The organism is Streptomyces sp. PTL18, assembly GCF_059510295.1.
The window spans coordinates 172,497-220,481 of sequence record NZ_JCAJZO010000011.1; the positions used below are offsets into that span (position 1 = coordinate 172,497).

General features: G+C 68.8%; 41 protein-coding genes (1 of these 41 cut by a window edge). 24 read left to right on the forward strand and 17 right to left on the reverse strand.

Annotated features, from left to right (window positions below; all coding sequences use genetic code 11):
• A protein-coding gene (gene eccE / locus AC5WS8_RS22275) for a type VII secretion protein EccE (protein ID WP_496105200.1) crosses the window boundary here: on the reverse strand, window positions 1–107 show its 5' portion. Its footprint begins 1,210 nt before the window's first position; 107 of the gene's 1,317 nt are visible here — the first part of the coding sequence; the start codon lies at window positions 105–107; its stop codon lies beyond the left edge, outside the window.
• A gap of 506 nt (window positions 108–613) precedes the next feature.
• Between eccE and eccB the strand changes: the two genes are divergently transcribed.
• The 10 genes from eccB (at window position 614) to AC5WS8_RS22325 (ending at window position 10,903) form a co-directional block, all read left to right on the forward strand.
• Window positions 614–2,194 (forward strand): type VII secretion protein EccB, encoded by a 1,581-nt coding sequence (gene eccB / locus AC5WS8_RS22280; protein ID WP_496105201.1) that lies wholly within the window; start codon window positions 614–616, stop codon window positions 2,192–2,194.
• 208 nt (window positions 2,195–2,402) lie between these two features.
• Window positions 2,403–2,714 (forward strand): WXG100 family type VII secretion target, encoded by a 312-nt coding sequence (locus AC5WS8_RS22285; protein ID WP_103843682.1) that lies wholly within the window; start codon window positions 2,403–2,405, stop codon window positions 2,712–2,714.
• 129 nt (window positions 2,715–2,843) lie between these two features.
• Complete coding sequence (locus tag AC5WS8_RS22290) at window positions 2,844–3,131, forward strand: WXG100 family type VII secretion target (protein WP_496105202.1); 288 nt, start codon at window positions 2,844–2,846, stop codon at window positions 3,129–3,131.
• 287 nt (window positions 3,132–3,418) lie between these two features.
• Window positions 3,419–4,708, forward strand: coding sequence for a type VII secretion-associated serine protease mycosin (gene mycP / locus AC5WS8_RS22295; protein ID WP_496105203.1), 1,290 nt, complete (start codon window positions 3,419–3,421; stop codon window positions 4,706–4,708).
• Between the two features lie 63 nt (window positions 4,709–4,771).
• A complete protein-coding gene (locus AC5WS8_RS22300; protein ID WP_496105204.1) occupies window positions 4,772–5,122 on the forward strand; it encodes a hypothetical protein in 351 nt (116 codons plus the stop codon).
• A gap of 41 nt (window positions 5,123–5,163) precedes the next feature.
• Entirely contained in the window at window positions 5,164–6,714 is a 1,551-nt protein-coding gene (locus AC5WS8_RS22305; RefSeq protein ID WP_496105205.1) for a hypothetical protein, read from the forward strand.
• 108 nt (window positions 6,715–6,822) lie between these two features.
• Window positions 6,823–8,151: a type VII secretion-associated serine protease mycosin gene (gene mycP, locus AC5WS8_RS22310; RefSeq protein ID WP_496105206.1), complete on the forward strand. Its 1,329-nt coding sequence runs from the start codon at window positions 6,823–6,825 to the stop codon at window positions 8,149–8,151.
• Window positions 8,152–8,889: 738 nt separating this feature from the next.
• Complete coding sequence (locus AC5WS8_RS22315; RefSeq protein WP_496105207.1) at window positions 8,890–9,204, forward strand: hypothetical protein; 315 nt, start codon at window positions 8,890–8,892, stop codon at window positions 9,202–9,204.
• On the forward strand, window positions 9,201–10,214 hold the full coding sequence (locus AC5WS8_RS22320) for a WXG100 family type VII secretion target (RefSeq protein ID WP_496105208.1): 1,014 nt from the start codon (window positions 9,201–9,203) through the stop codon (window positions 10,212–10,214). Before AC5WS8_RS22315 ends, AC5WS8_RS22320 begins: the two co-directional genes overlap by 4 nt.
• On the forward strand, window positions 10,211–10,903 hold the full coding sequence (locus tag AC5WS8_RS22325) for a hypothetical protein (protein WP_496105209.1): 693 nt from the start codon (window positions 10,211–10,213) through the stop codon (window positions 10,901–10,903). The genes AC5WS8_RS22320 and AC5WS8_RS22325 overlap by 4 nt, the downstream gene beginning before the upstream one ends.
• Window positions 10,904–11,096: 193 nt before the next feature.
• Here AC5WS8_RS22325 and AC5WS8_RS22330 read toward each other — a convergent pair whose 3' ends face one another.
• The 6 genes from AC5WS8_RS22330 to AC5WS8_RS22355 all read right to left on the reverse strand — a co-directional run bounded on the left by AC5WS8_RS22330 (window position 11,097) and on the right by AC5WS8_RS22355 (window position 15,229).
• Window positions 11,097–11,354, reverse strand: a complete 258-nt coding sequence (locus tag AC5WS8_RS22330; RefSeq protein WP_496105210.1) for a hypothetical protein — start codon at window positions 11,352–11,354, stop codon at window positions 11,097–11,099.
• Window positions 11,351–11,746 (reverse strand): hypothetical protein, encoded by a 396-nt coding sequence (locus tag AC5WS8_RS22335; protein WP_496105211.1) that lies wholly within the window; start codon window positions 11,744–11,746, stop codon window positions 11,351–11,353. The genes AC5WS8_RS22330 and AC5WS8_RS22335 overlap by 4 nt, the downstream gene beginning before the upstream one ends.
• Before the next feature lie 37 nt (window positions 11,747–11,783).
• The gene (locus tag AC5WS8_RS22340) at window positions 11,784–12,065 is read right to left on the reverse strand and encodes a hypothetical protein (RefSeq protein ID WP_496105212.1); all 282 of its coding nucleotides are present in this window, start codon (window positions 12,063–12,065) and stop codon (window positions 11,784–11,786) included.
• 592 nt (window positions 12,066–12,657) lie between these two features.
• Complete coding sequence (locus AC5WS8_RS22345; RefSeq protein WP_496105213.1) at window positions 12,658–13,929, reverse strand: hypothetical protein; 1,272 nt, start codon at window positions 13,927–13,929, stop codon at window positions 12,658–12,660.
• Window positions 13,930–14,013: 84 nt separating this feature from the next.
• Window positions 14,014–14,598, reverse strand: a complete 585-nt coding sequence (locus AC5WS8_RS22350; RefSeq protein WP_496105214.1) for a hypothetical protein — start codon at window positions 14,596–14,598, stop codon at window positions 14,014–14,016.
• A gap of 52 nt (window positions 14,599–14,650) precedes the next feature.
• On the reverse strand, window positions 14,651–15,229 hold the full coding sequence (locus AC5WS8_RS22355) for a hypothetical protein (protein WP_496105215.1): 579 nt from the start codon (window positions 15,227–15,229) through the stop codon (window positions 14,651–14,653).
• Window positions 15,230–15,358: 129 nt separating this feature from the next.
• On the opposite strand from AC5WS8_RS22355, the gene AC5WS8_RS22360 reads away from it, so the two are divergent.
• Window positions 15,359–15,685, forward strand: a complete 327-nt coding sequence (locus AC5WS8_RS22360; RefSeq protein WP_496105216.1) for a WXG100 family type VII secretion target — start codon at window positions 15,359–15,361, stop codon at window positions 15,683–15,685.
• Between the two features lie 22 nt (window positions 15,686–15,707).
• Window positions 15,708–16,787, forward strand: coding sequence for a WXG100-like domain-containing protein (locus AC5WS8_RS22365; protein ID WP_496105217.1), 1,080 nt, complete (start codon window positions 15,708–15,710; stop codon window positions 16,785–16,787).
• 521 nt (window positions 16,788–17,308) lie between these two features.
• On the opposite strand, the gene AC5WS8_RS22370 is transcribed toward AC5WS8_RS22365, so the two are convergent.
• Complete coding sequence (locus AC5WS8_RS22370; RefSeq protein ID WP_496105218.1) at window positions 17,309–17,968, reverse strand: hypothetical protein; 660 nt, start codon at window positions 17,966–17,968, stop codon at window positions 17,309–17,311.
• Window positions 17,969–18,077: 109 nt separating this feature from the next.
• Between AC5WS8_RS22370 and AC5WS8_RS22375 the strand changes: the two genes are divergently transcribed.
• The gene (locus AC5WS8_RS22375; RefSeq protein ID WP_496105219.1) at window positions 18,078–18,506 is read left to right on the forward strand and encodes a hypothetical protein; all 429 of its coding nucleotides are present in this window, start codon (window positions 18,078–18,080) and stop codon (window positions 18,504–18,506) included.
• Window positions 18,507–18,517: 11 nt separating this feature from the next.
• Here AC5WS8_RS22375 and AC5WS8_RS22380 read toward each other — a convergent pair whose 3' ends face one another.
• The 7 genes from AC5WS8_RS22380 to eccCa all read right to left on the reverse strand — a co-directional run bounded on the left by AC5WS8_RS22380 (window position 18,518) and on the right by eccCa (window position 34,835).
• Complete coding sequence (locus tag AC5WS8_RS22380) at window positions 18,518–18,820, reverse strand: SUKH-4 family immunity protein (RefSeq protein WP_496105220.1); 303 nt, start codon at window positions 18,818–18,820, stop codon at window positions 18,518–18,520.
• 72 nt (window positions 18,821–18,892) lie between these two features.
• On the reverse strand, window positions 18,893–19,957 hold the full coding sequence (locus AC5WS8_RS22385; protein WP_496105221.1) for an SUKH-4 family immunity protein: 1,065 nt from the start codon (window positions 19,955–19,957) through the stop codon (window positions 18,893–18,895).
• 49 nt (window positions 19,958–20,006) lie between these two features.
• Window positions 20,007–21,932 (reverse strand): ATP-binding protein, encoded by a 1,926-nt coding sequence (locus AC5WS8_RS22390; RefSeq protein ID WP_496105222.1) that lies wholly within the window; start codon window positions 21,930–21,932, stop codon window positions 20,007–20,009.
• A 634-nt stretch (window positions 21,933–22,566) separates the two neighbouring features.
• Window positions 22,567–24,711, reverse strand: coding sequence for an SUKH-4 family immunity protein (locus AC5WS8_RS22395; protein ID WP_496105223.1), 2,145 nt, complete (start codon window positions 24,709–24,711; stop codon window positions 22,567–22,569).
• Window positions 24,712–24,725: 14 nt separating this feature from the next.
• Window positions 24,726–30,155, reverse strand: coding sequence for a toxin glutamine deamidase domain-containing protein (locus tag AC5WS8_RS22400; RefSeq protein WP_496105244.1), 5,430 nt, complete (start codon window positions 30,153–30,155; stop codon window positions 24,726–24,728).
• 177 nt (window positions 30,156–30,332) lie between these two features.
• Complete coding sequence (locus tag AC5WS8_RS22405; RefSeq protein WP_496105224.1) at window positions 30,333–30,743, reverse strand: hypothetical protein; 411 nt, start codon at window positions 30,741–30,743, stop codon at window positions 30,333–30,335.
• A gap of 147 nt (window positions 30,744–30,890) precedes the next feature.
• Window positions 30,891–34,835: a type VII secretion protein EccCa gene (eccCa, locus tag AC5WS8_RS22410; RefSeq protein ID WP_496105225.1), complete on the reverse strand. Its 3,945-nt coding sequence runs from the start codon at window positions 34,833–34,835 to the stop codon at window positions 30,891–30,893.
• Window positions 34,836–35,106: 271 nt separating this feature from the next.
• On the opposite strand from eccCa, the gene eccD reads away from it, so the two are divergent.
• The 8 genes from eccD to AC5WS8_RS22450 all read left to right on the forward strand — a co-directional run bounded on the left by eccD (window position 35,107) and on the right by AC5WS8_RS22450 (window position 42,937).
• The gene (gene eccD / locus AC5WS8_RS22415) at window positions 35,107–36,564 is read left to right on the forward strand and encodes a type VII secretion integral membrane protein EccD (protein ID WP_496105226.1); all 1,458 of its coding nucleotides are present in this window, start codon (window positions 35,107–35,109) and stop codon (window positions 36,562–36,564) included.
• Window positions 36,561–36,869 (forward strand): hypothetical protein, encoded by a 309-nt coding sequence (locus AC5WS8_RS22420; RefSeq protein WP_496105227.1) that lies wholly within the window; start codon window positions 36,561–36,563, stop codon window positions 36,867–36,869. Before eccD ends, AC5WS8_RS22420 begins: the two co-directional genes overlap by 4 nt.
• Window positions 36,870–36,897: 28 nt before the next feature.
• The gene (locus tag AC5WS8_RS22425) at window positions 36,898–37,128 is read left to right on the forward strand and encodes a hypothetical protein (protein WP_496105228.1); all 231 of its coding nucleotides are present in this window, start codon (window positions 36,898–36,900) and stop codon (window positions 37,126–37,128) included.
• A gap of 323 nt (window positions 37,129–37,451) precedes the next feature.
• Window positions 37,452–37,739, forward strand: a complete 288-nt coding sequence (rpsO, locus tag AC5WS8_RS22430; RefSeq protein ID WP_496105229.1) for a 30S ribosomal protein S15 — start codon at window positions 37,452–37,454, stop codon at window positions 37,737–37,739.
• A gap of 325 nt (window positions 37,740–38,064) precedes the next feature.
• Complete coding sequence (locus AC5WS8_RS22435) at window positions 38,065–40,287, forward strand: polyribonucleotide nucleotidyltransferase (protein WP_496105230.1); 2,223 nt, start codon at window positions 38,065–38,067, stop codon at window positions 40,285–40,287.
• Window positions 40,284–41,663, forward strand: coding sequence for a M16 family metallopeptidase (locus AC5WS8_RS22440; RefSeq protein ID WP_496105231.1), 1,380 nt, complete (start codon window positions 40,284–40,286; stop codon window positions 41,661–41,663). The genes AC5WS8_RS22435 and AC5WS8_RS22440 overlap by 4 nt, the downstream gene beginning before the upstream one ends.
• Window positions 41,664–41,717: 54 nt before the next feature.
• Window positions 41,718–42,470, forward strand: coding sequence for a 4-hydroxy-tetrahydrodipicolinate reductase (gene dapB / locus AC5WS8_RS22445; RefSeq protein ID WP_496105232.1), 753 nt, complete (start codon window positions 41,718–41,720; stop codon window positions 42,468–42,470).
• 14 nt (window positions 42,471–42,484) lie between these two features.
• Window positions 42,485–42,937: a hypothetical protein gene (locus AC5WS8_RS22450; RefSeq protein WP_496105233.1), complete on the forward strand. Its 453-nt coding sequence runs from the start codon at window positions 42,485–42,487 to the stop codon at window positions 42,935–42,937.
• A gap of 31 nt (window positions 42,938–42,968) precedes the next feature.
• On the opposite strand, the gene AC5WS8_RS22455 is transcribed toward AC5WS8_RS22450, so the two are convergent.
• Both AC5WS8_RS22455 and AC5WS8_RS22460 read right to left on the reverse strand, forming a co-directional pair.
• A complete protein-coding gene (locus AC5WS8_RS22455) occupies window positions 42,969–43,523 on the reverse strand; it encodes an SCO5741 family PH domain-containing membrane protein (RefSeq protein WP_496105234.1) in 555 nt (184 codons plus the stop codon).
• Window positions 43,524–43,641: 118 nt separating this feature from the next.
• Complete coding sequence (locus AC5WS8_RS22460; protein ID WP_496105235.1) at window positions 43,642–43,878, reverse strand: hypothetical protein; 237 nt, start codon at window positions 43,876–43,878, stop codon at window positions 43,642–43,644.
• Window positions 43,879–44,130: 252 nt separating this feature from the next.
• On the opposite strand from AC5WS8_RS22460, the gene thyX reads away from it, so the two are divergent.
• The 3 genes from thyX (at window position 44,131) to AC5WS8_RS22475 (ending at window position 47,808) form a co-directional block, all read left to right on the forward strand.
• Window positions 44,131–44,871, forward strand: a complete 741-nt coding sequence (gene thyX, locus AC5WS8_RS22465; protein ID WP_496105236.1) for an FAD-dependent thymidylate synthase — start codon at window positions 44,131–44,133, stop codon at window positions 44,869–44,871.
• Between the two features lie 224 nt (window positions 44,872–45,095).
• On the forward strand, window positions 45,096–45,995 hold the full coding sequence (gene dapA, locus AC5WS8_RS22470; protein WP_496105237.1) for a 4-hydroxy-tetrahydrodipicolinate synthase: 900 nt from the start codon (window positions 45,096–45,098) through the stop codon (window positions 45,993–45,995).
• A 127-nt stretch (window positions 45,996–46,122) separates the two neighbouring features.
• The gene (locus AC5WS8_RS22475) at window positions 46,123–47,808 is read left to right on the forward strand and encodes a ribonuclease J (RefSeq protein WP_496105238.1); all 1,686 of its coding nucleotides are present in this window, start codon (window positions 46,123–46,125) and stop codon (window positions 47,806–47,808) included.
• Window positions 47,809–47,985 lie beyond the last annotated feature (177 nt).

Here is a 47,985-nt window from a genome sequence, read left to right on the forward strand (position 1 = left end):
CGCGGCGACGCGGCGGCGACGGCCGGAGCCGGTCCGCGTCTGCGGCCCGGACCGTCCTGTTGCTGCTGTGCGCGGTCTTCGCGCCGAGTGCTCGTAGCGCTGGTCATCCCCCGGGACATCCCTTTCGCGAAGTAGTGGCCGTTCGTCGGGCGGAGATCCTCTGTCGGAGAACCCGGCGACGGGCCAGGGGCACCGATGGCCCACATCATCTGCGAGTGGCTCACGGTACCCGCTGCCGCACACGAGGAGACACAGGGGACACCGAAACCCCAGGTGGCCAGCCTTTCACGGACCGGTCTCCGATGGGGGAGCGCGGTGGTGAGGCTCTGTGAAGATGCAGGGGCAGCCGCCCACCTGATGCACCGTCGCCTCGCGGCACAGGGCATAGTAAGGGCCTGCTCGGCCGAAGCGGCTCTCGAGCGCATCGAGAGACCCGGGCACATGGAGCACGACGAGCACGACTGGCACAGGGGCGCGTCGAGCGCCATCGGCACGTCGGGCACGAATGGCACGCGAGCACGTCGACCACCACCGGCACGTCGAGCACGTCGAGCACGTCAAGTACACAGCACATCGAGACATCGAGCGTCACACAACGGGAGACCTGGGGACCATGGCAAAGCGTCGGGATGAGCTCGCCGCCTATACGTTCGCCCGCAAGCGCACCGTCGCGGCGTTCCTGGCGCCGTCGCCGGGCGGTTCCGACGAAGGGGCACCACGCCCCATGCAGACGGTGATGCCCAGCCTCGCGCTGGGCGTCGTACTGGTGGTCGGCTTCATCGCCTGGGGTGTGATCAAGCCGTCGGCGCCGGCGGGCTGGGACACGCCCGGTGAGTACATCATCGTCGACAGCGACTCCACGACGCGCTACGTCGTCCTCAAGGACAAGGCGACGAACGGCAAGGAGACTCCGACGCTCCACCCCGTCCTCAACTACGCCTCCGCCAAGCTCCTCCTGGACAAGGGCAAGGGAAGCGTCATCGAGGTTCCCGGCAAGGAGATCGACAAGAGCGGCATCCCGCACGGAGCGACCCTCGGGATCCCGTACGCCCCCGACCGGCTGCCCGCCGAGGCGGATGCGGAGAAGGCGAAGACCTGGGCGGTGTGCGAGCGGCCCGCCCCCGGATCGGGCGACGCCATCGACCGTGCCGTCTTCGTCCTCGACGCCGACGACGCCAAGGCGCTGCAGGGCGAGGGCAAGGTCGACGCCCGCGAGGCGCTGTACGTCGTCGACCCCAAGACCTCGCGGGAGTACCTGGTCGACGGCAGGGGCGACGCCTTCCTGCTCGGCGGCCCCGCGGGCCTGGACCGCACCACCATGGAGCAGCTGCGCGCCGCCGTCATCGGGACCACGGCCAAGCCGCAGCCGGTGAGCCAGCAGTGGCTGCACACCCTCAACGAAGGCGGCGTCATCACCTTCCCGACGATTCCGTCCGCCGGGCAGCCGACCTCGGTCTCCGGGCTCCCGCAGGCGGCGCGGACGGTGGGCCGGGTGCTCAAGGCACAGGACGCGCAGGGCACCCAGTACTACGTCGTCCTGCGGGACCGGGTCGCCGCCATCACGCCCTTCGTGGCCAACCTGCTCAAGAGCTCGCCCTCCGCCAAGCTCGCGTACGGGACCGAGGCGATCACCGACATCCGGGTCGACACCCCGGACGTCATCGCCGCCAACGGTGGCCAGGCGGACAGCTTCTACGCGGACAAGGGCTGGCCCCAGACGGTGCCCCGGCAGGCCAACCCCGCGGCGACGGCGACCGAGGAGGCCCGCACCACCTCGTGCAGCGTCTACGACGGCACCATCGGCGAGGACCGGAAGCCCCAACTGGCCGCCTGGGCGGGGACGTCCTACCCCAAGAAGGTCATCTCGGATTCGCTGAACGCCTACGTCTCGTCCGGTTCCGGACTCCTTTTCCAGGAGGTCACGGGAACCGCGCAGGGCGGCGGTGCGACGTATCTGCTGACGGACACGGGCCTGCGCTACTCGTTGCCGTCGAACAACGACACCGCGGCGCAGGGCAACGACACCGGCTCGTCCTCGTCTTCGGGAGGAGCGAGCGAGACGGACAAGGCGCGCACCCGGCTGGGCTACGAGAAGGTGTCCAACCCCGCGGTCGTGCCGCAGTCCTGGGCGACGTTCATCCCGAAGGGACCCACCCTGGACACCGGCAGCGCGGCGCAGCCGCAGAGCCAGTAACATGTCAACTGGCCGAAAACAGACGCTACTTGGCCGTAGTGGATCACAGGATCATCGCTCAACTGTGTGAACCCTGTAACGCATAGGCCTTGCTTGTGGATGTGTGACGGCCGGACGATAGAGTGCTTTCAGCGCTCACGTATGGGCCGCTTCTCCGGGTACTGGTGCAGGTTTCCCGGATCAACGACGACATGGGGGAAGGTTCAACATGGCCGGCCAGTTCCGGGTAACAGAAGACGAACTGACCAAGCTCTCCGGCGACATCAACACCGTGAACGGTCAGCTTCAGGGTGAGATCCGCCGCCTCAACGGAGTGATCGACCAGATCGCGGGCGGCTGGCAGGGCCAGGCGGCCCAGTCCTACCACCAGCTGCAGGAACGCTGGAACGCGGACGCGAAGAGGATGAGCGACATCCTCAACGACATCAAGGAAGCCGTGGACTCCACGCGGAGCAACTACTCCGCGTCCGAAGAGCAGCAGAACTCCGAGATCAGCAAGATCATGTCCGACTTCGGCTGAGCCGAACGCTCACGACTCGGCTCTTCTGTTCTCCAGCACTCTTCACCACCATCCACGGTCGTCACCGGTTGCCGCCGATTGCGACCGGTTGCCGCCGATTCCTTCGACTCTCCCTGAAAGGGAACGACGATGTCGGGCATCCTCGTAAATTACGCCACGATCACCAACGCGTCCTCGGACGTGCGCTCCACCGCCGGCCGCATCAAGCAGCAGCTCGATGATCTCGAGGCCGCGGTCAAGCGCGTCGCCAACACCTGGGAAGGCGAGGCCCAGGAGGGCTACCAGCGCAAGCAGCGCGAGTGGGACCAGACCGCCGCGGACCTGCACACGACGCTGCTGAAGATCGCCACGGCCCTGCAGAGTGCCGCCGAGAACTACCAGGCCACCGAGAAGAGCAACGCCTCGACCTGGGGCTGAGCCGTCGGCGGCCCGAGGGGCATGAGATGAGGGGAATCGGCCCAGCCGACGCCAAGGCGTCCGCTGGGCCGAGCCCGTGTCCGCCACCGCACACGGCAAATCACCGGAATCCGCACAGGCATTGACGCACCTTCATCTACGTACACATGTGACCCGGCTTCGAAGGAAGCAAGGAACCGAGAAAGCCCTCAGGGCCTGAACACATGGGGGACCTGACCATGCGGGGCACGACCGCCCGTTCGCGAAACCGCATCGCTGAATCCCACGCAGTGCGGCGGACCTTCGGCGTGCTCGCAGCCACGGGAATCTGCCTCGCACCGGGTACAGCGGCATCGGCCGTCCCGGAACCGGCAGCATCGGCGCCCGTCGGCGCGGCGGTCCCCGTCCACCTGACCGACTCGGACCCCGGCTCCGGCGACACGGGCACCACCGAATGCACATTCGGCGGCCCCGTCATCAAGTCGACGCCGTGGTCACTCCAGCGGATCCTCCTGGACCAGCTGCGCGCACAGGCGACGGGCAAGGGCGTCACGGTCGCGGTGATCGACACCGGCGTCGACGACTCCAACCCCCAACTGCGCGGCGCGATGGCCCCGGGCGGTCGCGACTTCGTCGGTTCCACGGACGGCACCCAGGACCTCGAGGGCCACGGCACCCGGGTCGCGGGCATCATCGCCGCCCGCCCGATGAAGGGCACCGGCTTCGTGGGTCTCGCTCCCGACGCCAAGATTCTCTCCTTCCGCTACACGGGCGCCCAGGACAAGCAGGGCAACTCGCGCACCATGTCCGCGGCGATCACTGCCGCGGTCGCCAAGGGCGCGAAGATCATCAACATCTCCTCGGACACGGCGGACAAGCAGGACAACACAGAACTACGCAACGCCGTGGCCGCCGCGGTGAGGTCGGGAGCCCTGGTCGTGGCAGCCGCCGGCAACGACGGAGCCGACGGCAAGCCCGCGGACACCTACCCGGCCTCCTATCCGGGCGTCCTGGCGGTGGCTGCCTCCGACCGCAATGACGAACGCGCCTTCTTCTCACAGACGGGCGACTTCGTCGACGTCGCGGCACCGGGCGTCGGCATGGTCTCCACGGTCCCGAAGGGCGGCCAGTGCACCGCCGACGGCACGAGCTTCGCGGCCCCGTACGTCGCGGGTGTCGCGGCCTTGCTGAAGGAGAAGCACCCGAACTGGACGGCGGCCCAGATCGCCACCCGCATCGAACAAACAGCCCAACGCCCGGGCCGCGGCCCCAACCGCTTCATCGGCTGGGGCGTCGTCGACCCGGTCGCCGCACTGTCGGACGACTCGACTCCGGGCTCAACCCCGACACCGGACCCACCGGTGAAGGCCGGGTCTGGCGGAGTCGTCCCCATGGCGGTGACGATGGGCGAGAGCGAGGCAGAACGGCAACGCCGGATCGCCGTGTACGTACTGGGTGTCGGATTGCTCTTGGTGGGCGTGGCGGCGGGGAGCGGGGTGGCTGTGCGGGACTGGCGGAACAAGCGGGGCGCCCGCGACGGCACGAGCGGCAGGGCCGGCCGGGCCGACCGCGTCGGCCGAGCTGGGCTGACGGGCTAGGCGATGACTTGGGCGCCGAACAGGTGCCCACAGAATTGGAAACAGGGGAGAGGACAACGGGGTATGAGCAACGGAATGCGGGTCGATCTGAGCGCGCTGGATGAGGTCATCCGCAGACTCTGGGCCTTGCTGGACGACATGGACAAGGCCGGGACGACGTCGAAGTACGACACGGAAATACCGATGGACGCCTTCGGCCAGTCTTGCTACTTCACAGAGGCCAGGGACCTGCACGGGGCTCAGGGCGACATGAAGACCAAGATCGAAGGAATCATCAAACAACTTCACGAGTTGATAGACGACTTCAGCACAAAGACCTCGAAGATCCGAGACAAGTACAACGACAAGGAACACGAGATCAAGCGGAGTGTCGGGGACAACTCGGGTGGCACCAGGAAGAACCAGCTGGCTTAGTAGTCGGTTTCCGGAAGCAGCACTGACGAGGGGAGTTGGCAATGGCCGACGCTAGAGGGGACTACGAAGCCAGCAAGCAGTACGCGGAGCACCAGGAAAAGGAGAGGAAAGCACAGGAGCAGAAGGACCACGACCGCCTCGTCGAGCAGGACAAGGTCGCACACCACGGGCACGGCGGACGCCCCACGGGCCTGAAGACCGACTTCATGTCCTACTCGATCAACGGCCTGCGCAAGATGATCCTGGACTCCCAGCCCGGCAAGATTGCCGAGGTCGGCGGTCACTGGAAGAAGGTCCACGAGATCCTCTCCGGTGGTGACGGGGACGGCAAGTCCGGTGGTGTGGACACCCAGTCGGCGAAGGGCAGCATCGCCGGCCTGCTTCAGTCAGCCGTTGACAACGTCCTCGAGCACTGGGAAGGCCAGGCGGCGGAAGCTTTCCGGCGCAGGGCCGACCACATCGGTGGCCAGATCCGGAACGGAGCAGCGCACGCCAACTTCATGGCGGAGCAGCTCTTTGCGATCAGCAAGGACCTTGATACCTCCAAGTCAAAGATGGAGGAGATCAAGGAACCGTCCTTGCTCGAGCGTGCAGGCGACAAGCTCAACGACGACGGCCGTGATGACTCCCAGATGAAGAAGGACCTCGCCGCGGGCGTAAGCGCTGACACGGTCGCCAAGGCGGACGAGAAGAACCTGTCGCTCACTAAGGAGCGACAGCTGCAGGCCGTTGCGGTGATGGAGGAGCTGGCGGCTAACTATCAGGTCTATTCGAAGAACCTTGCGCAGAGTGGGCAAAGAGGAGGAAAGGAAGGAGTCACGCCCCCGAACAACTCCAACGTGACTATGCCTCCCCCGGTTTCACCTCCCGCCGTTTCACCTACCGGACCAAGCCCAGCGCGTGCTGCAAATAGGTCATGGAGTGCCGGACCTACAACTAGCATCAAGCCGGCTCCCACGGTGCCCGTGCCGCAGAACAAGGGCATCACAGGCGGAACGCAACTCCCGACCGCCGATACGCAATTGCCGACGGCTCGAACGAACGTTGACAGTATTACCCCCGGACTGACGGGCCCGGCTGCTGGCACTGGAACTGTTGGAGTTGGTGGCGGTGGTGTCGGCGTTGGCGGGACTCAGGGGCCGGGCATCATGGCCTCGGCTGGAGAACTCGGTGCCGGTGGCAGTGCTGCCCTGCGTGGCGGCATTGGAGGTGTGGGTGCTCGCGGTGGTGTTTCGGGTGGCGGTGCGGCAGCTGGTCGTGCCGTCGGGGGACGAGCTGGCGTGGGCGGTCTAGGCGGCGGAGCCGGAGTGGCTGGCCGAGGCGGCGCTGGCAGCGGCGGCCGTGGAGCGCTCGCGAGGGCTCGTGGCGGTGTGGTCGGCACAGCTAAGGGAGTCGGTAAGGGCGCTGGCGGCGGAGCAGGACTGCACGGCAGCCGCGGCGGAACCATGGCTGGTGGTGCAGGCGGCCGCCAAGGCCGACAGTCCGAGAAGGAAAACAGCAGGGGAGAACGTCCTGACTACCTGGTCGAGGACGAAGAGACCTGGATCTCGGAAGAGGACCGCAACCGCAACGTACCCCGAACCATCGAGTAGAGGGACAAGCGCGCCAGGCAGAGTCGTTGCCAGGCTGATATGAAGGCTGGCGCAACCGGCCTTAATCGAGTGAGGAGCAAGGAATTGGGTTTCAGACGAGTCTTGTCCATGACAGGCGTCATGGCGTTGACGGGAGCCTTGCTCCTCACTTCACCCCCCACCGCTGCGGCGGATTACATCCGCGATAAGCAGTGGGTCATCGACGTCATGAACTTCAAGAAAGTATGGGAAGAATCAGAAGGGCAAGGTGTCACGGTCGCCGTAGTCGATACTGGGGTGGCTGGCAGTCACCCTGATCTCAAGGGGCAGGTCCTGAAAGGAAGGGACTTTACTGGCAAAAATGGAGGCGCCCAGAGTGATTTCACTGGTCACGGAACGAGTATGGCCAGCCTCATCGCGGCGCATGGGCATGGACCGGATGGCTCGTCAGGTGTCATCGGTCTGGCCCCGAAGGTCAAAATCCTTCCGATAAGGGCTGGAACAGAGAATCAATTCGACGACGAGCAGTGGGCGGCGGGCGTCAGATACGCTGTGGATCACGGCGCTTCTGTGATTAACTTGTCCTTCGGGGATTCGCTTGCTCGGCCTGGCTCGGCGGGTGCAGAGGCGATTAAGTATGCGCAGGAACGCGACGCTGTTGTCGTTGCAGCGGCCGGAAATGACGGCGTTGGCCAGTTGGAGTATCCTGCTAAGCTCCCTGGTGTGGTTTCTGTTGGTGCTGTCGATAACAATCTAACCTTGTGGCAGGATTCCAACTATGGTGCAGGCCTGACACTGACTGCACCTGGTGTCAAGCTTGTTCAAGCTGATCCTACCGAGTCCAGTGGCTATGCAGAGGGAACAGGTACCTCAGACGCCACCGCATACGTCTCCGCCACCGTAGCCCTCATCCGCGCCAAGTACCCCAACCTCACCGCAGGCCAGGTCATCAACCGACTGATCAAGTCAGCAACCTTCCTCAATCACACCGTCAAAAAGGTGCCTGACGAGCAGTACGGTTACGGCATCATCCGCCCCTACAAGGCGTTGACGATGAACATTCCTGCCGGCCCGAAGCAAGGCCCTCTCGCCCAGGCCTCGCCGTCCACGTCCACGCAGTCCGGCAGTGCCTCGAAGGGCAACGCCGGCGGGAATTCGGTCAAGGACAAGAACCAGTCCTCCTCCGGCAGCATTCTCCTCATCGGCGGCATCGCAGCCGTCGTGGTCGTCATCGCGATCGCCTTCGCGGTAATCCGTAGCCGCCGCAACCGAGGTGGCGGCGGCCCCGGCTCCGGTGGCGGACTCCCCCCTCAGGGCACGGGCTACCCGCCCCAGTACCCGACGGGTCACCCGCAGTACCCCAATGCGGGTTCCGGCCAGGGGTATGCCACGCCTCCGGGCCAGGCTCCGCAGCAACCGAACCCGTACGCCCAGCGGCCCCCACAGCAGGGCCAGTAGGGGAAACAGCCACAAGAGCCACATCTTTTCAGCGGCGTGCGTACTTTGTGCATGCCGCTGACCCATACCCTTCCGCAAGTTCTTCCGTAGGCCCAAGTTGGCCGCGCCTTGCGTAGAAGCCATGTCAGTCGGGAGTCCGCTGCTTTCCCTGAGCGGTATGGATCGCCGCCCGGCGGTATCCGGTTCCCGAGCAGTGTTTACCCGGTAAAGGGCGCCCCCTCATCCAGAATTTTCGGTCGGCCCGCCTCACGGTCGCGAGTCCTGCACCGCAGAAGGGGCTCGACCTCACCAGAGCTCATCTGCCGAAGCGGACTCGGCTCAGCACAACCCAGCACCAGAGGAGGGACATACCCCACTGCAGCTCCCGATCAGGGGTACGGGTACCCAGCTCCTCCTGCTCAGCCCTCGCAGCACCCTAATCCCTATGCCTCGCCGCCTCCTTACGAGGGCCAGTAGGTTCTTACCGTGCTCGGGTCGAGGCGCACACCGGCGCACGTTTTGACACAACCGTCCCGGAGCGCTTCTTCTCCTCGGAGGCCGAGCTCATCGACCGAACCGCCGTCCCCACCCGACACCACGCCGAGCGGCGAGCCCATCGGTGCCTGTCATGCCGGGGCAACTCCGCCCACCGGCCTGACCATGGACCACGACGCGATCAATACGCCGGACGTGCCGAGTTCAACCTGAGTAACGTCCCACAAGTATGATCAGGTGCGTTTCCGCGATCAGGGAGAAACTATGGGGGATCAGGGATTTCGCGTTCAGCCGGGGGCGCTGAAGTCGTACGACAAGGTCATCCAGGCCCAGGCCGACCAGATCGCGCGGATCTGGCCGAGGCTGGAGTCGGTGCCGCTCTCGTCGAACGACTTCGGCAAGCTGCCGAACGCGCACAACCTTTACGAGGCGTACCACGAGCACGTGCAGGCCGAGCGGGACAACTTCGCCGACCTGCTCGAGATACTTCGCGACACCTCTGAGGGGCTCCAGGACACCGCGACGAACTACGAGAGCCAGGACGTGCACATCCAGGCCTCCTTCGGGGGCGGACGGTGAGCGGCGGCACTTTCCAACAGGTCGGCGACGCGTACAAGTGGACGCGGGACTTCGTCAACGAGCCGTTGATCCCGCTGCCGCAGATCGAGAATCCCGTCGCGGACGGCCTGGACGCAGGTCTGGACAGCATCGTCAAGGCGGCGCTCGACTCCACCGGGCTGATGGACATGCTGGAGGAGGTCACCGGCAACCTCGCCGGACTCACCGCGGCCGCCCACGAGTGGCAGAACCAGGCGAAGGCCATGCGGGAGGTCAGCAACGCCCTGCGCGAGGGCGGCGGCAGACTCGCCGGGGAGTGGGAAGGCACCGCGTCGGACGCGTTCGGCAGGCACATGGGCCAGGTGGTGGAGGCCATCGACGGCACCGCCAAGGACATGGACGAGATCGCGCAGATCATCAGTCAGGCGGCTGCCGCCTGCCAGCTCGCCGAAAACATGGTCATCGAGATCATCCGGGAGGCGATCGAGGCACTGATCGTCTCGCTGGCGGCGATGGTCGCGGTCGACATCCTGACCCTCGGCCTTGCGACCGCTGCCGACGCCCTCGTGGCGGATGCCGAGATCACCGTCTTCATCGAACGGGTGGAAACGGTCTCCGCTCGCCTGGCGAAGACGCTGGAAGAGCTGATGGAGGAGGTCCGGAAGATCAAGGAGGCCGGCAAGTCCTTCCGTACGATCAAGGACGGGCTGAAGGCGGCCAAGGCCGTGCGGAAGATCGGCGGCATGGGCAACAGGGCCAAGAGCATCAGGGACCTGGTCCGCTCCCCGTCGATGGAGAACCTCGGAGAGTTCGCGGCCGCCAGGGGCACCAAGGCCGTGTACGGCGCCGCGAAAGGCACCCTCGCAGGTGGCATCGGAGCAGTGCTGGGCGCCGACGGCCCGATGAGCGCCGTCACGGACGGGCTGAACGAGGACCCCGCCATCGACGCCGTGACCGGCCAGCTCGACGGCCGCAAGAACGATGCCCCGTACCGTGTGCCGAAGACACGGATCGAGGAGGACTTCGGATGAGCGCCGGCCAGTACGGTCCGCCACAGCCCATCTTCGAGCCACGCCTGTTCGGCGGCGGCTCCCATGTGCCGTTGATGGCGCCGTGGCTGCACCCGCATGAGCATCTGCTCGGGATCGTCGATGTGAAGCTGAGCGATCTGATCCGCCGCCCCCTGCCCCGCGAGTTGCGGAGCGGTAAGCAGGTGCGGGGGGCGCTCGGAGCGGTGGAAGGCGCCGTCGATGCTGCCGCCTCGGCCGCCGACGCCGTCGAGTTCTTCGACTTCGGGATTATCCGCAGGCTCCGACGCATCGTGCGCGGGGCCGGGCTCACGGGCGGGTGGCAGAGCATGGCCGGCCAGTTCGCGATCGCCGTGCGCACCGGGCCCGACACCTCGCGCACCGACTACGACAATGAACGGGCGCTGATGGTCTTCACCGACCGCAGGATCCTGCTGATGTGCACGGTCTCCACCAAGAAGGTGTCCCTGTTCGGCAAGGTCCCGCCCGGAACGCCGCTCAGGGAGGCCCGGCGCCTCGGCGAGATCCTGCCGGGACAGCTCCGGAGCGTCGCCGTCCGGCACACATCGCTCTCGGAACGCGTGGACCTGCACTTCGCCGACGGCTCCATGGCTGCGGTCGAGGCGACCAAGGAACAGGCCCGGGCCCTGGAGGCGCTGAGTCAGGGCATCGTCCCACCCCCGCGACGCTGACCCGGCGCATCCCGCGGCCCAGTCGAAACGGGGCGTGTCCGGTGCAGGCCCTGCCGGTGGCCAGTGCCTGGCGGGGGCGAGAGCGGCACGCACCGACGGCCGACGCCATACGGCTTCCAGCGGATGAGGTGCGGTCAGGCCTGTCGGCGACGAACCGATGTCATCAGGCGGCAGGCCTGGCCCCCCGGCTGGTTCACCGATCGCAGGTGCCCGACTGGCCGGCGCACTGCCAGCCGGAGAAGCCGTCCTGGGGGTGGTCGATGTCATGGTCGAGCTTGATGAACCCGTAGACCACGACGACGGTGAACGCGAGGGCGGCCAGCGCCGCCAGCCACAGTACGACCCGTAGTACCGACCTCGCTGCTCCGCGGCGGCCGGGGTCAGGTTCGGCTGCCCGGTCGGGGTCCCGGTCCCGGCGAACGTCGTTGCCGGGGGTGTGCCGGCCGGTCATGCGCAGGACGTCATCTCGTCGGAAGTGCCGACGACATCGAAGTCCCGGCCCAGGCCGACGGTGTTGAGGTGGGCGATGTCGGCCTGCTCCAGGTTCATGCTGGCCGGCCCCCAGCCCCCGGTCGCGTTGGCGCGGTGCTCGCTGGGGATGCCCCAGTCGTAACGCTTCTTGACCTCGAGCCGGTACGTGACCTCCCCGTCGTGGACGTAGCCGGTCAGCCGGTACTGGAAGTGGTTGAGCGCGTAGTACCACTCCGTGCTGCTGTCCCCGTCCGCGGGGTTGGGAGCGGTGGACTTCCACTCGGTCGTGAACGGGCCGTCCGGGCGGCCGTGGACGTCCTTCCGCAGCGTGTCGTCGACGTCCGACTGGAAGGCCGGGATCTGATCCATCATGGTCTGCGGTTCCACCTCTACCGTCTTGCCACTGCGGTCAAGGTAGTGCTGGATCAGTCCGGCCGCCGTGGGCCAGCCCTTGACCGTGGCGAAGTACGCGCCGACGTTGTTCAGCTGGTTGCGGACCTTGCCGGTCGTAGGCGTCCGCGCTGTCGCGGAAGTTCCGGGCGGCCTCGTCCAAGCGGTCCGTGACGACTTTGAGCAGGCCCTCCCACCGGCGCTGCATGTCGTCGACGCTGCCGACGAACGACCATCCGGGCGCCGCCTTCACCAGATCGCCGTCGGCGTCCTCGGCAGCGCCACGCGTCTTGCGGAGCATCTCGGAGGCGCTGTCGCACACATCGGCCCTGGCCCGGAGGAAGGACGAGGTGACGCCGACGTCCGGATCGCCGCCCCAGACCGGTGGCGGGGCGGGCGGAGGCGTGGGCGGAGGGCCTGGCGAGGGTGACGGCTCAGGCTGCGGCGCAGCGGTCGTGGCTGGTGCCGATACCTGGGCGTAGGCCAGCCTCGGATCGACCGGTTGGTTCATCGTCGCCTTTCCCGGAGCCGGTTGACCGGCTCCCACCCCGTGCGGAAGGAACGTTCTTGCTCAGCCTAGGCCAGCAGTCACTTGGCATGCCAGTGACATCTCCTTGACCCGCAACCGGCCGGGTCACGTACCCGTTCCGGAGCCGTCGGTGCGGAGGAGCCCCGTCGACTCCTGCCGCCTCCCGCCTGCCGCCTGCCGCCTGCCGCCTGCCGCCTGCCGCCTGCCGCCCGTCGCCTTCCGCCTGCACGCCTGCCGCCCGCAACGCGGTGCAGGCGGCAGAGGCCGATCGAGCGTCTGATCGCAGGCTCAGCTCAGCAGGGCCCGCCTGCTTCCGGCCGGAGGCGGACAGCGATGCTTCAGGCCCGTCCCGCCCCCAACGCGGCTACGAGCCGTCTGCGTGGACCGCGTAGACGTACCGCTTGCCGACGTACTCGCTGAGGTTCCAGATGACGGACTCGCTGTAGGCCCAGCCGGACGCGCCACTGCTGTGGTAGCTGAGGTCCTCGCAGCCGATGGCCAGGTCACAGACGGTGGTCGCGGTGGAGTCGCCGGAGTTGAAGGTGCGCAGCGAACCCTTCGTGGACGGACCGGCGCTCGTCGACAGGTAGTGCTTGCTGTTGCGCGACACCACTCCCTGGATCTTCTGCTGGGCGACGGTGACGGCCTCGGACGCGGTGAGAGAGCCGATCTGCCGGTTGGTGTAGTCGAGGTTCCAGCGGACCACCTTGGGTGTGGTGGTACCGGGGCCCGTGCCGTTGAAGGTGCCGTCCGTGTAGTCGACGGTCCCGGACTGGGAGTACTCGCTCACCACCAGGCTGTCCGGGGTGCTGGCCCTGTCGAGCCCGATCGTGGTGTAGCGCAGGTACGTCCCCGCGTTGTCGTAGGCGTGGCTCTGCGGCAGGACGTACTTGTACCCGTAGCCGTAGTAGGACCCGTCGGTGTGCAGGCCGCACACGTCCGTTTCAGCGGTGGCGACCGTGAAGAGGGTGTTGAGGTCGAACACCCTCAACCCCTTGTAGGTGTCGGCGACATACAGCAGGTTGCCGTACCACATGATGCCGCCGGCGTGTTTGCGAATGGGGTTGAAGGAGTACTCCCCGGTGCCGGTCATGACCGGTTCGACCAGAAGGACGTGCCGGTACGTCGGTGTGGTGGCGGTGGTGTAGTCGACGAACGTCAGTCTCAGGCCCTTGTCGAGCGCGTACTCGTTGGTGCCGTCGTTGTCGGGGTCTGTCTCGAAGTACCAGGAGACGAGGACGACCCGGTTGTTGCCGCCTGCCGGGTAGACCCCCTTGCCGTAGGCGTCGGCGCTGGTCGTGACGCCCTGCGGGATCCAGTAGTCCACCGCCTGGTCCGCGCTGTCCCAGGCGAATCCGGTCGCGAACGCCTCGACGGTGCCGGGGGCGCTGGTGAGGTGGGTGGCGTTGCGGTTGGTGTCGGCGATGACGGCGGTCGCGTCCACCCCGGCCAGTCTGGTCGCCAGACCGGCGGTCAGATCGCTGAACTCGCCGTAAGCGTTGGAGGATCTGCTGCTGAGGCTGAACTGTCCCGCGTCGACGGTGGCCGCTTCGGCGACGGTGGGGGCCGACAGGCTGCCGGCGGCTGTGACGAACGGGGCGGCGGTCAGCCCCTTGAGGATCGTTCTTCGGGTCATGGACATGGGGTGGAAAGCTAGGCACTCTTGATCAAGAAGCACAACCCCGCCCGTCGCCTCGCAGACGCGCGCCGGGGGCCTCCGTCAGGTGAAGAACACCACCAGCAGGCTGATGGCGAATCCGGCAACGCCCACCGCGACCAGTACGACGGTGGTGCGCAGCAGGGCCTGGCTCGCCGCCTGCCCGGAGGAGAAGCCGGTGACGGCGCCGAGGAGGCCGACGGCGAGGGGGACGAGGGCGCCGAACCACCATGCGCAGCCGGTGGCGATGGCGCCGGTCCAGCCGTGGTCCAGTTGGTAGGAGGTGTCGCCCGTCCTGCGGGCCTCCAGGACGTGGCCGCGCCGGTACAGGGCGTCGCTCTTGAGTTCGGCGTTGAGGTCCTTGGCGCTGCCGTCGTCGGCGGTGAAGGTGCCGTAGCACCACCTCGTCCTGGTCTTCCTCCGTGAACTGCTAGTTGTGCCCCGGTACTTGTAGTCGACGGTGCACGTCTCGACGGTGAGCCTGCCCGGTGTGGACGTGGCGTAGCGGTAGGGGCCGAGGAAGGCGCCGAGGGACAGGAGGACGAGGCCTACGAGGATCAGGCCCGCGCCGATGAGGCGGCCGAGGTGCGGGCGTTCTCCGGGAACGCCGGCGTTCGTCGCGGCGTCGTTCCCGTGTACGTGGGTCATGAGGGTTCCTCAGAAGAAGATGCAGGAGGAGATGCAGGAGAAGACGCAGGCGTTACACGACGAGTGAGCACACGAGCGCTGCCAGGGCGCCCAGGGCGAAGATGCCGCCCAGGAGCGGGCCGGTGACGGTCGGGGCCGGCAGGCGATGCCAGGAGGCCGCGAAGCCGGGGCCGTTGCGGGTGCCGAATCCGGTGAGGAGGCAGTAGACGCCGAACGTCAGCAAGGAGAGGCAGAACGCGAGAATCGCGGCGTCCTTTCCGGGGGCCCGGTCCTGCGGCTGCTCGAAGGTTTCACCTACGTGCACCACGGGGATTTCGGCCCCGGCTTCGAAACGCGCCGAAGTCTGCACCGCCACGTTCCGGTAGGTGGCTCCGCCGTGCTGCGCGGCCCAGGTTCCGGTACAGCTGAACTTGAGTTCAGTGGTACGCCTGTGCGTGCCGTAGTGGGTTTTCGTGTGCGTTTCGCATGAAGAAACCGTGAGGGTTCCGTCCGTCCCCTCGCCCGCGAGTTCGCTGCGCAGTTCCGGAACGGTCACCGCGGCGACGACCGCGGCCACCACGAGGAGCCCCAAGCCGAGCAGCCTTCCCGCCCACAGGCTCGCTGTACTGCCGTAACTCGGCTGTGCCGACACCACAGTTGGTCCCCCCGAACGACTTGACGATCTCTTGACCGGCGGGCTGGCCGGGCCGTGCGTGAGGAGTCTAAGGTATCGGCCTGTCGTGCAATATGAACTGCCGCAAGGGGAGTCCGGGGGAGAGCGATGGAGTTCGACACCTTTGACGTCGACACGGCCGTGCTCCGAAAGCAGGGGCAGAACTTCGTCGACCTCGGGGGTGATTTCTCCAAAGCCTCCAAGGGATTGCAGGACACCCTCGAGGGGTTGGGGGAGCCCTGGGAGGACGCGGACTTCGGCGAACTCTTCGGGCAGGTCTACACGCCGATTCGCGACGGCATCCTCGCATCGATGGACAGTCTTGCGGAACGGCTTCAGCAAATCGGGCACAACCTGCAGGACATGGCCCACGGATACGACGGATCGGAAACGTCGAACAGCGGTCTGCTGAGCGGAATTCCCGTTCAGCTCTAGTCGAAGACGGGGCAATTTCGGCATGTCGCTCACACTGCCCGGCGAGCTCGTCTGGGTGCTCGACCTCCTCGGCTACTCCTGGCCCGAGGCCGACGAAGAGGCACTGCACGAGGTCGCCGAGGCCTGGCGGGGTTTCGGCAGGCAACTGGAGGAGATCGAGGCACAGGGCGAGCGCTTCGCCCGGGCCGTCGTCGCGAGCAACGTCGGCACGGCCGTCGGCGGCTTCAGCAAGGCCTGGGGCGCCTACACCGGCGCGAACGGCGAGGACCGTTACCTCCCGGACGCGAAGACCGCGTGCGAAGTGATCGCCCTCGCCTTCGACGCGGCCGCGGTGGCGGTCCTCACGGCGAAGCTGGCCGTGATCGCGCAACTCGTCGCTCTCGCCATGGAGATCATCGCCGCGCAGGCGTCCGCACCCTTCACCTTCGGGCTGTCCGAGATCGGCGCGCTGGGCGCGACACAGGCCACGCGGGTGATCGTCCGGGAGCTGCTGGACAAGCTCAAGAGGGAGGTCATGGAGGCGGTCACCAAGGCCATGGAGCACGCCACCATGGACGCCCTCAAGAAGATCGCCAAGGAGCAGCTCGAGCAGATCACCAAGGAGAAGGTCAAGCAGTTCGCCAAACAGCAGATCAAGGAGCAGGCCAAGCAGTTCGTCCAGGAGAAGGTGGTCGACGCCGCCAAGGAAAAGGCCAAGGAGGCCGCCATCGGAATGGCGCAGGACATCGGCCGGCAGAGCATCGAGACATACTTCGACGCCCGCTCCGGTATCGACCTCGGGGAGACTGCGGGCGTCGCCAGGACGGCGGCCGGCGAATACGTGGACGGCCTCAAGAACGAGGTCACCGGCGGCGAGGGATCGACCCTCGCCGACTGCACGGACCTGAACGCGCATGTGGACCACGCCGTCGACACCGCGACGGAGCAGGTCACCGGGACGGTCGGGGACCGCGTACAGCGGGGTGTCGGCACCCTGGTCGGGCACGGTGCCCATACGTCGCAGGCGTCCGACGGGACTGAGGTCCCCGCCTCCTCGGCGCGCTCCGGCTCCGCGCACGCCACGGGGAACGCGCAGAACTGGGCCCGAAGCGAGTTCGGATGACGGCGACGCCACTCTTCACCGCGAACCGGGAGGTGCGGCACCGGACGGAGTCGGACCGCGTCGGCTACGACCATGCCGCGGTGTGAGCGGCTGTGACCCAGTGCCGGAGGGCGGGCGAACGGGCGGTTGTGCCACGGGTTCCAGCGGCGGGGTCGACGGACTCGGCCTCTTCCTCTCGCACTGCCGCATCATGACCGTCGGTTCGGTACCGGTCTGCTTGAGGGGCGTGGTCCCCTGTGATCCCCCAACAGCCGGTCATCGGTCCTGCACCGGGCCTCCGGGGAGGTGCAGTCGACGATCGCCGGAAGCGGACGACCCCGCGGGTCCCCGATCTTTCGGCTGCGGCCCGCCGTAGGGCTGGTACGGCTGTCGCTGCTGCCCGTGGCGGCCGGCTCCGGCACTGCGGTGGAGGCGTCGACAAGCCTGCGGGACCCCGTGGTTGAGCGAACAGGGAAAGGCCAACGCGAAGTCGACCGGCGAGGATCACCCTCCGCGGTCGGTCGGCCCCCACCGGAAGCCGGTCAGACGAAGTAGCCGACCAGGAAGCACACCCCGGCTCCCACGATCCCCACGCCGAGCATCCCGATCAGGACCGGACGCGTCACTCCCCGCCCCGCCGCCTCCCACGCCTCCTCGTACGAGACGCGGCTCCGGCCGAACGGGGCGTAACCCGTCGCCAGGCAGAAGACGCCGAGGCCGGTGGGGACCCACCCGCCGAAGAAGGCCGCGAAGAAGCGCCAGGCGCGGTCCATTCCGCCCTGGACGTAGTCGCCGTTCGCCGAGGTGGCCGTCGTCGGGGCGTCCGTCTGCTGCACCGACAGCTCGGTGCCCACCGCGTACCGGTGCCTGACCTGCACAGCCGCGGCCGAGTCCCTGCCCTTGCCGTCGTCGGAGACGAACGTGCCCTCGCACCGGACGGGGCGGCGGTGCCTACGGCTGCTCCGTGAGGCGTTGCTCGGATAGCTCACCTCGCACTGCCTCACCGTCAGGGTGCCGTGGGTGCCCGCCCAACCCGCCGCATACGCCCCTTCGTACGCGCCCCATCCGCTCAGGGCCAGACCCGCGAGCAGGAAGACCAGACCGCCCCAGCGCCCCAGGCGGCCGAAGGCCCTGCCGACGAGACCGGCGGCCGGTGAACGGCCGGTTCCTTTGCCCGTTCCCGTGCTCTGTGCCTGAGCCATGACGACGAAGTCCCCCTCCTCTTCGGGTGATCGGGGGCCAGCATGGCATCCGTGGGCCACAGGAGATACTTCGGGTGTCCGAGGCACGAGGGCAGCGAGGAGAAGCAACATGGCCAGGCACCCTGAGAACCCACCGACCCCGTACGACTCTTCAGAGGACCGCGGGGTGCTGGACGAGGCACTCGAACCGGAGCAGATCCGTTCGCTGAACTCCGCCCTGCGCAAGCTGTCCGAGACCGACAACGCCGGCAAGGGCTTGCAGGATGCGGCGAAGCGGCTGCTCTCCGGCCGGCTCGCCCTGCGCGAGGCCCTGGACGACCCCGCCGTGGCACACGCCCTGGGCGGGGGCCTGGCGTCCCTGCGCGGCCAGTGGGAGTCGCTCTCCGAGGAGGAGCGCGAGCAGATCAGGCACGGGGAGCCGCTGACGGGCGGCGATCCGTCCGCGGGGCAGTCCGAGCCCAGGGGCGAGGCGGGCCCGGCCTCACGGTCGGGGAGGAAGAGCCAGGGGCGGCACAGCGGCGGGTTCTCGCTGTACTGATCCCGTACCGGTCACCGGCGCTGTCTGCGGTAGAGATCGATGGCCGCCGGGTTCGGGAAGTTGGGCACGGTGACGGTCTCGCCGGTCTCCTTGGAGACGACGATCTTGCTGCCGCCGGGCGGGGCGGGCTGAGGCCGTCCGGCGGCGTCGGTGACCGGCGGGAACTCCGCGTACACCAGGTATCCGATGTCGAATTCCTCGACGCTCAGCTGGGCGGGCGTGCCGTCCGGCAGCCTGGGCTGTGCGTACCGGCTGCGGACGATGTCGAGGGCCTGCTCAGCGGTGGTCGGCGGTGCCGGGTTGTCGGATGTCACAGGTGCTCTCCTCGTTCTCTCAGTCGTCTCAGGTCTCTCGGCGGGGGGCGGGGGGAATGTCCAGAGGGCCGCTCAGAACAACCCGTGCCACATCTGCTCGACGATCAGAGACCACCAGGTGTCGGGGGTGGCCAGTGCGGACGCGTCGACGGCCACCAACTGCGCCTGCAATCCGGCCACTTCGGAGCCCGCCGCGACGGGGTCGAGGCCACGCATCCGCTGCCGCACGGTGGCCAGCAGCGCCAGGGAACGGGCGAGGGCGGCCACCGAGACGTTGACGTAGCGGGCCTCGGCGGTGACCGGGTCCACGGCCCAGAGCGCGCCGAGGCCGTCCGGTTCCGTCGTCCCGGGCACGCACTGCACCGCGATCATCGCGACCCCGTCGAAGCCGATCCGGGCCAGGTGGGTCAGGGCGCCGATCCTCTCCTCGCCCGCCGGGCTGCGGCGCTCGCGCAAATTCGTGGCGACGTCCGTGAAGAGGCCGCCGGCCGGAGGGGCGTCGGGTCGGTCGGCGGTGAAGAAGAGGGGAAGGTCGGCGGGGAGTCCCGCCCAGGTGAGCGTCGACTTGACGGCGTCCGGCAGGGGGCTGTCGGCGACGTCGTCGGCGTCGTAGCGGCGCACCCCCTCCTGGCCGAAGACCTCCACGAGATGGCGGCCGAGGGCGACGTCACGCATCGGCTCCGCGGGCGCGACCTGCGCGGGGACCGGGAGGCGGTACGGGCGGGGCGGAGGCTGCTGCCCGGCGACCCGGTGCAGCATCTCGACCTGCTCGACCAGCGCCGCGACGCCCTCCGCGCGCTCCTCGGGACGGGCGCCGTAGGTCTGCGAGCAGGAGAGCTGGGCGTTCGGGAACGAATTGAGGAGTTCGGCCGTGTAGCCGCCCGGGAGCAGGCCGGGACGCAGGTCGGTGTGGACGGCGACGACATTGTCGACGGGTACGTTCATCCGCCGCAGCTCGGCCCAGCACTGGTACTCGGCGGGCGGCATCCCCGGGCCCGAGTTGCGGAAGAGGGTGGTCTCCTCGCCGCCCGCCGGGTCGACGTAGGTGAAGACGGCGGTGTTGCCCGGGCCGGTGACCGGACGGGCACCTTCTGGCGCGTCGGCGCCCTGTACCGCCGCCTGCTCCTGGCTGGACAAGGGGAGGCTCCTTCGAGATGGCTGGTCGAACGGGTGGGGACGGGTGTGGCTACGAGGCTAGCGCCGCGTCGGTCGAGCGGATGCGGAGGGCCTTCGCCCCGCGTTCGGTGGCGACGAGGAGGATGCCGTCGGGGGAGAGGTCGGCGGCGGTGAACGGCGCGTCGGAGATCAACGCGGCCACGACCTCGCCCCCCGCCCGGTCCCAGACGCGCAGATAGTCGGCGCCTCGGCTCAGCCCCAGCGGGGCGGCGGCCCGCTCCTCCCCGGACGGGCGCAGGATCTGCCCGGCGTCGGCGTCGGCGAGGTCGTCCGGTTGTACGAGACCGTGGACGAGTACCGCGGATTTAGTGGCTCCCTCGGGGTCACCGACCGGGCGCGAACCGGGCGTGCCCGCCGGCACGACGAGGACGGCGACGGGAGTGGCCGGCCCTTCCGGGCGCGGGAGGCTGCCGACGGTCACGGCGCTCACCCCCGCGACCGGAAGGCTCCACAGGGTCCGCCAGGGCAGCTCGAGGTCGAGCCGGTGCAGGGCATCGCCGTACTCGGGCAGGCCGTCCTCGACGAAGGCGGTCTCCAGCAGGGCGGCGCGCAGCGCGGTGGGCGCCTGGGTGCGGGTCAGCAGAGGCGCGGCACGCAGGTAGGTACGGGCCGGTGCGCCCAGTGCCTCGACCGGAACGGCCTCGATGGCGGCCCGCAGTGGCACCGGATCGGCGTGCACGAACAGGCCCGGGTCGGTGAGGAGTTGGGGCAGCAGTCCCGCTTCCAGCGTGTGTCCGGCGATGTGGTCGCGCACGTAGGGGTCGGCCTTGCCCCAGTCCTGCTCCGGCACGGCCTCCAGCAGTGCCATCGCGATCTGCGTCTGCGCGGCGCGCACGTTCGGCAGACCGGCGCGGATCTCGTCGGCGATGGCGGGGTGCAGCAACCGGAGAAGCGTACGTCCGCCGCCACCTTCTTCTTCCTCCGGCTGCACGAACGGCCCGGCCAGCAGCACCCCTCCCGCGATGGCCTGGCTCATGTCCTTTCCGGCGACCGCGCTCGCCAGCCGCGCCCACAGGTGGACGGGTATGCCGCCGGCCTCCGCCAGGGCGAGTGGCGCCAGCATCAGCCGCAGCGTCTGCGGATCGGCGCCCAGCCGTCCGGCATGCAGATCGAGGGCTTCGCCGACGGAGGCCGGCAACCGGCTCTCCTCTGCGGGGTCGAAGCCCTCGGGGGCCATGAGGATGCAGTGGACGGCGAGTTGGACGACGAGTGGGCTGGTCCCCGCACGGCGGCCGATGGCCACGCCGAGGGCCAGGCGGGCGGCGGGATCGACCGTGAACGGCAGCTCAGGCGCACCGAACTCCGGGTTGAGCGCCGCCTGGGCGTGCAGCACCAGCCCCTCGGGGTCGGCCCACTCGGGCTCGTCGAGGTCGATGATCCGTACGGCGCCGGGTGGCAGACCGGCGGTCAGGTCGGCGACCAGCGGACGCGGCACCTCGGCCAGCAGCCGGACCGTCTCGGTGGCGGCCAGTGGGGCGAGCACCTTCCGCACGAGGCGCGCCGGCTCGCCTGCGGCCCGCACCGGGCCGGCCCGGTCGACGTCCGGTACGACGACGGTCACCGGGTCCTCGAGTGCCGCCAGTTCGGCGAACACCTCCTCGGCGCCGGCGGCGTCCAGCTCGTAGTGGTCGGCCAGCAGCCACAGCACCTGCGCGGCGGTCAGTCCGTCAGGGGCCGGCACAGCCGGGGCCGGCGCCTCCGGCGGCACCGTCGACGGATCCATCACCTCCAGCGGAAGCTGCTTGCGGAACTCCGGCTCGCACAGCATCAGGAACCCGGTGAGCAACCGCGAACGCCCACTGCCCGAACCGCCGGTGAGCACGACGACACGGGGCGCCCCGGAAGCGGCCCCACGCCATGCCGCGAGCGCGCGCAGCGCAGCCGCCCGGCCGCCTATGTGGGGGTGTGGTGCGTAGTCCTCGGTCGAGCCGGTCATGGGTCCCCGTCCTCCGCCCTCGCGGACGCCTTCGCCTGTGAGTCGATCTTAGGCGCCGTTGGCGCGGCGGTTGAGCCGATGAGGGCTGCCGGTGATCCCGAGGGTGAGGTGGTCGGGTGCGGGTGACAGGTCACCGGATGAGTGAGGAGCTGGGCGACGTACTGGCCGACCCCGCACGGCTGTTGACCGCTGACCGCGCGACAGTGCGCGACCGCACCGCCGCCGGGAATCACCGCTGATTATTCCGCCCGGTTCGTTCGAGGTGGCGAACTGGTCCGCCCCATTGAACGTTGGCAAGCAGAGCGATCCGGCCACGGCTGATGCTCTGAGCGCCCGATACGAGTGAGTCAGCACCGGCGCAGGCACTCCATGCGGTCAGCAGACGACGTGTGACGTCATCCGATGTCAGGCCAGTCCACGTAGACGGCGTCGTCGATCCGAGAGCCCAACTCCCGCAGGATTGCGCTCTTTCCGGCTCCGGATGCCCCTCGGATCGCGAGCATCTCGCACAGGCGAGGCGGCTCTGCCGACCAGGCCTCGACCCGTTCAAGCGCCTGCTCGTGTGTGAGCGGCGGGGCTCGGCGGTGGACCGGAGGCGTCCGCCGCACCCGCGGCAGCCTGTCGTCCGGCCGGTTCATAGGCGGTCAGCAAAGTCGTAGTCCTCGAAGACGCGTTGCCAGCACTGGGCGGCGTAGGCGTCGGGGTCGACACGAGCGAGCCACGACCGCAGGTCGGCTTCAACGTCCTCGACAGTCCAGTCGGACGCGAACCACCAGTAATAGAGCCGGGCCATGGTGACGAACTGTCGCAGCGAACTCCCGGCCAAGGGATCACTGATTCCGGACGACTCGTCCTGTAGCACCTTCCCACTGGTGCCGTCCAGCAGTAGGTGCGCTCCTTGCCAGGTCCCCAGCAGAAATCCGGGCCCTCGGCAGACCGGGGAGTCGGAGACCTCGGTCAGTCCGGCAGCGGTCAGATCCAGGGTTTCAAGCTCCAGGAAGCCGCTGACATGAGGGAAGCCGACCTCGGTCAGGAACCGTCGTGCGTCCACATCGGAGAGGCTCGAGGGCAGAGCGTCCGGGGCCACCCGCTTGAGCCGGGCTGCGCCCCATACGTTTTCGAACCACTCGGCGGAAGCCATCAGCGCGTCAGCGGGCAGGGGGGCGGCTCCCACCCTGGCGGTCGTACGCAACATTCTCTTCAGGACGCCTGACCGGGCCTCCGTCTCTGCGTTCGCGGAGTGGATGACAATGGCGAAGACCCCGTCAGCGGACGACATCACAGCACGGTCGCCTACGCGAACGGCACGTCGTACATAACGAGGCATGCGAGGTAGATCGACATGCCCTTCAGCCGCTCCAGCAGGTCTCCACCCCGAAAGGCCCTGATCCGCCGCGACGGACTCGGGGGCCATGGGAACGTCACCAGGGTCGGCAGCGGGCTCTCCGCTGTCCAGATGCCACGCTCCGCTGTTGCCCTGACCATCCGTGGCCATGGCAAAGGGGCCCGACTCGGCCTGCACCACTTGTAGCGCGCGTACGGTTGGCCGTTTGATCAGGCGGTCCGTGGTGGCGAGCCCGGGACCGGTGCCATGGGCCCACAGGGTGTGCCATGGCAAGGTGGAGATGTCGACAGCGGCGAGAAGCCGATCGGCCAAGGCCGCCTCCGACGGTCCCCGATTGAGGAGGCAGTGATGCAGGAGAGCCAGCCACTCGCCCTGTGCAGAGGGCCAGACACCACGTTCGGCGAGGTAGTAGAGGTTGGCGGCGAGGCCCCCCGGGGGGACGGCGCGGTTGTGGTGAGCGGCTTCGAACGCTTCGAACAGGCTGTGATAGCCGACCTTGGCCAGAGTGGATGCGTCTCCGAGGAGAGCATCCAGGTCTCCGGCCGCAGCGGCGTGGCCGGCTGCCGCGCGATGCACGTACCAACGGGTTGCGGACGTCGGTTCCGCCGACCGCAACGCGGAGAGCACCTGCACATGAAAACGCTTCGTCTCGTCATCGGAGACCGTCTCGCGCCAGACCTGGGCAACGGACTCGCGACGGAAAGCGACGCGCGGCCAGGCGGAGCCTGCGCTGTTCTCCATCCGTATGTCCGCTGAGTGCCGTGAGGCCAGCCGCTCCAACTCCTCGGCGGAGACGTCCTGTCCGAGGACCGCGCACAGAACGGGCCAGACGGGCAGCGGGACCACCCGGGATTCGGACAATGCGAGGGCGCGAAAAGCTGTGGTCTCGACCGGGCCGGCGGTGTCAGCCGAGGGCGCCCGGTGGTCGTCGGGGGCTCGCAACGTCAACTCGCGGCCGCCCAGAGCCGCCATCGCTCCTGATGTGTCCTCGACCTCGATGAGGAGCCGCATCCGCACGCTGCGCCTGTGATTCCTGACGAGTGTCTGCACCACCTGACGCATGAGTCGTTCCGGCTCGCACGTGGTGCGAAGGCTTCCTGCCCATTGCGTATTCGCCAGGATCACCACCGGTCCTGTGGTGATCCTGGCGACCCCCTCAGCGAAGTTGCCGCCATAGGTATCGAGTGAGGCAACGCCCAGGGAATCAGCCAGCTTGCGAGCGATCTCCTCGGACTGCAGGCCCGCACAGTCGAAGAAAAGCGAATCGCGCTGCCGCTCTGCGATTTCCCGGAGCAGCTCGGTCTTTCCGACCTTCTCCTTGCCGCCGATCCACAACCAGGCACTGCTGTCACGTGGCCTGTCGATCCACCACAGTGCGCGGTCCAAGGCGAGCTCGCGGGAGACCTCGTTCGGGCCGGGGACGGATGTACTCATACCTCGAGTCGTTTCTAGGAATCCGACGTGGGCGTCGGGACAGCGTATGCCTTGAGGACGTCTGCCACTCTGTTCAGGTGATGCTGGAAGTCCGCATCCATTGCCTGGCGCGGGGTGTTCACGCCCTCACGCCCCTTGGGGTCGGTGAAGGGAACGCCCTGCTCGCCCTTCCGGTATCCAGTCGCATAGCTTACCGGCATGTCCTTGGGCAGGTACTTCAGGATGTACCCTGAGCAGTCGGCATGGCCCGGAGACTTGGAAGGGTGTCCACACGGCTCCCGCTCCGTGTACATGTGCAACACGTCCAGGGGTTTCTTCCCCTCAGTCGCGCGGTCCTCGTTGAGGCGTTCTATCCAGCCACCTATATGCGGTTCCGAGTGCGCCGGCCGTGGCCCGGCATGGCTGAATGAACTATCAGCCACGTAGTGTGTTTCCTGTGAGTGCGGATCGAACACCTCGATCACGGCAAAGTTTCGCCCGGAGAAGTCGGGCTTCATGCCGCCCGTTGCTGCGATCACCTGTTCGGCCGTGCTCTCGCCGTACTTCTCGTCGAGGTAGTGCCGAGTGCGTTGGGCGGGCGTGCTGCTCTTGTTGTCGGAACCCTCCACGTTGGAGAAGTCCGACTTCGCGCGTATCCCGGCGGCACGTGACGTGTGATGGTTGTCGACGCCGTCGTAGTTCTTCTGCCGGAGAACATCCCGTTGGCGGAGTGGTTCGCGCTCTGTGTCTTCCCGCCATTTGTAGGCCGAGTCCTCGCCTTCACGCCGATACGGGCTGGTTCCGACTCCCTGGTTCGTATGAAAGTGGATGCTCAGCCGCGCCAGAACAGCGACAGTCGCCAGCTGCTGCCCGCGCGTCAGGTCTTTGAAGCCGGGGAGCTGCATCAAGTCGCTGCGGCGCCAAGTGGCGCCCTTCTCGCTGCCCTCGAGCAGGTGGTGCAACCGATCGTTGTGATTGTTCGCCAGGTCTTCCACGTAGTCGTGTACGCGCTCTTGATCGATCTGGTGTACGTTCCGGTCTCGGAGGTCCTGTTGTGCCTGGTCACCGAGCATTCCGTAGTGCTGGTGGTCATCTGGCTGACGCTCCTCGTACGGAGACGTGCTCTCGGGAGGCGCGGTGGAGTGTTCTCCGTCATCGATGCCGTCCCCCTCGTCGTGCCAGGGGTCGCTCGAATCTGCGCCCGGCTGGGCACCCGCTGGATCCTCGGGTTTCAGGTGGTCCGTACCTGCGGGGTCGGGTGGTGCTGGACGGTGGGGGTTCGCCGCGGTCTCGGCCCCGGGCTCCGGTTGTCGGTGCGGGTGAGGGTTCCCGGTGGCAGCGTCACCGGGACGGCTGGTCGGTGAAGTCGTGTGCTGTTCCGAGGCTGTGTGAGCGGTCTGGCGGCTGTGCGGGGTGCTGTCGTCGGTCCGTGTGGCGGTGTCGTCGGTCCGTGTGGCGTTGTTCCTTTCCGGTGCGTCGTGCCGCGAAGGGGACGCGTCTCGATCGCCTGTGCCCCCCTCCCTGCTGTCATCCCTTGCGTACGGTGTGTCGGCATCCGGCGTGTGCGTGGTGTCCGACGGGTGAGCAGTCGGGGTTTCCTCGGACTTCGGCGTGTCTGCGTGGGCCGGGCCGTCCTGGGTGTGGCCGTCGCCGTCGGTGAGCGATGGCTTGTCCGCAGTGGGCGGGGGCTCCGGGTGGTCCGCGTTCTTGCCGGAGACGTTGTCCGGGGCCTCTTCCGACGGATTCGGTGCGGGGGCCTTGTGCTCCTCGCTTCCGTGCGGCGAGTTGTCCGGCTCCTGGTGGGAGGCGTCGGTGCCTTCCTGGGGCGTCTCCGGCTCGTGGTGGGTGGTGTCGGGCTCGGTGGGGTGGATGGGATTGCGGTCGGCGTCCAGGGGGATGTGCCAGACGCCGGTCGCGTTGGGGATGTGGAGGGGTTGGTGGCTGACCTCTCCGCTCTGGGTGTCGATCCAGATGATGTGACCGTGGTAGTTGACGGCGTTGAAGGCGTGGCCGCCTCCGCCGGGCCAGGAGACCTGGACGATGGCTGCGGCGCCGTGTCCGGCTTGGTGGAGGTCCCACGCGATGCGGTTGGCGGTGTGGGGGTCGTCGCCGGTGCCGGCGTAGATGTGCTCGGCGCCCGCCCATCGGATCTGGTTGGCGTTGGCGTTGTGCTCGGGGGACCAGGGGTCCGGGTTGCCGTGTTCGTCGACGTCCAGGGTGCGCGGGGCTGAGACCTGCGGGTTTCCGTACCAGGTCTCCAGGAAGGAGCGGGAGCAGTCGGCGCAGTTGTTGCTTCGTCCGGGGACGGTGTTGCCGCCGTCGTTCTGAAGCTGGGACCAGTGACCGAAGGGGTCGGGGAAGCGCTGCGGGGTGCCGTCGGGATGGTGCGGCACGGCGTTCACCAGCGCCTGCTGGTCGTCCGGGTGCGGTTCCGTCAGGCCGCCCGGATAGTGGTTCAGATCGTTGCGGATGTTGTTCAGGCTGTCCTGGTTCGGGTGCTGCTGAGGAGAGGCACCAGGGTGTGCGTCGGGTGCGCCCGGGGGCGGCGGCGCGGCATGGCTCGCCTGCGACGGTGGTGACGACGGCCCTTGGGTGACGGTGTGGATCGGAACCGGCGTCACCTGGTGGTGCCGGGGGTCGTGGTGGTCGGTGGTCTCGGCTTCGGGCGTCTTCGACCTGTCGTGCTGCGACGCCGGCTCCTGCGGGCCGTGCGGGTGTGGAGTGGTGCCGGGTGCTGCGCCCGCGGGCTGGTTCGGCGACCGGTCGGGGAGGGGGCGGGTGCCCGGCTGGGGCTGGGACGCGGATCTGCCGGACGCACCGGGGGACTGGGTGTCACCGGGCCGTGTCGTGGAACCGGGCTGCGTTGAGGAGTTCGGGGTGTTGGTGCCGCCGGGTGCGGAGGCCGGCTCCGGTTCACGGCTGGACGAACTCGTTCTCGGGCTTGCGCTCGTGGTCGGATCCCGGTCTGGATTCGGGCTTTGGCCTCGGGCGGGTGTCCGTGCGCCGCTCGTGTCCGGAGTGTCGCGGGAAGCGGTGCGGTCTCCCGGCGTGGTGCCGGGCGTGTTCCTGGGGGTGGTTTCTTCGTCCGTGGTGTTCCGCGGTGTGGTGCGTTCGTCCGGGACTTCGCGGGGTGTGCTGCGCTCGTCCGTGGTGTCACGAGCGGGAGAGCGCTCCTCAGGCGCGTCGCGTGGTGCGGTCCGTTCGTCGTCCGTGGCGGTGCGGGGTGCCGTGCGTTCGTCCGTGGTGTTGCGGGGTGCCGTGCGTTCGTCCGTAGTGTTGCCGGGTGTGGCGCGATCGTCCGTGGTGTTGCGAAGGGAAGAGCGCTCCTCGGGAGTGTTGCGCGGTGCCGTGCGCTCGTCCGTGATGTCCCGGGGTGGAGTGCGGTCGCTCGGCGTGGTGCCGGGAGCGCTCCGCGGTGCCGTGCGCTCCTCCGAAGGGGTGCGGGACGCAGCGCGGTCCTCGGAGGCGGCACCAGGAGTGCGCTGCGTCGGTATGCGGCCGTCCGTCGTACCGGGCGTCCGGCCGTCCGTGGTGCCCGGCGTACGCCTCTCGGCTGCGCCGGGTATTCGTCCCTCGCCCACGCCCGTTGTGCGGTTGCCGCCCGCACCGGCTGCGCGACCGTCACTCGCGCCGGCTATTCGGCCGTCACCCGCACCTGTTGAGCGGTTGCCGACCGCATCGGACAGGCGGGCGTCCGGTACCGAGGTGCGCGTCGCCCGCGGCGCAGTCGAGGACGCCGTTGGGCTCGGAGTGGAGAGGGGGCCCGTTCCCGTCGCTGACGCGGGGCTGGGCGTCGTGGAGGAAGGATTCCTTGCCGCGGCGGAGGTGGGAGTCGGGCTGGTGGGACCCGTCGACGAGGACGGGGCCCCGGGGGCGCTTGCGGTGGAGCGTGGAGCGGGACCGCTGTCCACGCTCGACGCAGGCGTGGGCGAGGCCGGCATGGCCGAGATGCCGTCCGCCCGGCCGCCCGTTCCGCTGGGCGAGTGGTCGGTGGTGGCCGGGGTGGGGGCGGCGTGGGACTGGGTGGGGGCGCCGGCCGCCAGGCTGTCGATCGACGTGCCGATTCCGCCGTTGCCGCCTCCTGCCGGGGGCGCCGTACCGTCGGACGACACATGGGTGGGTGCGGTGTGCGGGGTCGGTGAGGAGAGGCCGGAGGGGGAAGAACCGCCGCCGGAGCCGGAGCCGGAGCCGGACGTGTTCTCGACGCCGGACGAACCGGTCACGTCCGAGGAGCTGTGCGATGTTCCGCTCGGTGCCGCATCGTCGAAGTCCGACAGCGACGTCGTATGCCTCGGAGCCGCCACGTCCGAGGAGGAAGGAGTCTCCCCGGATCCGGACCCCGACCCGGAGTCGGATCCGGAGTCGGATCCCGGGTCGATACCGGAGTGAGAGACGGGGTCCCCGCCCAGATCCGGGGTGTGGACACCGGCGTCCCCGGCGTCGGCGGATGGACCGCGGCCTATGTGGCTCCCCGCACCCGTGCCCGAATCCGCGCTCCCCTCCGAGTGTGTCGGCGTCGAGGAGTCCGACCTGGAGGAGGTGGAATCGTCGGACGAGGACGAAGTCGAGGAGTCGGACGGCGACCTCGAGGACGAGGATTCGGACGAGGACTCCGACTCGGAGTCCGACGACGAGCTCGAGGAGGAGCCGGCCTCCCCGTCGCCGCCGCCCTCCCCCTCCGCATCGTCGCCGTGGGACGTCCCCGACTCGTGGTAGCCGTCGATGCGGCTGTCGATGGCGTGGTGGAAGCGGCTGCCGGCCTTCTGGCCCAGGTTGTCGCGTACGCCCTCGGCCAGGGTCAGGGGGGTCTGCTTGATGGAGTCCCAGCCGGCGTCGGCGCCGGCTTTGACGGTCTTGCCGAGGTCGTAGCCCTGCTGGGCGCCGAAGCCGACGTTCACCGTCTGCCGGATCAGGTCCGTGATGATCGCTTGGATCGCCGAGATGGCGGGTTGCTTCATCGCCTGGACGATCGACTCCATGAGCGCCTCTTTGAGCTCGTCGAAGAGGCGTCGGACGATCAGCCGGGTGACCTGGGTGGCGCCGAGTGCGCCCGCCTCGGACAGGCCGAAGGTGAAGGGTGCGGCGGCCTGGGCGGCGGCGATCTCGAAGGCCAGCGCGATCAGCTGGGCGATCACCGCCCACTTGGCGAACTCGACGAGGTAGGCACACGCTTCCAGTACGTTTGCGATGGTGTAGGCGGCCTGGGCGGCACTCGAGAGGTAGCCGTCGGAGCCGTTGCCACCGTCGAACTTGGCGTAGACCTTGGTGAACTTGTCAATGGACTCACCGGCGTTGTGGGCGACCACCGTCCTGGCACTGGTGTTCGCCCTGGCGTGCAGCTCCGAGACGTCGTCGCCGAACTTGCGCCAAAGCGCCGCACACTCTCTGAGCTTGTCCTCGTCCGCCGTCGGCCAGCGGTAGCCGAGCATTTGGAGAACCCATTCGAGCTCGTCCGGCAGCATCATCGACACAGCGCGCACACCCCGTTCGCAACCGGCGTCCAACTGCCCCATCCATCAAGGGACATCACGCATGGAACCGCCGTGCGCACAGCTTACGGAGTCGTCCGGAGGCGACCTCAGGGGGTTGCTGTCCCACATCTGTTGCAGGCAACGCGGCGTGACGGTGACGACGGCACCACCTCAGGCCTCTCGCCGGCCCTCGTGCCTGCGCGACAGGTGCTGCAACCTCGTCGTGTCCACCTGGCCGTCGTACTCGGCGGTGATCCGACGCCAGGCGGCGTCCTCGTTGCCCTCGTTCTTCTCGTGCCGCACGCCCATCTCGGTGAACGCCAGCCCCATCCCCGCGAGCCGTTGCGCCAGGCTGCCCATCGACTCGTACATGCCTTCACGCAAACCTTCGTAGGCGACTCCGAAGTACTGTCCGATGTCGTCGTCGCCCCATGGCGGGGTGGCGCCTTCGCGGCCCTCCAGCGCGGACAGCCCCGTCTTCAGGGCCTCCACCGCCTTGCTGAAGTCCTGGCCCACCGTAAACATGCTGAAGCCCTCGGCCTTGAGGACCGAAGGATCGGCGCGCAGGCCGTCGCTGCCCACAACTTCCCCCCGTGACTCGCCTTTTGGGTTCGCGAGACCACCCTAGCGGGCGCGTGGCGCCCGGACCCGGCCCACCCGTACCGCCGCACCTGCGGAAGAGGGGCGGCACCACATGGGTACCACCCCTCCGTCTCGAGCCTCCGCCCCTCAGAACCGGGGCGGAAGCCACCCGGTCTGGACGAGCTGCCCACCCCGCCGCCGTGTGTGGAAGTACCCGCGCCCGGGCGGCAGCTGCGAGGCCGTGATGTTCCCCAGCAGTGCGCCCTCCGTCCGGTCGCCGGAGAGCACGATGCCCTGGGCGCCGAGCTCGCGCAGGCGCTGCATCACCGGCTCGTACAGCGACCGGCTGGCACCGCCCGAGGCACGGGCGATGATCACGCGCAGGCCGATGTCCCGCGCGAAGGGCAGGTACTCCAGGAGCGGCGACAGCGGGTTCATGCCCGTCGCCACCAGGTCGTAGTCGTCGACGACGACGAACGCGTCCGGGCTGCTGTACCAGCTGCGGTTGCGCAGCTGCTCGGGCGTGACGTCCGGGCCCGGCATACGGCGGTTCATCGAGCCGGCCAGGCCCTCCAGTGTCTCCGCAAGGGCGGGCGCCGAGGCGCAGTAGCGCGACAGGTGCGCGTCCGGCACCCCCTCCAGGTGGGCGCGCCGGTAGTCACCCATGACGATCTTCGCCTGGTCCGGTGTGTAGCGCTCGGTGATCTGCTTGATGAGCAGCCGCAGCACCGCCGACTTACCGGACTCGCTCTCACCGAAGACGATGAAGTGCGGGTCCGTCTCGAAGTCCACGAAGACCGGCGAGAGCGAGGACTCGTCGATACCAATGGCGACACCCCGGTCCGGGTGCTCGAACCCCTTGGGCAGGCGGTCCGCCGGCAGCAGGGTGGGCAGCAGCCGTACGGCCGGGGCGTGGCTGCCCTGCCAGTTGTCGTTGACGCCGCGGACGAGGATCGCCGTCGCCTCCGCCAGGTCCTCCGTCTGCGAGGAGCCGTCGACCCGCGGCAGCGCCGTCATGAAGTGCAGCTTGTCCAGGCTGAGACCGCGGCCCGGCACGGTGGCGGGGACGTTCTGGGCGACCTTGCGGTCGATCTCCGACTCGGTCGGGTCGCCGAGTCGCAGCTCGATGCGGTTCTGCAGCATGTCCTTGAGCGCGGGCCGCACCTCCGTGTAGCGGCTCGCCGTCACGATGAGGTGCACACCGAAGCCGAGACCGCGCGTCGCGATGTCGGTGACGGTCGCCTCGAGCATCTCGTAGTCCGTCTTGAAGGACGCCCAACCGTCGATGACGAGGAAGACGTCTCCCCAGGGCTGGTCGGGCAGCAGACCCGCGGCCCTGCGCTGCCGGTACGTCTGGACCGAGTCGATGTTGTTCGCCCGGAAGTACTCCTCGCGGGCGTTCAGGATGCCCTCGACCTCGCTGACCGTGCGGCGCACCTTCTCGGCGTCGAGACGGTTGGCGACCCCGCCGACGTGCGCCAGTTCCTCCATGGCGATGAGACTGCCACCGCCGAAGTCCAGGCAGTAGAACTGCACCTCGGCAGGCGTGTGGGTCAGGGCGAACGACGAGAGGAGCGTGCGCAGCAGGGTCGACTTGCCGGACTGCGGACCGCCGACGAACAGACCGTGGCCCGCGCCGCCGGAGAAGTCCCGGTACAGCACGTCGCGCCGCTGTTCGAACGGCTTGTCCACCAGGCCGACCGGTACGTTGAGCCGGCCGAGCGCCGTGTACTCGGGCGCGGTCAGGCCGCGTTCCTGGGTGACGGCGAGCTGGGGGAGGAGCTGGTCCAGCGAGGGCGCCTCGTCGAGCGGGGGCAGCCACACCTGGTGGGCCGGCGGCCCCTGGTTGACCATCTTGCCCACGATGACGTCCAGGACGGTGTCGGCGAGCGCGTCGTCCACCTTGTCGTCGGTCTCGAGGTCCTCGACCACCGGCTGGGGAGGCAGTGCCACCTGCCCCGCCGTGAACAGCGCGGGCCGCAGCTGGGTGGAGCGGTTCACCCGGGAGGGGCCCTCTCCGTGGTACGCCCCCGACACGTACGCGGCCTTGAAGCGGACCATGGTGTCGGTGTCGTACCGCAGATAGCCGGAGCCGGGGATCGACGGCAGGTGGTAGGCGTCCGGGACGCCGATCGCCGTACGGGACTCGGCGGCGGAGAAGGTGCGCAGACCGATCCGGTACGACAGATAGGTGTCCAGCCCGCGCAGCTTGCCCTCCTCCAGGCGCTGCGACGCCAGCAGCAGGTGCACACCCAGCGAACGGCCGATGCGGCCGATCTGGATGAACATGTCGATGAAGTCCGGCTTGGCGGTGAGGAGTTCGGAGAACTCGTCGAGCACGATCACCAGCGAGGCCATCGGCTCCAGGGCGGCGCCCGCCGCGCGGGCCTTCTCGTAGTCGTGCAGGTTGGCGTAGTTGCCCGCCGTGCGCAGCAGCTCCTGTCGGCGCTGCATCTCACCGGTGATGGCGTCGCGCATACGGTCGACGAGCGTCAGGTCGTCCGCGAGGTTGGTGATGACGGCCGCGGTGTGCGGCATGTCCGCCATGCCCGCGAAGGTCGCACCGCCCTTGAAGTCCGCCAGGATGAAGTTCAGCGTCTCCGAGGAGTGCGTCACCGCGAGACCGAGCACCAGTGTGCGCAGCAGCTCGGACTTGCCGGATCCGGTGGCGCCGACGCACAGCCCGTGCGGGCCCATGCCCTCCTGCGAGGCCTCCTTGAGGTCGAGCATGACCGGCTCGCCGTTCTCGCCCACACCGATCGGCACCCGCAGCCGCTCGTGCAGCGTACGCGGACGCCAGGTGCGCGAGACGTCGACGGACCCGGCGTCGCCGATGCCCATCAGGTCGGTGAAGTCCAGGTTGGACAGGAGGGGTTCGCCCTCCTCCGCCGAGCCGACCCGGAAGGGGGCGAGCTGCCGTGCCAGGGACTCGGCCTGCGCGGCGTTCAGCAGGTCCGGCCTGCCGGAGTACGCGGACTCGTGGCCGACGAACAACCGCATCCTCCCCGGCTTCACATAGACCGTCAGGCCCGCGCGCAGGTCCTCCTCCAGCTCGCCCGGTGCGATTTCGAGGAAGGTGACACCCTGCAGGCCCTCGGCACTGGCCAGTTCGGAGTCCGGCGGCACGGTGCCGCCGTCGAGCACCACGATCAGGTGCGGCTGGTCGTAGACGGGGTTCGCGTCCGGGTTCCAGCGGGGTCTGTCGTCCAGCTGGTCCGCCAGCGCCTCCTCCAGCTCCCCGAGGTCGTCGAAGAGCAGCCGGGCCGAGCCCGCACCGTCCTTGGCCTTCGGGTGCTGGCTGTGCGGCAGCCACTTGATCCAGTCCCAGTCCGCCGCCGCGGAGGGGTGCGCCACCACGGCGACCATCAGGTCCTCCGGCGAGTGCAGCGTCGCCAGCTGGGTCAGGGCCGCGCGGGCGTTGCCGTAGACCGTGTCGGTGTCCCCGCACACCGTCACGTGGTAGAAGGCGCGCAGCGAGACGGCGACCGGCAGATCGGACAGACTGCCGTGCGCGTCGAGGAACGCCTTCATGGCCGCCGCCGTCAGCGGCTCCAGCTCCTCCTTCGGCGCGGTCTCCGGGGCGACGAGAGGCGTGTTCAGCTGCTGGGTGCCGAGGCCGATCCGTACGGATGCGAAGTCCGCGTCGGTCGGGCGCCGCTCCCACAGGCGCTTGCCGTCGGCCGCCACCGCCCACAGCTGGTCCGGGTCGGGATGCTGGAAGAGCTGGCTGCGCCGCTGCAGGTCCGCGGTCTTGTGCACGTCCTTGCGGACCTGCTCCAGATAGCGGAAGTAGTCGCGCCGGTCCTGGGCCATCCCGGCCCCGCCGCCCTGCCGGGACTTGGTGAACTGGGCGATCGCCATGGCCAGCGTCGAGGCCAGCATCAGCCCGCCGACCACCCTCATGTAGGAGGGGAGGCCCGGCATGAAGAAGAAGCCGACGGAACCCAGCATGCCCATCATGGGCAGCAGGGTCATCAGCATGCTCTCTTCGCCCTCTCGAGGGATCTCGGGCGGCGTCTCCAGTCTGACCTCGCCGTCCGGGACGACCGAGGGCGCTGTCCGCGGCGGTCGCTTGATGATGACGACGCTCACCGATGCACTCATCCTTCGCGATTGATACGTCTTGGCACCGACGCCCCCGTGTACCGCGACATGTTTGTTGTTCGCGCAGGCGTCGTTCGCGCAGGCGTTGATCCTACTGATGAGCCAAGTGCGCGAGGGAGTCAGGAGGATGGAGATGCCGAGGGGGTCCTGGGGGAAAAGGGGTGGGCGGGCCCAGTGCCGCACGCCGCAACGGATATGGTGGCGCTCCGTGCCGTAGGAGCGGCGTGAGGAATCCTTGTCCAACAGGGGGAACAACCAGGTGAGCACGGGGACTTCGACGGGTTTCTGCCGAATCACCATCGCAGCGCCGGACAGCCGTGTCGATGTCGCGCTGCCGGAGGACCTGCCGATCCAGGACCTCTTTCCCGAGATCGTCAGGCTCTCGGGACTGGTCCAGCCGGACACCAGTCCTGCCGGCTACCACCTGGTACGCCGGGAGGGCCAAGTACTCGACGCGAGCCGCTCGTTGCTCGAGCACCGCGTCAGGGACGGTGAGGTGCTGCTGCTGCGCACGTTCGCCGATTCGCTGCCGCCGGCCGTTCACGACGACGTGGTGGACGCGATCGCCGCAGCGGTCAAGCAGGACATCCGCAGCTGGAACGACAACCTGATGCGGGTGGCCGGGCTCGTCTCCGGTGCGCTGCTGCTGGTCATGCTCGGTTTCGTCTTCTGGTTCGCCGATCCGGTACGGCACGACATGCACGGCCTCCAGGGCATCCTCGCCGGCGTCGTCGCACTGGCCCTGACGGTGCTCGCGGGTGTGCGGGCGCGGGTGTACGACGACCGGGCCTCCGCCGTCGCGCTCGGCGTCTCGGCGCTGCCGCACGCGCTCATCGCCGGGTCCGGCGTGATCCCCCAGGACGCGGGTCACGGACCCGGCAGGATCCAGTTCCTCGTCGGCTGCGTCGCCGTGCTGCTCGTCTCGGTCGTGCTGATCATGCTGCTGCCGCAGGGCGACGCCCCGTTCGTGGCCGCCGCGCTGGCCGCCGCGATCGGCACGCTCGCCGTGTTCTGCGGTGTGCTCACCGAGGCGGAGCCGCGCGAGATCGCCGCGGGCACCTCGGTCGTCGCGCTCGCGGTGGTGGGCTTCCTGCCCGGATGGTCGGCCCGCTTCGCCAAGCTGCCGATCGGCTTCCGCAACCCGGAGGACCTGGCCAGGGCCCGTCGTGAGGGCCGGGAGGGCGACCTCGAGGCCGTCGACGTCCAGCGCATCGTCGCCCGGACCAGCCGCGGTCATGAACTGCTGCTCGGACTGGTGGGCGGCTGCGCGGCCGTCATCGTCGGCGCGGGTGGCGCGGTGCTCGGCTTCAGCGACAGCGGCTGGGCCCAGCTGCTGGCCCTGTGCACCGGTCTCGCCGCGATGATGCGGGCCCGCCTGTTCCGATACACCGCCCAGGTGACCTGCCTGTTCGTGGCCGGTGTCGTCACCCTCGGCCTGCTGGTGCTCGGCCTCGCGATCTCGCCTCCGGCCGGGATCGTCCTCGAACTGCTCAAGGGCAACTCCGGCCCGGTCGACATCAGGACCCTGTGGCTCGGCGCCTCGGTCGCGGCCGGCGTGCTGCTGCTGATCGCGATCGCGCTGATCGTGCCGCAGAAGGGTCTCTCCCCCTTCTGGGGCCGCATGCTGGACCTCGCCGACTCGGTGGTGCTGCTCTCCCTGATCCCGGTCTGCCTGGCCGTCCTCGACGTCTACAGCAAGGTGCGCGGCGGCGTGTGACGACCGCTCGGTGGCACGTCGCAGGTGGTCTCACGGCCGACGTCGCCAACGACCAGGACCCGTCGACGATGGGCCAGGACGCCCTCACGAACGCCGCGACCGGTGCCTTCGGCAACGCCCGGAACCACGGCGTCAACCATGCCCTGGAACAGCACGGAAGTCTCGGCGGCGAAAACCTCGGCGACCGGGGCGGGCTCGCCGACAGCGCGTTCGAGAACACCGTGGGCACCACCTTGAACACGGGCGTCCACGCTGCAGGCTCCGGCATCGAGTCGGACATCCAGGACCTGACCGAAAACGAGTGACCGAGGACGAGTGAGAGCTGCCGGCGAAGTGAGACTTGCGGCGACCTGGACCCCGAACCCGGACCACCCGGCTACCTGGAGCGGCTTCTTCCTGGCACTTCTCGGGATCGCCGGGTGTCTTACCGTCATGGCCGGTGTCGCGGTGACCCTTGCCCTGTGGAGCGCTCAAGGCCCCAAGAAGTGGGGCAACTACGGCATCGGGCCGGTCACCGTCGTCGTCGGCCTCCTCGCCACGGGCTTCAGTTTCGGGCTGTTGTGACCCTGGGGCTGGGGCTGGGGCTGGGGCTGGGGCTGGGGCCTGGGCGTGGGGTCTGAGGCGGGCTGGGGCCCGGCGGCCTGTCCCGGAGTGGCTGATCACATGACCGATGCCGGTGGTCCGAGGCCCGCCCGCATCCCCGCCGCCCCCGGGCCGGGCCACCGCTGCCCGGCTGGTACGCTGTGTGACGGCCGTATGTGTACGCACCTCCGGTTTCCCCTGGAGGCCGCGCCCAGCGGATCCCCGCCTCCCGAGTCATGGAAGCTCCCCTGAGAAGAAGACCAGGGGCACTCGGCGGCACCTGAAGAAGACTACGAGGAGTACGCGTGTCGCTCGACGCCGCTACGAAGAAGCAGATCATCACCGAATTCGGTACCAAGGAGGGTGACACCGGCTCCCCCGAGGTCCAGGTCGCTCTGCTGTCGCGTCGGATCTCCGACCTGACCGAGCACCTCAAGACCCACAAGCACGACCACCACTCCCGCCGTGGTCTGCTGATCCTGGTCGGTCAGCGCCGTCGCCTGCTGCAGTACCTGGCGAAGAAGGACATCCAGCGCTTCCGTGCGCTGGTCGACCGTCTGGGCATCCGCCGCGGTGCGGCGGGCGCCAGGTAGGACGCCGTGAAGGGAGCGGTTCCCGTAGTGAAGGGGACCGCTCCTTTTGCTGTACGTGCGGACTGTCACCACCGCTTTGTAGTGTGGTAGCACAACGCAAGACGTAGGACACCGTGTGAGGGGTACCTGGACACACCAGGCGGCACCGCACACACCGAACGAGGAGGAGCGCACCTCGCCGCCGCCGGTCCTCGGTAGTGGCCCCCGGGCAAGAGAGACCCGGGTGCTTCGATCGAAGACCGGCCCGCACCAGACGGAGCGCTTCTCCGCCACCGTCCCCCTGCCACACGGGCAGCCAAGGGACGAAGACGAGGAGAAAACGCTAGTGGAGAACGAGACCCACTACGCCGAGGCCGTCATCGACAACGGCTCCTTCGGCACCCGCACCATCCGCTTCGAGACGGGCCGCCTGGCCAAGCAGGCCGCCGGTTCCGCCGTCGCGTACCTGGACGACGACACGATGGTCCTGTCGGCCACCACCGCGTCCAAGACCCCCAAGGACCAGCTCGACTTCTTCCCGCTGACGGTCGACGTCGAGGAGCGGATGTACGCGGCCGGGAAGATCCCCGGTTCCTTCTTCCGCCGTGAGGGCCGCCCCTCCGAGGACGCCATCCTCACCTGCCGTCTCATCGACCGCCCGCTGCGCCCGTCCTTCAAGAAGGGCCTGCGCAACGAGATCCAGGTCGTCGCCACCATCATGGCGCTCAACCCCGACCACCTGTACGACGTCGTGGCGATCAACGCCGCCTCCGCGTCCACGCAGCTGGCCGGCCTGCCCTTCTCCGGTCCGATCGGCGGCGTCCGCGTCGCGCTGATCAACGGCCAGTGGGTCGCCTTCCCCACGCACACCGAGCTCGAGGACGCCGTCTTCGACATGGTCGTCGCGGGCCGCGTCCTGGAGGACGGCGACGTCGCGATCATGATGGTCGAGGCCGAGGCCACCGAGAAGACGATCAAGCTGGTCGAGGGCGGCGCCGAGGCGCCCACCGAGGAGGTCGTCGCCGCCGGTCTGGATGCCGCGAAGCCTTTCATCAGGGTGCTGTGCAAGGCCCAGTCGGACCTCGCCGCGAAGGCCGCCAAGCCGACCGCCGAGTTCCCGATCTTCCTCGACTACCAGGACGACGTCCTGGAGGCGCTGACCGGCGCCGTCCGCCCCGAGCTCGCCCAGGCGCTCACCATCGCCGGCAAGCAGGAGCGCGAGTCGGAACTGGACCGCGTCAAGCAGCTCGCCGCCGAGAAGCTCCTGCCGGAGTTCGAGGGCCGCGAGAAGGAGATCTCCGCCGCGTACCGCTCGCTCACCAAGCAGCTGGTCCGCGAGCGCGTGATCAAGGAGAAGAAGCGCATCGACGGCCGCGGAGTCACCGACATCCGCACGCTGGCCGCCGAGGTCGAGGCCATCCCGCGGGTCCACGGCTCGGCCCTGTTCGAGCGTGGCGAGACCCAGATCCTGGGCGTCACCACGCTGAACATGCTGCGCATGGAGCAGCAGCTCGACACCCTCTCCCCGGTGACGCGCAAGCGCTACATGCACAACTACAACTTCCCGCCGTACTCCACCGGTGAGACCGGCCGCGTCGGCTCCCCCAAGCGCCGCGAGATCGGCCACGGCGCCCTCGCCGAGCGCGCCCTCCTCCCGGTGCTGCCGTCGCGCGAGGAGTTCCCGTACGCGATCCGCCAGGTGTCCGAGGCACTCGGCTCCAACGGTTCGACGTCCATGGGCTCCGTGTGCGCCTCCACCATGTCCCTGCTGAACGCCGGTGTGCCGCTGAAGGCCCCGGTCGCCGGCATCGCCATGGGTCTGATCTCCCAGGAGATCGACGGTGAGACGCACTACGTGACGCTGACCGACATCCTCGGCGCCGAGGACGCCTTCGGCGACATGGACTTCAAGGTCGCCGGCACGAAGGAGTTCGTGACCGCCCTCCAGCTCGACACCAAGCTGGACGGCATCCCGGCCTCCGTGCTGGCCGCGGCCCTGAAGCAGGCCCGTGACGCCCGCCTGCACATCCTCGACGTGATGATGGAGGCCATCGACCGGCCCGACGAGATGTCCCCGCACGCCCCGCGGATCATCACCGTCAAGATCCCGGTCGACAAGATCGGTGAGGTCATCGGCCCCAAGGGCAAGATGATCAACCAGATCCAGGAGGACACCGGCGCCGAGATCACGATCGAGGACGACGGCACGATCTACATCGGTGCCGCCGACGGCCCGTCCGCCGAGGCCGCCCGCACCACGATCAACGGCATCGCCAACCCGACGATGCCCGAGGTCGGTGAGCGCTACCTCGGTACTGTCGTGAAGACGACCACCTTCGGTGCGTTCGTCTCCCTGCTGCCGGGCAAGGACGGTCTGCTGCACATCTCGCAGATCCGCAAGCTGGCCGGCGGCAAGCGCGTGGAGAACGTCGAGGACGTCCTCGGCGTGGGCCAGAAGGTCCAGGTCGAGATCGCCGAGATCGACTCCCGCGGCAAGCTCTCCCTCGTCCCCGTCATCGAGGGCGAGGGCGACGAGGCCGACGAGGCGAAGGACGACACCGACAAGTGACGTCCCGTGGCTCCAGGGCGACGGCCCGCACCTCCTCGGAGGCGCGGGCCGTCGCCCGTACCCAAACCCTGATCAACGGCACCAACGGCATCGGCACCGTCCGCAAGACCACGCTTCCGGGTGGGCTGCGCGTCGTCACCGAGACCCTGCCCTCGGTGCGCTCCGCCACCTTCGGCATCTGGGCGCACGTGGGTTCCCGCGACGAGACGCCCGCGCTGAACGGCGCCACGCACTACCTGGAGCACCTGCTCTTCAAGGGCACGTCCCGCAGGTCCGCACTGGACATCTCCTCCGCCATCGACGCGGTCGGCGGCGAGATGAACGCGTTCACGGCGAAGGAGTACACGTGCTACTACGCGCGCGTGCTCGACACCGACCTGCCCCTCGCCATCGACGTCGTCTGTGACATGCTGACCGGCTCGCTCATCCTGGAGGAGGACGTCGACGTCGAGCGCGGCGCGATCCTCGAGGAGATCGCGATGACGGAGGACGACCCGGGCGACTGCGTGCACGACCTGTTCGCGCACACCATGTTCGGCGACAACGCGCTCGGCCGCCCGGTCCTCGGCACGGTCGACACCGTCAACGCGCTGACGGCCGACCGCATCCGCCGCTTCTACAAGAAGCACTACGACCCCACGCACCTGGTGGTCGCCTGCGCCGGCAACGTCGACCACCAGAAGGTCGTCCGCCAGGTGCGGGCCGCCTTCGAGAAGGCCGGCGCCCTCACACGGACGGACGCCACACCCATCGGCCCGCGCGCCGGCCGCCGTGCCCTGCGCACCGCCGGCCGCGTCGAGCTGCTGGCCCGCAAGACCGAGCAGGCGCACGTCGTCCTGGGCATGCCGGGCCTGGCCCGCACGGACGACCGCCGCTGGGCCCTGGGCGTGCTGAACACGGCGCTCGGCGGAGGCATGTCGTCCCGCCTGTTCCAGGAGGTCCGGGAGAAGCGGGGCCTGGCCTACAGCGTGTACTCGTACACGTCCGGCTTCGCCGACTGCGGCCTGTTCGGCGTGTACGCGGGCTGCAGGCCGAGCCAGGTGCACGACGTGCTCAAGATCTGCCGCGACGAGCTGGACCACGTCGCGCACAACGGTCTGTCCGACGACGAGATCGCCCGCGCCATCGGCCAGCTGAGGGGCTCCACCGTTCTCGGCCTCGAGGACACGGGCGCGCTGATGAACCGTATCGGCAAGAGCGAACTGTGCTGGGGCGACCAGATGTCCGTCGACGACATGCTGGCCCGGATCGCGGAGGTCACCCCGGACGACGTCCGGGCCGTGGCGCAGGACATCCTGGGACAGCGGCCGTCGCTGTCGGTCATCGGCCCGCTCAAGGACAAGCAGGCTTCCCGTCTGCACGACGCGGTCGCGTGAACCGCTCCCGGTCGCTTTCGGTCGTAACCACCCTCCGGTAAGGAAGCAAGTGAGATGAGCAAGCTGCGCGTGGCGGTCCTCGGCGCCAAGGGCCGGATCGGTGCGGAGGCGGTACGGGCCGTCGACGCCGCCGACGACATGGAGCTGGTCGCGGCCCTCGGCCGGGGCGACAAGCTGGAGACGCTCGTCGAGACCGGCGCCCAGGTGGCGGTCGAGCTGACCACCCCCGCCTCGGTGATGGACAACCTCGAGTTCTGCGTACGGCACGGCGTCCACGCCGTGGTCGGCACGACGGGCTGGACGGACGAGCGGCTCACGCAGCTGAAGGGCTGGCTCGCCGGCTCCCCGCAGACCGGCGTCCTCATCGCCCCGAACTTCTCCATCGGCGCCGTGCTGACCATGAAGTTCGCCGAAGCGGCCGCCCCGTACTTCGAGTCCGTCGAGGTCGTGGAGCTGCATCACCCGAACAAGGTGGACGCCCCCAGCGGCACCGCCACGCGCACCGCCCAGCTCATCGCCGCCGCCCGCCGGAAGGCGGGCAGCGCCCCGCAGCCCGACGCCACGGTGACGGCCCTGGACGGTGCCCGCGGCGCGAACGTCGACGGCGTCCCGGTGCACGCCGTCCGTCTGCGCGGTCTGCTGGCCCACCAGGAGGTGCTGCTCGGCGGCGAGGGCGAGACCCTCACCATCCGCCACGACTCGCTGCACCACAGCAGCTTCATGCCGGGCATCCTGCTCGGCGCCCGCCGCGTCGTGACCACTCCGGGCCTCACCTTCGGCCTGGAGCACTTCCTCGACCTGAAGTAGCGGGAACAGAAGCGATGCGCGCGAAGATCACCTACGCCGTCACGGCCGCCGTCCTGGTGTTCTACTTCATCCTGGTCGGCAGCCGCGGCGTGCTGCTGATCGAGAACGGCACCCCGGTCACCGTCGCGTTCGGCGTCGCGGTGCTCATCCTGCCGGTCATCGGGGTGTGGTTCCTGTGGAAGAACACCCAGTTCGTCCGCAAGGCCAACCGGCTCGCCGCCGAGCTGGACGCGGAGGGCGGCCTGCCCGTCGACGAGCTGCGGCGCACCCCGGGCGGCCGGATCGACCGCGACTCGGCCGACGAGGTCTTCGCCAAGCGCAAGGCGGAGACGGAGGCGGCCCCGCACGACTGGCGGACCTGGTTCCGTCTGGCGATCGCCTACCACGACGCCCGCGACACACCGCGGGCCCGAAAGGCGATGCAGCGGGCGATCGCCCTGCACGAGGGCAGGACGGTTGCGTCCTGAGCCCGGCATCGGTGCTCCTCGGCCCGTCCGGTCAGCTCCGGCCGCACTCCGCCGCCCATGCCTCCACCACGTCCGCCGCCCGGTCGAAGGCCTGGGGGCGGGCCAGGAAGTCGGCGTTGTGGGAGGTCAGCAGGGGCTCCGCGGCGGACGCCCGGCCCCGCCGTTCGAGGACCAGCGCCTGACCCTGCACCGTGCGCGGCAGCCCCAGCCAGCGCACCGGCTGCTGCACGGTGCGTACCGAGGCGATCTGCTCCCACCGCACGGTACGTGTGATGAGGAAACCCACTCGGCGCAGCCCGCGCGCGCTCACCCAGACGCCCATCCGCAGCAGCCGCAGGGCCCCGGCGACGACGGCCAGTGCCACGCCGAACACCGTCCCCGCGCCCGCGAAGGTGCCGGTGAGGGCGATGACGAGGGCCGCGACGAGCACGTACGACGCGAGGAGCAGCAGGAGCGCGGCCATGCCCACCCGCCATGGGCCGGGCCGGTAGGGGCGGCGCCAGCGGTCGCGGTCGTCGTACGGCAGCGGCAGGTCGTCCGCCGCGTGGTCGGAGGCACGGTCGGCCGTCAGGAAGGGAAGGGGCACGGCTGATCCTCACTCGGTGCACGGAGCTGTGACCGGTGAGGCTATCGAGCCGTGTCGCCACCCACCACCCTCGAGGGCCGACGGGGTGGACTGTCGCGCCGACGAGCGACGGGGAGCGTCAGCGGCCGTTCGATGCCACGGACTGCTGCGTCGCGGCAGGCGTCTGATGCGACAGGGCGGGCGTGCCGATGACCAGGGCGCCCGCCAGCCCGGCGACGATGGTCAGCCCCAGCAGCCAGCGCCCCGCCATCTCGGCGGCGGAGGCACGCCGACGGGGCGGCGGAGTGACATTGCTGCGGAAGGAGTCGGCTTCGGTGAGGAAGGCGAACGGTACGGGCTCGCGCCGACGGGACATGGGGGTGCTTCTCCTCTTGGGGCTCGTGGGATCGATGGATCAGCTGGTGTGAGGACCGGGTGACGCGAACAGATCGTCGTCACCGGGACAGACGAGCGGGTGCCCGGAAAGGTGCCATGAATCACCGATTTCGCGGAACTTCGATCGACTTCGCCGACGAATGTCGCGGACCGGCACCGAACGCCCCGTTGTCAGCGCCGGGCCGTAGAGTGGGCGCCGCCCGAGCTTGTGATGGGAAGGACCTTCCACACCGTGACCGACACCTCCGCCGACGACCTCAAGGCCGGCTTCCGCAGCGACGTCACCGTCGAGCTGGTCAAGCACAGCGCGGCCGACTCCGACGTGCTGTGGGCCGCCCGTGTCTCCACCGCCGGCGAGCAGTCCCTGGACGAGTTGAAGAAGGACCCGGAGCGCTCCAAGGGCCTGATCAACTACCTGATGCGGGACCGGCACGGCAGCCCCTTCGAGCACAACTCGATGACCTTCTTCATCAGCGCCCCGATCTTCGTCTTCCGCGAGTTCATGCGGCACAGGGCCGGCTGGTCCTACAACGAGGAGTCGGGCCGCTACCGTGAGCTCCAGCCGGTCTTCTACGTCCCCGACGAGTCCCGCAAGCTCGTCCAGGAGGGCCGCCCGGGCAAGTACCGCTTCGTCGAGGGCACCGCTGCCCAGCAGGAGCTGGTCGGCCGCGTCATGGAGGACTCCTACCGGCGGTCGTACGAGGCGTACCAGGAGATGCTCGCCGCCGGCGTGGCGCGTGAGGTCGCCCGTTCGGTCCTCCCGGTGGGCCTGTACTCATCGATGTACGCCACTTGCAACGCGCGCTCGCTGATGCACTTCCTCGGCCTGCGCACCCAGCACGAGCTGGCGAAGGTGCCCTCCTTCCCGCAGCGGGAGATCGAGATGGTCGGCGAGAAGATGGAGGCCGAGTGGGCCGCGCTCATGCCGCTCACGTACGCCGCGTTCAACGCCAACGGCCGCATCGCGCCGTGACGCGGACCGGCGCGGTGCCGGGCGCAGTCGGCCGGGCACAGATGTACGGGTCAGCCGAGCGAAGTGTCCGTATTGCGGCATTTCGCGAAGTTCATCTAGCCTGATCAAACGGACCCGGTACTGCTTGAACCCCCGAGCAGGCAGTACCGGGATCCATCTTTGTCAGGACTTTCGCCGACCCCCGAGGGCAGACCACGACCGGAGCAGCGAGTAGCGTGTTGTCCATGGCTCCGACCTCCACTCCGCAGATCCCCTTCGGGCGGATCCTCACCGCCATGGTCACGCCCTTCACGGCGGACGGCGCACTTGACCTCGACGGCGCTCAGCGGCTCGCCACCCACCTGGTGGACGCAGGCAACGACGGCCTGATCATCAACGGCACCACCGGTGAGTCGCCCACGACCAGCGACGTGGAGAAATCGGATCTCGTACGAGCCGTTCTGGAGGCGGTCGGCGACCGTGCCCACATCGTGGCCGGGGTCGGCACGAACGACACCCGCCACAGCATCGAACTGGCGCGCACGGCACAGAAGGCCGGCGCGCACGGTCTGCTGACCGTCACGCCGTACTACAACAAGCCCCCCCAGGAGGGCCTCTACCGGCACTTCAAGGCGATCGCCGACGCGACCGACCTGCCGGTCATGCTGTACGACATCCCCGGCCGCAGCGGCGTCCCGATCAACACCGAGACCATCGTCCGGCTCGCCGAGCACCCGAGGATCGTCGCCAACAAGGACGCCAAGGGCGACCTCGGCCGCGCCAGCTGGGCCATCGCCCAGTCCGGCCTTGCCTGGTACTCCGGTGACGACATGCTCAACCTGCCGCTGCTCTCCGTGGGCGCGGTGGGCTTCGTCTCGGTCGTCGGCCATGTGGTCACGCCCGAGCTGCGCGCCATGGCCGAGGCCTACGCGAGCGGCGACGTGCAGAAGGCGCTGGAGATCCACCAGAAGCTGCTCCCGGTCTTCACCGGGATGTTCCGCACGCAGGGCGTCATGACCACCAAGGCCGCCCTCGCCCTCAGGGGTCTGCCGGCCGGGCCGCTGCGCCCGCCCATGGTCGAGCTCTCCGGCGAGGAGACCGCCCAGCTCAAGATCGATCTTGCCGCCGGCGGGGTACAGCTCTGACAACGACTTCACAACTGAATAGGCAGGACACAGGTGCCTGCATCCGATACCGACAACTGCTTCTGCACGAACGTCACGCGCGCCACGTGCCCTACCGGTACGTGGCGTGCGTGGTGAGGAGAGTCTTTTGAGTCATCCGCATCCTGAACTCGGCCCGCCCCCGAAGCTCCCCGAAGGAGGCCTCAGGGTCACCCCGCTGGGTGGCCTCGGGGAGATCGGCCGGAACATGACTGTCTTCGAGTACGGAGGCCGTCTGCTGATCGTCGACTGCGGAGTGCTCTTCCCCGAGGAGGAGCAGCCCGGAATCGATCTGATCCTGCCGGACTTCTCGTCCATCCGCGACCGCCTCGACGACGTGGAAGGCATCGTCCTCACCCACGGCCACGAGGACCACATCGGCGGCGTCCCGTACCTGCTGCGGGAGAAGCCCGACATCCCGCTGATCGGCTCCAAGCTGACCCTCGCCCTGATCGAGGCCAAGCTCCAGGAGCACCGCATCCGCCCGTACACGCTGGAGGTCGCGGAGGGGCAGCGCGAGCGCGTCGGCCCCTTCGACTGCGAGTTCGTCGCAGTCAACCACTCCATCCCGGACGCCCTCGCGGTCGCCATCCGCACTCCCGCCGGCATGGTCGTCCATACCGGCGACTTCAAGATGGACCAACTGCCGCTGGACAACCGGCTGACGGACCTCCACGCGTTCGCCCGGCTGAGCGAGGAAGGCATCGACCTCCTCCTCGCCGACTCCACGAACGCCGAGGTCCCGGGGTTCACCCCGCACGAGCGCGACATCTCCAACGTCCTGCGTCAGGTCTTCGCGGGCGCCCGCAAGCGGATCATCGTGGCGAGCTTCGCCAGCCACGTCCACCGCATCCAGCAGATCCTGGACGCGGCCCACGAGTACGGCCGGCGGGTCGCCTTCGTCGGCCGCTCGATGGTCCGCAACATGGGCATCGCACGGGACCTGGGCTATCTCAGGGTCCCGCCGGGCCTGGTCGTGGACGTCAGGACGCTGGACGACCTGCCGGATCACGAGGTCGTCCTGGTGTGCACCGGCTCCCAGGGCGAGCCGATGGCGGCCCTCTCGCGCATGGCAAACCGGGACCACCAGATCCGCATCGTCCAGGGCGACACGGTGATCCTCGCGTCGTCACTGATCCCCGGCAACGAGAACGCGGTCTACCGCGTGATCAACGGTCTCACCCGCTGGGGCGCGAACGTCGTCCACAAGGGCAACGCGAAGGTGCACGTCTCCGGCCATGCGTCCGCGGGCGAGCTGCTGTACTTCTACAACATCTGCCGTCCGAAGAACCTGATGCCGGTCCACGGAGAATGGCGTCATCTGCGGGCCAACGCAGAACTCGGCGCACTCACGGGTGTTCCGCACGACCGCATCGTCATCGCCGAGGACGGCGTCGCCGTCGACCTCGTCGAGGGCAAGGCCAAGATCTCCGGCAAGGTCCAGGCCGGGTACGTCTACGTCGACGGCCTCTCGGTCGGCGACATCGGCGAGCCGGCACTGAAGGACCGCAAGATCCTCGGCGACGAGGGCATCATCTCGGTCTTCGTGGTGATGGACTCGTCCACGGGCAAGATCACCGGTGGTCCCCACATCCAGGCCCGCGGCTCGGGCATCGAGGACTCGGCCTTCGGCGACGTCATCCCCAAGATCACGGAAGCGCTGGAGCGGTCGGCGCAGGACGGTGTCGTCGAGCCCCACCAGCTGCAGCAGCTGGTGAGGCGAACCCTCGGGAAGTGGGTCTCCGACACGTATCGGCGCAGGCCGATGATCCTCCCTGTGGTCGTCGAGGTCTGACGCTCGGTCAAGTCCGCGCGGGGGTCGACCCGGAGCGGGGCGCCTCGATTTGCATCGAGGCGCCCCGCTCCAGTACGTTTACGGCTCCGCCAGCGGGGGACCCGACGCAACCGAGCGCCCGGGAGCCTGCCCCGGCAGGGCGGAAATTCCGACTCAGAACTTCTGATAAAGTCGGAG

Excerpts from the sequence above, each read along its gene's own strand:
- AC5WS8_RS22305 (WP_496105205.1), top strand. The coding sequence starts at position 5,164 with ATGGCCGACGCTAGAGGGGACTACGAAGCCAGCAAGCAGTACGCGGAG.
- AC5WS8_RS22375 (WP_496105219.1), top strand. The coding sequence starts at position 18,078 with ATGGCCAGGCACCCTGAGAACCCACCGACCCCGTACGACTCTTCAGAG.
- AC5WS8_RS22365 (WP_496105217.1), top strand. The coding sequence starts at position 15,708 with ATGTCGCTCACACTGCCCGGCGAGCTCGTCTGGGTGCTCGACCTCCTC.
- dapB (WP_496105232.1), top strand. The coding sequence starts at position 41,718 with ATGAGCAAGCTGCGCGTGGCGGTCCTCGGCGCCAAGGGCCGGATCGGT.
- mycP (WP_496105206.1), top strand. The coding sequence starts at position 6,823 with ATGACAGGCGTCATGGCGTTGACGGGAGCCTTGCTCCTCACTTCACCC.
- AC5WS8_RS22315 (WP_496105207.1), top strand. The coding sequence starts at position 8,890 with ATGGGGGATCAGGGATTTCGCGTTCAGCCGGGGGCGCTGAAGTCGTAC.
- AC5WS8_RS22325 (WP_496105209.1), top strand. The coding sequence starts at position 10,211 with ATGAGCGCCGGCCAGTACGGTCCGCCACAGCCCATCTTCGAGCCACGC.
- AC5WS8_RS22395 (WP_496105223.1), bottom strand. The coding sequence starts at position 24,711 with ATGAGTACATCCGTCCCCGGCCCGAACGAGGTCTCCCGCGAGCTCGCC.
- AC5WS8_RS22285 (WP_103843682.1), top strand. The coding sequence starts at position 2,403 with ATGGCCGGCCAGTTCCGGGTAACAGAAGACGAACTGACCAAGCTCTCC.
- dapA (WP_496105237.1), top strand. The coding sequence starts at position 45,096 with ATGGCTCCGACCTCCACTCCGCAGATCCCCTTCGGGCGGATCCTCACC.
- AC5WS8_RS22460 (WP_496105235.1), bottom strand. The coding sequence starts at position 43,878 with ATGTCCCGTCGGCGCGAGCCCGTACCGTTCGCCTTCCTCACCGAAGCC.
- AC5WS8_RS22330 (WP_496105210.1), bottom strand. The coding sequence starts at position 11,354 with ATGACCGGCCGGCACACCCCCGGCAACGACGTTCGCCGGGACCGGGAC.
- AC5WS8_RS22360 (WP_496105216.1), top strand. The coding sequence starts at position 15,359 with ATGGAGTTCGACACCTTTGACGTCGACACGGCCGTGCTCCGAAAGCAG.
- AC5WS8_RS22345 (WP_496105213.1), bottom strand. The coding sequence starts at position 13,929 with ATGACCCGAAGAACGATCCTCAAGGGGCTGACCGCCGCCCCGTTCGTC.
- AC5WS8_RS22350 (WP_496105214.1), bottom strand. The coding sequence starts at position 14,598 with ATGACCCACGTACACGGGAACGACGCCGCGACGAACGCCGGCGTTCCC.
- AC5WS8_RS22390 (WP_496105222.1), bottom strand. The coding sequence starts at position 21,932 with ATGACCGGCTCGACCGAGGACTACGCACCACACCCCCACATAGGCGGC.
- AC5WS8_RS22340 (WP_496105212.1), bottom strand. The coding sequence starts at position 12,065 with ATGCTCCGCAAGACGCGTGGCGCTGCCGAGGACGCCGACGGCGATCTG.
- AC5WS8_RS22370 (WP_496105218.1), bottom strand. The coding sequence starts at position 17,968 with ATGGCTCAGGCACAGAGCACGGGAACGGGCAAAGGAACCGGCCGTTCA.
- AC5WS8_RS22300 (WP_496105204.1), top strand. The coding sequence starts at position 4,772 with ATGAGCAACGGAATGCGGGTCGATCTGAGCGCGCTGGATGAGGTCATC.
- AC5WS8_RS22400 (WP_496105244.1), bottom strand. The coding sequence starts at position 30,155 with ATGATGCTGCCGGACGAGCTCGAATGGGTTCTCCAAATGCTCGGCTAC.
- AC5WS8_RS22450 (WP_496105233.1), top strand. The coding sequence starts at position 42,485 with ATGCGCGCGAAGATCACCTACGCCGTCACGGCCGCCGTCCTGGTGTTC.
- eccB (WP_496105201.1), top strand. The coding sequence starts at position 614 with ATGGCAAAGCGTCGGGATGAGCTCGCCGCCTATACGTTCGCCCGCAAG.
- AC5WS8_RS22290 (WP_496105202.1), top strand. The coding sequence starts at position 2,844 with ATGTCGGGCATCCTCGTAAATTACGCCACGATCACCAACGCGTCCTCG.
- AC5WS8_RS22335 (WP_496105211.1), bottom strand. The coding sequence starts at position 11,746 with ATGATGGATCAGATCCCGGCCTTCCAGTCGGACGTCGACGACACGCTG.